The following is a 57,671-nucleotide window of genomic DNA, read 5'->3' on the forward strand; positions in this document are numbered from 1 at the left end:
AAGGAAGACGCGGAAAGTGCAGCTACAAAGTATAACTATGCTGATTTTGATGATTATAAGAGATGTTATAAAGAAGAATATGGCACAGATTATGACGAAAATGAAGCTGTGAAATTTAAAGTTGTAAATCTTTCAGAGTATTACAAGGAAAACAAAAAGAAGCTTAAATTAGAATATATGAGGATTCACAATTTTAAAATCGGTTATCATAAAATCGAAAATGAATGTGATCCCCATATTGATAAAAAGAACATTCCTAAAATGGTAAGCGACTGCTTTTCAAAATCAGAGGATTTAGAAGAGTTTTATGAGGATAATTATTATGTTGCCGGAAAAGTTGCCATGTGGATGAATGTCAACAGGAATTCACAAGAAGGTGATGCCTATGAATATGTCATTGGTACTCCGGTTCCTCTTAAATTACCTGTTAATCAAGGAGATGAGGAGGCTTACATTCAAGGTGGCCGTTATGCAGTATTTTCCACAATGGATGACAGCGACTTAGATGAAATTGAAGAGAAGTATCTTATGATGGAAAGAGTCGTTTTTTTTGGATGGATAAGGGAAAACCGTTTAAAATATGACGGCAGCAGAATAACCTTCGTTTCATTTTGCCATAACAAATTATACTTTTTTGTTCCAATCTCAAAATACAGAGGTTAAAAAATCAGATTTATTTGGAAAAATTAATATTAAGAAAAAAAGCCCTGTCGGTACAATCCGGCGGGGCATATTATTTTAGATGTAATCAGAACTGGCATTTTCGTAGTTGCTGTGATTTTCTTTAATGTCGTGGCTTAGATTATACATGTGAAGAATATGTATGGACATTTGTAAAAAAAGCCTGTTATAGGAATCTTCAATGGTATAATCCATTTTTTGAAGCATTTTTTTTATTCTGTAAATCAATGTATTTCTATGGATAAAAAGCTCTTTTGAAGTTTTTAAAATTGAACGCTCATTTTTTAAATAAATAAAAAGAGTTAATAATTCGTCTTCGGTATTATTATTTCTTCTCATTTGCTGTTTTTCCCACATATTTCTGATGTCCGGATGGATACCGAAGTGCTTTTCTTCCAAGGAGGAATCACCCATTAAAAAAGTTACACCATAATCAAAATAATCATAGACATACATATCAGAAGTTCGATTAAGCATTTTCCCTGTTTCAATGGCATACAAAGCCTGTTTGTAATAATGATAAATATTAAAAATATCATTGCAGGATAGACTTTTTCCTAAAGGAATTTTTGTGGATTTGGCATGTCTGTCCAAAAAATCACAGGTCTTTTTATAGGTTTTTGATTTGGTTTTAATTACTGACACTATATTATTATCAATAATATAACTACCAAGGATTGCATTATGCTCATCAAATAATGTGTTTAAAAAAACAAGAGGCTCTGATATATGGAGTCCTGAAAAAACATATACAACAAAAGGACCTTCGTCGTTTAAATGATGAAAGTCCATCCATCCTTTGACTTCTTCTTTTGAAACAGCTTCTTTTTTCAAAAGATTTTCTATGGGATTAGCAATGGAAACACCTATATTTTGGATAATATAGCCATGTATATGGGGAGTTATAAGGCTTATTAGTATAGTTAAAAGCTGGATATCCCCTTCGTTAAATTTTCTCTTTTTTTCAAGCAGGGTAATTCTGCCACAGGTTTCATTATTATAATAAAGCCCTGCAGTAAGTACATTTGTCATATTTTCATTGATTTGAGAAAAATTAATAAATTGAGGGGATTTTTCAATGGATTTGGAGCGTACCATAGGATCGCTTATTATCTTTTGCATGGTCTCATAGGAGCTACATCTGTGAACCTGGAGATAATTCCACTCTTCATTATATTTTATGGGAAATTTTTCACTGGTGATGGCAATTACCTTAAGATTCGGCCCTAAAAGCACCATGGGATTGTGGAATAATTTTTGGGAATTGTTGATAACAGTCTGATAGTCGTTTTGGGTAGCGGCTGTCAGGACACTTGTGTACCAGTCATCATAAAAATCGAAAATATACTGAATCAATTCAAAAGCAGTTTCCACATCAATATCCTTAATAATAATATAGTCATCACCATTTCGGCATATTACATTTTCATCCTGCTGATAAATATGTACGCAGTTAGTGGCATAAACCCTTCGGGCGCTTTTTAGTGAGATTGGAGCGCCTTTTTGAATATGCAGTTCTGTATCAAGATTACCTAAAAGGTTGGCAATCATCCACATACTTAATCTCATATTTTTTACCTCCTTATTCACCTATTCTTAAATAACAAGAATAAATGCCCTGTAATCAGATTTATATTTCTTTGAAAAAGCCCCCACTTCTTCTAAGAAACCCCAAATATGTAAAAAATCACAGGGTATTAGATTAACCGTAAAGCGGACATTCTTAAATCCGCTTCGCTACTTCCTCATGAACGCAGTGGCACTTTGTGCCACCTGTCAGAAGGGGTTTTAACCCCTTCTGACACTAGTAAGCTTATACCCCCGCTTAAAGCTTACGCTTTTGAAGCGGGGGATTGCTTACACTGCGTTCAAAATAAAGTATAGCAAAATTTAAATAATAAAAAAAGAATTGCTACATATTTGACAATAATATGTATTAAGTATACAAATGACGGCTGAGTAAAAATATTTATTGTAAAAAAGAGTGCATATCAGGGATACAGGGTTTTTGGAAAGAAATAATGGTATTGATATTTTAGGGAACTTTTATGCCGTATATAATCTGAAAAGTTCCCTAAAGTACAATTAATTTTTTACATCGGATATTGTATATTTAATTAGAACAATAAATGATGTTTCATTAGAAGAGTATAAAAAACATATCCGGATTTAAAAACTAGCGAAGTATCTAAATATTACAAAACTCTTTCTCACGCACAGGTCTTGTATAAAAGTCAAGAAGAAGGTTTGCATATGGTGCGATGATACCTTGTAAAGCTGTTAAAAAGTTTGTAAAGTCTTCTAACATATGCATAGAAGACTAAAAAATATCCCATGTCTGGAAAAAGATGTTGTATAAAAGAGAAAAAGCCCTGCACGAGGGGTACAAGGCTTTTTTTGGAAGGTTATATATTAATTATATAAGTAAGTATGGTAAAGCGGACATTCTTAAATCCGCTTCGCTACTTCCTCATGAACGCAGTGGCACTTTGTGCCACCTGTCAGAAGGGGCTTTAACCCCTTCTGATACTAGTAAGCTTATACCCCCGCTTAAAGCTTACGCTTTTGAAGCGGGGGATTGCTTACACTGCGTTCAAATAATTCTATCAGCATTAAGCAGGTGCACCGTCAGGAAAATCCACTTCTTCAGGAAGGGAATTAGCGGAAGGCTCCATAAGCTTCTTAGCATTTAGCATTGCATATCTTGCGGCATCTTCATCTGAGATTCTGTAGGCAAAGAGCATAAGAAGTGCGGCAGCAGCGTAGAACAATGCAGGAACTCCTCCTAACAGCCACATAAAGTTTGTTATAAAGCTTTCAGTAACCTGCATTCCTGTGGTGAATCCTATAAAAGCAAGTCCATATCCTGCAATGGCTCCACCAAAGGCCATACCGATTTTCATGGGAACATTCATCATTGACATTGCTACGGCACGGTTATCTTTTCCTGTTTTATAAAGACCGTATTCACCGGCATCAAGCATATAGTTGACTCCAAATCCGGAGAAAATATACATTCCAAGAGAATTTATACAGCCTAATACTATGTAAACTATAAGATTTGTGCGGCAAAGGAAGGTTATAAGAAGACTTCCAATTGCATATACCATAAGTCCCACAACCATAGCATTTTTCTTTCCCAGTTTTGCACCGATTTTTGGCCCGATAACGCTGGCTAAAAGGGCAAATACGGTAGTAGCAGTCATTGCCACGGTCATAAGAAGATAATTTCCTAAAACATACATAAAGTAATATGCCATTACACCACTTGAAATATAAATTCCTATATAAAAGATACTGTATGAAAGTACCACTGTTAAAAGCTGTCCGTTTGTAAGTACTGAACGCACCATATCAGAAACTGTTACACCGTGAACTCCCACCAGCATTTCCTTTGTTTGAGGGTGATCATAAGGTTTGGCAACCTTACATACTATATTACAGCCTATAATGTAAATAAGGCCGAATGCAGTTGCAACAATACAATAACCGTTTGACTGACCAACAAAAGGTGTTAAAAGATTTATGGCTGGTATAGTAACAGCAGAAGTAATAATAGTAGCAGCCGCCATCATCTGGGCATTTCTTACGGCTAAAATATTTCTATCCTCCATTGAAGGCCCTGCCATAACAGCCAGGATACCGTATTGGGCAGTTGCCAGAAAATTCATGGAACAGTTAAGCATACAATAAGCAAGTATACTGATGACAACTCGTCCTGCCATTGGAAGAAAAGTTGTATCAAAGAAATACAGGAATATACCTATAAGAGCAGGCCATTTTAAAATCTTAATCCATGATATATATTTCCCCCATTTCATGGTAGATTTTTCAACGAAGCCCCCTGCGATAAGTCCCACGATAAAGTCAATAGTTCTGGCTATAAGAAGCGTAGAACCCATTAAAGCGGCACTCATCAAAAGATTTTCTGTCATAAAAATTGTAAGATAACTAAGAGGAACCATTACAGCCACGCTACTTCCAAAACCGTAAAAGGCGTAACGGTTAATCTCAGATCTTGTAAGTCTTTTTTTCTCGTCCATAGAGATTACCCCCTCTAATTTTATTAATAGTAAAGATACATTCATTTAGAGTTACACGTGTAAAGTCTATGGCTTAATTATAAAATGTATGACAAAAGCTGGATATATTTTGAAAATATGAAAAACATTTTGCGCAAATATAGAAGTTTGTATTCAAATGACAAAAATGGTCATAAATTACAAAAAATATATATTCTGGAGTTGAAATTTTGTGCTTTTAGCTGAATGCGTAAATAATACCCCTGGGGATATGTGGATAACTCGGTGGATAAGGTCATTTTTTGGTGGAAAAGTATTTTAAGAAGTTATAAGATAGTAATAGTAGTTTATCCCGAGTAGGGGTATAAAAATTTAGTGAAAATGATAGCTTGGAGACTGTAAAAATATGGGAATGAATACATGTTTGTCTGTGGAAAAGGATTGTTTTTTTTTTCCACATTTCCACATTGTAAATGTTAGGGAGTTCTGTTTATAATTTTTTTAAGTACAAGTCAAAAAGCAGAAAGGAAGAAAATATGCGTATCGGGTTTATTGGAACAGGAAATATGGCCTTGGCTATTATAGGAGGAATTATTAAAAACGGACTTGTGAAAGCAGGGGATATTATTGCATTTGACAAGTCGGAAGAAAATTTAAAAAAAGCAGTGGATAATTTTGGTATTGTCGGTACAAGAAATAATATAGAAACAGTAAAAGAAGCTTCTGTTTTATTTTTGGCAGTAAAGCCTCAGTTTTACGAAGAAGTAATAGAAGAAATAAAAGAAGCTGTAAGTGACAGTCAGCTTATTATTACCATTGCTCCGGGAAAGACTTTAAAGTGGCTTGAAGAAAAATTTGCCAGGGAATTAAAAATAATTCGTACAATGCCTAATACTCCGGCTCTTGTAGGAGCAGGAATAACCGCCGTAACCCCAAATAAAAATGTTACCCCAAAAGATCTGGATTTGGCCATGGATATTTTTAATACCTTTGGAAGCGGGGAAGTAATTTCTGAAAATCTTATGGATGCAGTGGTTAGTGTGGCATCAAGCTCACCGGCCTATGTATTTATGATGATTGAGGCAATGGCAGATGCAGCGGTTTTAGATGGCATGCCAAGAGCTCAGGCTTATAAATTTGCAGCAAGTGCAGTTTATGGAAGCGCAAAAATGGTATTAGAAACAGGTAAACACCCTGCCAGCTTAAAAGACATGGTTTGCTCACCGGCAGGAACTACCATAGAAGCGGTAAAAGTTCTGGAAAAAGAAGGCTTTAGAAGCAGCCTTATAGAGGCAATGGCAGCTTGCAGCAAAAAGGCAAGGGAATTATAAAAGAAAAGCCCCTTGGTAAACAGGGGCTTTATAAGCAGTATTTAATTTGCTCTGTATCGGGAAAGACACTCTACAATCTCAATAAGTCTTACCATAACAGGAGAACCGGCAGGGTAGTTTTTAGGAACAACAGCCGAAAACCCTTTATTTTCAATGATTTCCATAACCTCTTTGGCTATTTGCAACGGATTTTTTTTGCCGTCGGCAACTTTTGAAAGAGCGTATTGCATTATATAAGCCAGGGCAGCAGTCTGACCGCTGTCACAGATTTGCTCAATAGACCTAAGGTCAATATCATTTTTATCAAGACTAAGAGTATGTATATCATGGACTTTAGCTTTTTCAATATGTTTTCTGGTAACAGAATTTTTAAAGATATTTCCAAGGCTAACCTTTTTGTTTTCAATAAGATTATTTATTTCTTTGGATATTTCCATGGCCTTTTTTGTAAGGTCTATAGCCTTATAATTATCCATTTGTATAACCGTATCAGAAAGGGGAAGGTAGGAACCGCAGCTTCCGATAACCAGTATTGAAGAAATGCCAAGGTCTTCATACAGACTTCTCATACAGGAAAGAAAAGGGGTAATAGGCTCGTTTTCTTTTGGAACAAGAGAAGCCATTATGGAATCTCTTACCATAAAATTTGTGGCGGAAGTGTCTTCATCTATTAGAAAAAGGTCGCTTCCACAGGCAGCAGCTTCCACGGTATTTGCAGCCTGGGAGGTACTACCGCTGGCATTTTGTGTAGAAAAATTACTTGTATCTGTATCAAAAGGAAGATTGTTTATAAACATTGATATATCAACTTTGTTAACGGGCCTTCCCTCCTCTGCCCTAAGTTTTACAGCATTTTTACGGGTAATGACATATTCTCTTCCGTCCCCTTTTATATGATTATAAATACCGGATTCCAAAGCCTTTAAAAGTGTTGATTTTCCGTGGTATCCGCCACCGGCAATGGTGGTAATTCCGGGTTTAATCCCCATTCCTGTTAGCTGACCCATGTGGGGAAGATTTAAGGTAACTTCTAATGATTTGGGGGATTTAAAAGGAATGGCATTCTTCATAGGTTTGTTGGAAACTCCACTTTCTCTTGGAAGAATGGAGCCGTCAGCCACAAATGCCAAAAGATTTCTTTTTTCCAGTTCTTCTCTGATATAATTTTGATCATCAGCTAAAAAAATGCTTTCCTCTAGTTTATCTTTTGGAGTATTTTCATATAAAAAGACTTCCTTTTCAAGTTTTGGAAAAAGATTAAATAAAACAGGCTCGAATTCTTTGGCTGCAATGCTTCTTCCAAAGGCAGGAAATCCCACTTCAAGTCTTGCTTCAATTTGCTTTTTATTGATAATAACAGCAATTCTCTCTAAAACTTCCTGTTTTACGGGACAGGCTCCTACAAGACCGCTTTTTCCCGAGCCCCGTCTTGAGGTAGAGTTTTCTTTGAGAAATTTATGAAGCCGTCTTAAAAGAAAGTCCTCTAAAGCAATCTTTCTTACCTTGTTTTCAAAATAAGAATCCGGAAAATTGTTTTTATTATCAATAATCAATCTGACTCTTGAAGGTGTGGCAAAGGGGTCTGCCTGCACATGGTCAATACAAAGAATAAAATCCCTGAAATTCCACATCCCTTCAAGACTTTTGTAGAGCTTGTAGCTTTTTTTGTCCATTTTCAAAAGTGCATTTTTTAATTCATCGCTACTTTTCATAAACTAAATCCTTTCGTATGATAGATTGTAATAAATCCCTATATAAGTATTATACTATAATGACTAGAAAAAATGAAAATATTTATGAATTTATCCGATACTAAAAATAATTGTTTTTCTAATTAATCTCTGGCTTAAAAAAATCACAACGTAAAGCGGACATTCGGAATCCGCTTCGCTACTTCCTCATGAACGCAGTGGCACTTTGTGCCACCTGTCAGAAGGGGCTTTAACCCCTTCTGACACTAGTAAGCTTATACCCCCGCTTAAAGCTTACGCTTTTGAAGCGGGGGATGGCTTACACTGCGTTCAAAAAAAATACATAAATCTTAGGCAAATCTACAGAAATTGGACAAAGTTTGGACATAATTAAAGGTTATTATATATACATCTTAGTTGTAGCGAAGTTACTAAGATAGTGATAAAATTTTTTTAAACTTTTTTTTCATAACTAAACTCCCTGTTTTTTTTTTCAGACGTCATTGATATGGCGTCTGTTTTTTGGGGGAAATACTGTTAAGCCATTCGGATTTTACTCAATGAATTTAAAAAATAAGCAGAATATATGTGCGTATTTTTTTTGACATGTTATAATTAGGATAGACTGTTAAAAAATTTTACAGAAAGGAGCTAAGATTTTAAACGAAATCATTTGTTTAAAATTTTATATAGATAATATGGGTAAAGACACAATGGAATTGTTTGAATATATGAGTAAACAGGCAGGGAAAGAAGATGTTCCTTTAGCATCCAGGATGCGCCCTGAAAGCTTAGAGGAAGTGGTGGGGCAAGAGCATATCATTGGAAAAGACAAGTTATTATACCGTGCCATAAAGGCGGATAAGTTAAGCTCCGTAATTTTTTACGGCCCGCCGGGAACCGGAAAAACAACCCTGGCAAAGGTTATTGCAAATACCACAAGTTCCTCTTTTGTCCAGTTAAATGCCACCACCTCAGGAAAAAAGGATATGGAAGAGGTTATTAAAAATGCTAAAACTCTCCGGGGCTTATACAATAAAAAAACTATTCTTTTTATAGATGAGATTCATAGATTCAATAAAAGTCAGCAGGATTATCTGCTACCCCATGTAGAAGATGGAACGGTGGTTTTAATAGGTGCAACCACGGAAAATCCTTATTTTGAGGTAAACGGAGCATTAATATCCCGCTCAATTATTTTTGAATTAAAGTCCCTTACAAAAGATAATATTAAAGATTTGCTTATAAGAGCCCTAAATGATAAAAATAAAGGCCTTGGAAATGTAAATGTAAAAATAGAAGAGGAAGCCATAGAATTTATTGCAGACGTATCAGAAGGTGATGCCAGAGTTGCTTTAAATGCCCTGGAATTAGGAGTTTTGACTACACAAAAGGATGAAAATGAAATAATTCATATTGATTTACAGGTTGCATCTGAATGTATTCAAAAAAGAATTCTTAAATATGATAAAAACGGGGACAATCACTATGATGTTATTTCAGCCTTTATCAAAAGTATGAGAGGTTCAGACCCTGATGCTGCGGTTTATTATCTGGCAAGGATGCTTTATGCCGGAGAAGACATTAAATTTATTGCAAGAAGGATTATGATATGCGCGGCAGAAGATGTGGGAAATGCAGACCCTATGGCTTTATGTGTGGCTGTTAATGCTGCTATGGCAGTAGAAAGAATCGGGATGCCGGAAGCACAAATTATCCTGTCCCAGGCAGTGACCTATGTTGCAGGCGCACCAAAAAGTAATTCCGCCACTAATGCCATATTCGCTGCAATGGATGCCGTAAAAAACACAAGAGTTGAAACCATTCCACTATATTTAAAGGATGCACATTATTCAGGAGCGGAAAAACTTGGAAAGGGTGTGGGGTATAAATATGCTCACGATTATGAAAATCATTATGTCAAGCAACAGTATCTTCCGGATGAATTAAAAGATGAGCGTTTTTATTATCCCGGAGAATTAGGTCATGAAAAAGATATCAGGGAATATCTTGATAATACAAAATTCAAAAAATAAGAGGGATAAATTCCCTCTTAAATCTTTCTATTGTAATAAATGGCTCATTACAAAACCATAAATAGCTGAATTTTCAGATGTCCAATTGGTGCAGATTTTTTCTGCTTCCTCCTGGGTATCTACGGAAAGTTTCAGCTCAAATACTACCTGATTTTTTTCACGATAGGTACAAACGGCTGTATACCCCCCGTAGGTATCTTTATAAAAATCTGACACAATACTGTTGTTATCGATAATTTCTAATTTGTGTTCATACAAAAAGTCATCTATTTCTTTAATAATGGTCGGGGAAATCTTGTTTTTAAAATACATAAGAGTCTCCGAGCCACTTTTTGTTATAATATAAAACTTTTTATTCATGGATTCCTCGGATGTAATTAGTTCCGAGTCAAATAATTCCCCCAAAGCCTGTATTAAAGTAAGATAATCCGTATATTCCTTTTCAAGGATAAAGCCGGTTAAATCCTTGACCTCCATGGGGTAGGAGGAACTATCCAACATATATAAAATAATAAGCTTGTATAAGGTAAGTGGTTGTGACATTTTAAAAACCCTCCCAATTTTAAATCAATTTCCCTTGCCAGGTTTCTCTTTCTTTAAACAGCTGATTAATTCTGTTTAAACACCGCCTTTTATCACTACTCCACATAGGAGCCACTAAAAGATTTTTAGGCGCATCCCCGGTAAGACGGTGTATTACAATGTTTTCGGGAAGCCTTTCAATACAATCCACTACGAGATTGCAGTATTCTTCAAAAGACAGAGTATCAAATTTTTTTGATTCATAATCTATTAAAAGATCCGTGTTTTTTAAAACATGAAGAAGTTGAAGTTTTATACCGGAAACAGGCAATTTTGCAAGATATCCTATGGTGGATAGAACTTCTTTTCTTCCTTCAAAGGGAAGCCCCAATATGGTATGCACTATCGTTTCTATACCAAGTAAATGCAAATCATTTACAGCTTTTTCAAAAGTAGAAAGGGGATAACCTCTTCTTATATAAATGGAAGTTTTCTCGTGTATTGTCTGAAGTCCCAATTCAACAAAAACAGGTTTTATTTTATTTAATCCATCAAGGAGTTCCAATATTTCATCCGACAGACAGTCAGGCCTTGTGGCAATGGACAAAGCAACGATATTTTCATTTTCAATGGCTTCATAAAAAATCTTCCTAAGGTAATCAACAGGTCCGTAAGTATTGGTATAGGCCTGAAAATAAGCGATAAACTTACTGCCCGTATATTTTTTTGAAACCAGTTTAATTCCCATTGTAATCTGATTGGTAATGGAAAGAGCACTGCTTGCTGCAAAGTCTCCTGAGCCACCTTCACTGCAAAAAATACAGCCGTTATTGCCTATAGTGCCATCCCTGTTTGGACAGGTCAGACCTGCATTTAAGGACACTTTATAAACTTTTTCGTGGAAACGCTCTTTTAAATAATAATCAAATGAATAATAGCTTTTTTCATTCCATTTTTTTCTCATAAAACAATAATAACATTAGAGTAAATGTAAATCAAGGCAGTGAAAATGACCCTTGCCTTGGTTGATTTTTTGAAAAAAACATTATATTATTGTAGTTGACTGCACTTTAGTAATGTAAATTACTACATTGTAAAAATTAAAAAAACCCTAGTTTTAAGAAAGGAAAAGCTGTAAGAATACAGCAATGAGTATTATCATGGATTATTCAAAAGAGGCACTTCGTTTACACAAGGAATGGAAGGGAAAAATAGAAGTAATTTCAAGAGCATCGGTGAAAAATAAAGACGATCTTTCCACAGCATATACCCCGGGGGTTGCAGCTCCGTGTCTGGAAATACAAAAAGACCCTAAAAAAAGCTACGAGCTTACAAGAAGAAGAAATATGTGTCTTGTAGCCACAGATGGAACAGCAGTTTTGGGACTTGGTGACATAGGTCCGGAAGCAGCCATGCCGGTTATGGAAGGTAAATGTGTTCTTTTTAAAGAATTTGCAGATGTAGACGCATTTCCTCTTTGTGTAAAAACCAAAGATGTGGATGAATTTGTAAATACTATATATATGATTTCAGGAAGTTTTGGAGGAGTTAACCTTGAAGATATTTCTGCTCCAAGATGTTTTGAAATAGAAAGAAAACTCAAGGAAAAATGTGACATCCCGATTTTCCATGACGATCAGCATGGAACAGCGGTTATCACCCTAGCTGCATTGACAAATGCCTTAAAAATAGTCAATAAAGAAATAGATAAAATAAAAGTTGTTTTTTCCGGAGCAGGAGCAGCAGCAACCGCCATTGCCAAGCTATTAATGGCTAATGGAGTTAAAAATGTGACAATGTGCGATATTGCGGGAGTTGTCTACGATGGAAGAGAAGAATGTATGGACCCGGTAAAGGCACAGATGGCAAAAGTTACAAATCTTGAAGGAAAAAGAGGAAGCCTTATAGATGTTATTGAAGGGGCAGATGTATTTATCGGAGTAAGTGCTCCTGGAGTTCTTACAAAAGATATGGTAAAAATGATGAATAAAGATGCTATAGTATTTGCCTGTGCAAACCCGATACCGGAGATTTTCCCGGAAGAGGCAAAGGAAGCAGGCGCAAGAATTGTTGCCAGTGGAAGAAGTGATTATCCTAACCAGGTAAATAATGTATTGGCATTCCCTGGAATTTTCAGAGGTACATTTGATGCCATGGCATCAGACATAAATGATGAAATGAAAATTGCTGCTGCAAAGGCAATAGCTTCTTTAGTAAGCGATGAGGAACTTAATGAGGATTATATAATCCCTAAAGCATTTGATGAAAGAGTTGGAAAAGCGGTAGCAAAGGCTGTTTATGAGGCTGCTTTTGCCACAGGTGTTGCAAGAGCGCAAAAAGGCGACAAATTCTAGGATATCTAAAACGGGGCTTTTACTATATGTAAAAGTCCTTTTTTAATATATGAAAAATTTTCCGTAAAAAAAACATAGACCCTTTCGAGCCTATGTTTTCAGGAATAATATTAATATTGCACCTTGGATTATATACCTATACCCAAGATAGGTATGATGCTTAGGATAGGTTTATTATACCCCCACGGGGTAAAAATGTAAAGGACTTTTTTTTAATTTGTTGTTTTTTTTACATAAACGGTTTGAAAAAAGTCCATTTTAACCGTATTTGGGGATTATATAAGAATAATTATTCCCTTTACAAGGCAGGTTTTTTATTATATGATGTTTAATGTATTGCTAAGATTTTGTTTTAGAGAGGAGATTTTTAGCATGAAAGACAGTCTTTCAACCCCAGAGATTCACTGGGATAAATATAATTCACGCCGTCCTAATAATACTGACGAAGATAAAGGTTTTGTTGCAGATTTAGTGGTTAGTATTATTTTCTATATATTAATTGCAGCTGTTGTTTTTTGTATAAATTTTTCGGATTTTATAGGTATAGATGCCGGATTAAAATCGGGTCTTAAATTGATTGCAGGTCCCTTATCAGCAGGTTTTCTTACGATTTTTCTTATTTATCTTATGAAGACTGCCAAATTAACTCTTGTATATATATTTGAGGCGCTTTTTGCAGGTATTTTAACTATAGCTTCTCTTGTTATAGAGATAGGTTTTTATGATTATCTGCCTTATGACCTTACAATAGTTGCATGTACCGGAATTGCCGTTTTTATAGTGTCTGTATACGGTTTAATTACAAATTTAATGGTTACTGACTAGAATTTTACGATTATTAGAGGATAGAGATTTTTTTTATTGTTTTCATTTCATGTATGCCAAGAAACTTTATAGAGTTTTTTGGCATATATGTTTTTTAGGACTACAAAAGGAGAATAAAATGAAAAAATCAATTTACGAAACCATCCCGGTGATATTATTATTTGCCGTTATATGCGGGTTATTGTGGGGAAGTGCCTTTCCTTGTATAAAACTTGGCTATAAATTTTTCCACATTGATGCCAAAGATACAGCCGGTCAGATTCTTTTTGCAGGGATTAGATTTAGTCTTGCAGGAATAATGGTTATTATTTTTAATTGCATAAAAAACAAAAAATTTATGTATCCAAAGACTTTTGCCAGTGTAAAAAGAACTCTGTCTTTAAGCCTTTTTCAGACAATTTTGCAATATATTTTCTTTTACATGGGGCTGGCCCATACCAGTGGTGTAAAGGCCTCTATAATAGAAAGTTCCAGCGTATTTTTTATAATAATACTTACCTGTTTTATTTTAAAAATGGAAAATATGGAAATAAACAAGGTTTTAGGAAGTCTTATTGGCTTTGGGGGTATATTGATTTTAAACCTGTCGGGACTGGAATTAAGCATTAATTCAGGAGATTTAATGGTTATGTTTTCGGCTTTTTGTGGAGCAATGTCTTCAGTACTGTTAAGAAAATTTGGAAATGAGGACGATACCGCCTTGTTGTGTGGCTATCAGTTTTTTATAGGGGGGATAATCCTTATTGTTTTAGCTGTTTTTGGAAAAGGAAAAATAGAATATTGGGACACCAAAGGGGTATTTTTGCTTTTATATCTGGCATTTATATCAGCAGCAGCTTATAGCCTTTGGGCATTATTATTAAAGTATAATCAGGCATCAAAAATAGGTGTATTGGGCTTTTTAAACCCCCTGTTTGGAGTGCTTTTATCAGCCCTTCTTTTAGGAGAAGATGCTTTTAATATGAAAAGTCTCATGGCACTTATTCTGGTTTGCCTTGGAATATTTTTAGTATATAGAAAAAAATCTGTTTAAAAAACATAATAGTATCGGGAAGAAGCCGGATAAAAATCCTAAGCTTTTTCCCGATGTTTAAATAATATAGTATAAAAGGATTTATAAAACTAAGCTAATGAAGCACCAAGCTTTCTACAAGCTTCTTTAGCATCATCATCAGGTTCTTCCATACAGGTTACACAATCAGTTGTCAAAACTGCTCCGATTCCCTTGCATTTTTCTTCCCAGTTTTGCATCCATTCACCGTCTCCCCATCCATAGGAGCCAAAAAGGGCAATTTTTTTACCGTTAAGGTCTGGTTCGCAGGCATTAAACATTGGTTCAAATATTTCTTCTTCAAGAACTTCTTCCCCCATAGCAGGACAACCAAAGGCTATACCGTCAAAATCCCCCACTTTTTCTTTGGAGAAATTTTCTGCGGAAATAACTTCTACTTCCGATCCTTTTTCTTTAATACCCTGGGCAACTTCATTTGCCATGATTTCGGTATTTCCTGTTCCACTCCAAAATACAACTGCTATTTTACTCATATCTACTCTCCTTTATAAAATTTATATTTTCATAGTCTTTTTAAAATGGACTATGTAAAAAGCTTCTTTAGACAGCCACTGCAAGATCTGTAATGGACTTTCCTTTTTTCCATTGATTTAAATAAGAATTGGTACAGTTTTTATATTGAGAAAAAGTTTTTCTGGCTTTTTCTTCGTCACCATAAACCTTCCAATATCCGATAAATTTGTAATTAAGGGCATGATTGGTAATGAAGCCTCGTACATCCTCTGGTGGATATCCTAAAAAAAGCCCGATTTCATGAGGAAAATCTTCAAAACTTTGAAGTTTTTTATGTAATAGTTTTAAAGCATGGGCATAATCCACTTCTTCATAGCCATTTGCCTTTAATAATTTTTGAGTGCCTTCAAGGGACAAATCTGACTTAAGCCTGTCAGGACGGTACATATATATTAAAACCCTGGTTTTGGAAAAACGCATGGGGATAACTCTAATTCCCTTGGATTTAAGCTGTTTATTTAGAAAACTAATAGTTCTTTTAACTTCATTTTTATTCTTGTAAACACAACTGAAAAGATTTGCAGTTTTTATTCCCGCAAGTGTTGGGGAACAATGTTTAATAACGAGTCCTTCCGGCATAAAATACCCCTCCTTGTGCCGCTTTTATACTTTTTCCTGACGGTTAGATGTAACTAACTACTTCGCAAAAAATTTGTCAGATAAGACTTATTTTTGATGGAGAAATTATTGGTTAGTCATATCTAACTTACTTAAAGTATATAGTTAATTATCTTTATTGTCAATGTTTTTAGGCATATTCTTATTGATAAAAATTTGGTAATAACAAGACTTTAAAGCAGATATTTGCAAATTGGCCACGATACTTTAATGAATGGGGGTCTGCTTACACAGACCCCATTCCGTAGTAAAGAAGGTTAAAAAAATGAAAAGATATCGAAAAAACAGTCTATAACTGTTATGAACAAGTCAAATTTAATGTTTACTTATATTTTCTAAATAGGATATCGGCTTTTTGTTAATCTATTAAAGAGATATTTGAAAAATTTTTTTATTAAAATTAGTGAATAATAAAAAAATATGATTGAAATATGAAATAAAATAATACATAATAAGAGTGTTGAAATAATAATCTGATAATTCATAAAAGGGTGGATTTGGGCTTTCACAGGGAAAGATGCGGGTCTTAACCGGGGGCTGTTTAATAAACAGAACTTTTTTATGAATGATTTTTTGTATTTTAATAGCAGGAAGGAGAATAAAAATGCAAGAAGTTTATGATTTTATCAAGGACGCGGGAACTTACTATCTTGCTACTGTTGAGGGGGATCAGCCAAGAGTACGTCCATTTGGAACCATTAATGTTTTTGATGGAAAGCTTTATATTCAGACCGGAAAAGTGAAAGAAGTTTCAAAGCAGATTCAGGCAAATCCAAAAGTTGAGGTTTGTGCCTTCAAAGACGGAAAATGGATAAGACTTGCAGGGGAACTTGTCAGAGATGAAAGAAAAGAAGCTAAAGAAGACATGTTAGAACATTATCCGGATCTTAAAAAGATGTATTCAGCAGATGATGATAATACAGAAGTATTATATTTCAAGAATGCTACAGCGACTATTTCATCATTTATGGAAGAGCCAAAGGTAGTAAAATTTTAATGTGAGTTTTTGGGATAAAAAAGATCAGAGAATCCCTGAGGATTCTGATATATATTTTGCTTATGAATAAGGAATGACAGGCTGTGGCTTTTTGTTACAATACACTTAAAAGTGCAATAACAAAAAGTCACGGCCTGTCGGTTTTTGGGGAATTGTAGTATAAATTGTAGTTATATTTGATTAATACACAGAAAAATTGACTTGCCAAATAAAAAAAAATTTTGTACAATATAAATGGTTGTAGGTGGCGAATCTAATATGGTTCGCTTTTTTAGGATAATACATTTAGCACTCAGAATAAGTGAGTGCTAACAACGACAGGAGTTGATACATATGCATGTTAAAATTTTTTACGATATATTGTTAATGCCTACGGTGGGATTTTATTTCAATAAAGAAAACTTTGAGGAAGATCTTGACAAGGTGGTAAAAGAAGGGGACGAATTATTGTTTCTCCTTCAAAAGGAGGATAAAGACAGAAAAAAATTAGTCCCTGAGGATATTTATGATGTGGCTGTTACCGGAGTTGCAGAGAAAATCACCATGGACGGAAATGTTCATATAAAAATTAAAGACAGGGTTAAGGTTAAAAATGTCAAATTTGGAAGAAGCGGAAAATGCACTGCTGAATATGAATTATTGGAAGACATTGATGATATAAGTCAGGAAGAAGAAGATAAGATTTTTAGGGAACTTCATGCTGAGCTTATTAAATTTGTAAAAAAATGCAAGCTTGATATGAGGGTGCTTGGTTATGTGCTTCACATGTCAGATCTTACGGAAATAGTATGCTCCCTGGTTCCATATTTGAATCTTAAAGCAGAAGAAAAATATGAAATAATGTCTCTTAGGTCAAAAAAGGAAAGATTTATAAAATTAAGAGATGTTATTTATGAATTTATGGATGTATATGAAATCGGAGAAGAGGCTACATTAGCCGAAAGAGAAAGACAATCCGGTGATTATCAAAAGCATGTTATAAAAAGACAGATAGATTATTTACAGAAAAAATTAGATGAATTAAATCCGGAAGATGTTTCTGACATAGAAATGTTTGAGAAAAAAATTGCAGAATCGGGAATGAATGATGAGGCAAAAAATGAAGCCACCAAGATTTTAAACCGTATGAAACAAGAAGGTCAGGACGGACACGAATACGGTATTCATTATGACTATCTTGATTTTGTTACCTCCCTTTCCTGGAAGAAAGAGGAAATGAAGGAGATTGATTTAAATGAGGCACAAAAGATTCTTGATTCCGAACATTACGGTTTGAAAAAAGTAAAAGACAGAATTATAGAACAATTAGCTGTTATGGCCTTAAATAAAACCCAGTCCGGCTCAATTCTTTTGTTTGTGGGAGCACCCGGAACAGGTAAAACAAGCCTTGGTCAAAGCATTGCCAAAGCTTTGGGAAGAGAATATGTAAGAATCAGTCTTGGAGGCATCAGAGATGAAGCCGAAATCAGAGGCCACAGAAGAACCTATGTGGGAGCAATGCCTGGAAGAATTATGGAGGGAATTAAAAGAAGTAAATCTTCAAATCCTGTAATGGTTCTTGATGAGGTGGATAAACTTATGAAAGATTATGGCGGCGACCCGGCAAGTGCATTGCTTGAAGTATTAGATCCTGAACAAAACAACACATTTACCGATCATTATATGAATGTGCCTTATGATCTTTCAGATGTATTGTTTATTTGTACGGCAAATTCCACAGATACAATACCAGAGCCTCTTTTAAACAGAATGGAGGTTATACCTTTTACGGGGTATTCACCTACTGAAAAGTTTAATATTGCCAGGGAGCACCTTCTTAAAAGAGCCATGAAGGAAGTAGGTATTAAAAGCTCATATTTTAAGATTACAGATGAGGCTCTAAGAAAAATAATTGAAGGTTATACAGCCGAGTCAGGAGTCAGAGGTCTTAAAAAGCAAATTGACATCATGTGCAGACATGTAGCAGTTAAATATGTAAAAAAAGAGCAAAAAACCTTTACCATTAATGAAAATAAATTAAAGGAATATCTTGGAAAAAATCCTATAGAAAAGGATAAACCTGAAAAAAAGACAAAGGCAGGGATAGTTACAGGTCTTGCCTGGACAAGTGCGGGAGGAGATATATTATTTATAGAAACTGCATTTACAAAGGGAACAGGAAAGGTTATCATTACCGGAAAACTGGGAGATGTTATGAAGGAATCAGTCCAGATTGCCATAAGTCTTGTTAAGATGATTTATCCGTCAAAAGCAGGTATGTTTGAAAAAAATGATTTGCATGTACATGTACCTGCAGGGGCAGTTCCAAAGGACGGACCATCAGCTGGAATTACCCTTGTGAGTGCCCTTTCATCTTTAGTAAATAACAAGGCAGTTGATCCATTTACAGCCATGACAGGAGAGGTATCTTTAAGAGGTGGAGTTATGCCTATAGGAGGACTTCCGGAAAAACTTATGGCTGCTCAAAGAGCAGGTGTAAAAAGGGTATTTATACCTGAAAAGAATTTAAAGGATCTTGAGGAAGTGGCAGAGGAAGTTAAGACAAAACTGGAGATAATTCCTGTAAAAACAGTTAAGGAAGTTGTTAAGAAGGTAGTGATTTAATGGAAACCAGAAAAGTACTTGAAAAACTAAAGGAAGGACTTATTTCCGTAGATGAGGCGGAAAGCTACTTTAAGAAAAAGCCCTATGAAGAAATGGGCTATGCAAAAATAGACAGTAGCAGGGAAATTCGAACCGGATTTCCCGAAGTTGTATTTTGCAGTAGAAAAGCAGATGAGCATCTTTTGGAGATATATAAAAGGCTGTATGAAGCAAATGGCGAAGTTCTTGGAACAAGGGCAAACGCTCACCAGTATGAAGTAATAAAAGATGAACTGCCACAGGTGGTTTATGATGATATTTCTCATATTTTAAAAATTGAAAAAAAGGATAAAAAGCACATTGGAAAAATAGCAGTTTGTACGGCAGGGACTGCAGATATTTCTGTAGCAGAAGAAGCTTCACAGACTGCGGAATTCTTTGGCTCTTATGTGGAAAGAATCTATGATGTGGGAGTTGCGGGAATTCACAGGCTTTTATCTAGGATAGAAGATATTCAGTCTGCCAACTGTATTGTAGCTGTTGCAGGAATGGAAGGAGCATTGGCAAGTGTCCTTGGGGGAATGGTGGAAAATCCGGTTATTGCAGTACCTACCTCCGTGGGTTATGGTGCCAGCTTTAACGGGCTTTCAGCCCTTCTTACCATGATAAATTCCTGTGCCAACGGCATTGCCGTGGTGAATATTGACAGTGGATACAGGGCAGGATATTTATCTACTCAGATAAATCGTCTGGCTCAAAAAGGGAAATGTAATTAAAACCGGTTTTCGGGAGGAGATTTTACATGGAAAAAATATTATATTTTGAATGTTTTAGCGGAATAAGCGGGGATATGAGTGTAGCTGCCATGTTGGATTTGGGGGCAGATTGCAAAGCATTAAAAAAAGCCCTGGATTCTTTGGGGGATAGGGGGTTTCAGGTGAAAATTTCCCGGATTAAAAAGTCGGGCCTTGATGTGTGTGATTTTTTAGTAGAACTTGAAAATGAATATCAAAACATGGATCACGATATGGAATACCTTCACGGTCATGAGCATATACATACTCACCAAGGCGAGCATGCTCATAACCACCATCATGTAGGAATCAAGGAAATAAATGAACTTTTGGATAAGGTGGACATGACTGAAAATGCAAGAAAACTCTCCAAGAAAATATTCGACATTCTTGCAGTTGCAGAGTCTAAAGCCCACGGGATTTCAAAAGAGGAAGTACATTTTCATGAGGTGGGAGCCATTGATTCCATAGTTGATATAGTAGCTTTTAGTGTATGTTTTGACAGCTTAAATATTAAGGAAGTGTGTGTCCCTGTACTTTATGAAGGAAGGGGAAGTATAAGATGTCAGCATGGAATAATTCCCGTACCGGTACCGGCGGTTTTGAACATTTCCCAAAGGGAAGGATTAAAACTTCACATTACAGATGTTGAAGGAGAACTGGTGACTCCTACGGGAGCAGCAATTATAGCTGCAATAAAAACAAGAGATAAGTTACCTGAAAAATTTCTCGTAAAAAAAGCCGGTTTGGGAGCCGGAAAGAGGAAGTATGAAGTTCCCGGCATTCTAAGAGCTATGATTATAGAAGAAAAATAAGTCAAAAATGTTTTCAAAATCAAAAAAAAGTACGATATAGATTATGATTTACAAGGAGAAATATTTTATATCGGAGATAAGGCAAGTATGGAAACAACTTTTTTTTCAATAGGACTTATATTAACATTTTTACAGTTTTTCTGTGGTATAACAGTTTTAGTTTTAGGTATAATGACATTAATTGATAATGAACGCAGCCTGGCAAACCTTCTAATGTTTTGCCTGGCTGTTTGTGTTTTTTTCTGGAATGTAGGATATGGTCTTATGAGTGTAAGCTATAATGAAGATGTAGCTTTAACTTGCAGAAACATGTCCATGACAGCTATTGTGGCTTTTGTTACATTATCAGTTACCTATATGGGAGAACTGGCCGGGACAAACCGTAAACTGCTAATTATAATGGACAGTTTTTATATAATAACGGGAATATTTATCTGGACTTTACTTACTCAAAAGGGAGTGGTTACCTTTGTTTCAACAAATTACGGATATTATTATATTTCAGGTATGAGCATAGGTCGTATATTGCAGGCGATATATTTTTTCAGTGGGATTTTTATCACAGCAATGATACAGAAAAAATGGTATGAAAGGGCTGTGTTTAAAAGAAACAAGGTAGTAATATTATATCTGGTTTTATATGAGGTAGCGGTTTTACTGGGCTCTATATTTGATACGATTGTTCCTGTGTTGTATAGTACGCCGGCAGTTCCATCCAGTGGCTTCGGGGCCACTGTGGCATTTATTGTTGCCTATTCAATTTCTAAAAAATACAAAAGAATGGGTTTTTCTGCTGCGAATTTCGCAAAGTATATAATGGCATATGTTGATACGCCGGTATTAATGTTAGGAAGAGACCTTGTTATTATTTCAGTCAATGAAGCAGGTATCAGATATTTTTCCAAGAGTAAAAAAGAAGATATAATAGGAAAGACGGCTTTTGAATTTCTTGATTTAAACATTGATACAGATGAATTGGAAAACAGAATGAGAGAAATAGTAACCAACAGGGCAAAATCCTACACAGATCAGGCAAAACTTTACGGAATGGACAATATCTGCAAGGCTGTAACAAGCCCTGTTTATGATGAATACAAAGAGCCTGTTTGTGCCATCAGTTTCCTGTATGACATGACCCATGAAGTGGAAATAATGAAGGAATTAAACGATAAAAGGCAGGAGGCGGATGATGCCAATAATGTCAAATCCCAGTTTCTTGCAAATATGAGTCACGAGATAAGAACTCCTATGAATGCCATAATTGGAATGAGTGAACTGGCATTAAGAGGGGATATTCCTGAAAAAGAGGCGGAGTATATCAGACAAATTAGAACAGCCGGAAGAGGACTTCTTACGATTATAAACGATATTTTGGACTTTTCTAAAATTGAATCAGGAAAAATGGAAATTGTTGCCAGGGAGTATTCTTTAAGCAATCTTATCGAGGAAATTGTTGTAATTACATTTAAAAAAATGAAGGATAAAAACCTTGAGTATATTATTAATGTGGATCCTGATATTCCCTCCAAACTTTTTGGAGATGACGGAAGAATAAAACAGGTAATTTTAAATGTAGTAAATAATGCCGCAAAATATACTCAGGAAGGTTCGGTAATTTTATCTATAGGTGCCAAAATGGTGGATCTTAGCGCTGTTTTGGAGATTACCGTAAAAGATACGGGAATGGGTATCAGGGAAGAAGATAAGGAGAAACTTTTCAAATCATTTTCACAATTAGATAAGATAAAAAATAAAAATATTGAGGGAACAGGCCTTGGACTTACAATATCAAAACAGCTTGTTTCACTTATGAATGGTGAAATAATATTTGAAAGTAAGTACGGCGAAGGTTCTGTTTTTGGATTTAGACTTCCACAAGCTGTTGTTGATACGGCAAAAAGCATGCAGCTTAAAGAGGAAGTTATGGCTATTGGTTACTTTTCTTCCCCATTGGAAAGAGATTTTTTTGACAACCTTTTTACAAAATTGGGAGTGGAATTTCAATTTACGGATAATCACGATGAAATGCTTGCTTTATGCGAAGGAGATGCTGATTATGCATTTGTTGATGAAAACAATATGACAGAGGAATTGGCACAACATCTTGAGGAATGGATGATAGAGTCAGTTATTATTACTGATTCCTATAAAGAATATGAAGAAAATGATGAAGATATTCATTTTTTAACAAGGCCTATTATTCCATTTAAGGTTGTGGAAGTATTAAACGGTGAGGATGAATACGAGAAAGTAATTACAGACACTGCTTACACAGTAAACTTTACCGCACCAAAGGCAGAGGTGCTTATTGTAGATGATAATCTGGTGAATCTGACAGTGGCAAAGGGACTTTTAGAGCCATTTAAGATGCATATTGATACTGCAAGAAGTGGTAAAACAGCCATTGAAATGGTTATGAAAAAGGACTACGATATTGTATTTATGGACCATATGATGCCGGAAATGGACGGTATAGAAGCTACTGCAAATATCAGGCAATTACCGGATAAGAAATATTGGAAACTTCCGATTATAGCCCTAAGTGCTAATGCGGTAAACGGAGCCAAGGAACTTTTCCTAAGCAGTAATATGAATGACTTTATAGCAAAACCTATTGCCATGTCCGATATGACCCAGAAACTTTTAAGATGGCTGCCACCTGAAAAGATTATAAAAGATACCGTAAAGAAAGAGGAATTTTACGAAGATTCGGAACAGGCAAGAATTGATGAGCTTCCGATGGATGTTATCAATACTGAAAAGGCAATGTCTTATGTTAAGCATGATGAAGAACAGTACAAAGTTGTTTTAACGGTGTATAAAGAAGAGATTGCCTCTAAAAAAGATGGAATAAGAAATGATATTGCCAATGGCAGGTTAGAAGCCGCAAAATCCAAGCTTCATGTTCTTAGAAACAGCTCCAGAAATATCGGAGCAGATGATCTTGCCGATATAGCCTATCTGATGGAAGAAGCAGCAGGAAAAGAGGATATGGAATTTATTGAAAAGCACCTTGATGAGCTCTTTGAAAATATTGACAGCGTAGAGGAAGTATTAAATTCCTTTAAGGTAAGAAAAGAACATAAGGCCAACAGACACAAAGATTTAGGAAGTGTAAAACTAGACTTTATAGATCTTAAAGATAATCTTATTGAAAAGGAGATTTTTACGGCTACTAAAGTGCTAAAAAGAATCAAGAACAAAGATAATCCTATTGAGGTATTGGATATTATTATTCAAATTCAGGATTATCTTGAAAAAAACAACTTTGAAGAGGCATTGAATTGCACAAAAGATGCAATCAGGACATTGAACAGTTTATAAAAAGGGGTTATAATAGCAGACAAGTGCCTTTTGACGAAGGAGATATATTTAAAGTTTCTAATAACAAAGGAGATTTTGCCTTTTGGGTTATGTAATCTGCTTTGTGTCAGTTTTTAATCAGGAGGATTTAAAATGAGTAAAGAAATGGTAATAGTACTTGACTTTGGTGGTCAGTATAACCAGCTTATCGCAAGAAGAGTAAGGGAATGTAATGTATATTGTGAAGTTCATCCTTATACTTTAAGCATTGATAAGATTAAAGAAATGAATCCAAAAGGAATCATACTTACAGGTGGCCCAAACAGCGTTTATGATGAGAAGTCACCTCATTATGATAAAGAACTTTTTGAACTTGGAATTCCAGTACTTGGAATCTGCTACGGTTCTCAGCTTATGGCTTATACATTAGGCGGAAAAGTTGAGCCGGCTGTAGTAAGTGAGTATGGAAAAACAGAAGTTTTAATTGATAAAAAAGATAGTAATATTTTCAAAGATGTAGAAGAAAAGACAATCTGCTGGATGAGTCATACAGATTTTATCAGCAAAGCTCCTGAAGGATTTGAGGTAACGACTCATACAACCTCATGCCCGATTGCAGCAATGGAAAATGTTTCAAAGAAGCTTTATGCCGTTCAATTTCATCCTGAAGTAGTACACAGCGTTGAAGGAACAAAGATGCTTAGAAACTTTGTTATTGATGTATGTGGTTGTAGCGGAGATTGGAAAATGGATTCCTTTGTTGAAACTACCATAAAAAATCTTCGTGAAAAGATTGGTGACGGAAAAGTATTATGTGCTTTATCCGGCGGTGTGGATTCATCAGTGGCAGCAGTACTTCTTTCAAAAGCCATTGGAAAACAGCTTACCTGTGTATTTGTAGACCAGGGTCTTCTTCGTAAAAATGAAGGAGATGAAGTGGAAGCAGTATTTGGTCCAAAAGGCCCTTATGAATTAAACTTTATTCGTGTTAATGCACAGCAAAGATTTTATGAAAAACTTAAAGGGGTAACAGAACCGGAGCAAAAAAGAAAGATTATCGGTGAAGAATTCATCAGAGTTTTCGAAGAAGAGGCAAAAAAAATAGGCAAGGTAGATTATCTTGTTCAAGGTACAATCTATCCTGATGTTATAGAATCCGGTCTTGGAAAATCCGCCGTAATCAAATCCCACCACAATGTTGGAGGACTTCCTGATTATGTTGATTTTAAAGAAATTGTTGAGCCATTAAAAATGCTCTTTAAAGATGAAGTAAGAAAAGCAGGATTAGAACTTGGAATCCCTGAATATCTTGTATTCAGACAACCATTCCCAGGCCCTGGTCTTGGCATCAGAATCATAGGCGAAGTAACAGAAGAAAAAGTAAAAATCGTTCAGGATGCCGACTTTATTTACAGAGAAGAAATCGCCAAGGCAGGCTTGGATAAAAAGATTTCCCAATATTACGCTGCGCTTACAAACATGAGAAGCGTTGGAGTAATGGGAGACGGTCGTACCTACGACTATGCCGTTGCATTAAGGGCTGTCATCACCTCAGACTTTATGACTGCTGAGGCAGCTCCGATTCCTTTTGAAATCCTAAGTAAAGTTGCAGATAGAATCGTAAACGAGGTAAAAGGGGTAAATAGGGTACTTTACGACTGTACAAGTAAACCGCCGGCTACGGTGGAGATGGAGTAGTAAAGTGATAAAATAACGTATCCGCAAGCCCTTGATTTTGCAGGGTTTGCGGATTTTTTATGCTCTTTTGTGACACCATTTTGATGTAAAAAAATGTATCAAAAAGGTATCATTTCATATGGCTTGCAGGTGATAAGCCCGTAAATATGCAGACGTGACAGGTTTGAAATTTATTCTTTGGAATAATGTATTTTTTTCATTTCTTATTCAAATGCCGACAGATAATATGTGATTTTCACAATATTTTTTTTAAGGAGGACATTATTATGTCAGTTTACAGAGATGAAAAAAGAGGAACCTGGACGGTATCGGTGTACTATCGTGATTATGAGAACGAGGTGCATCGAAAGACAAAGAGAGGGTTTGCAACTAAGCGCGAAGCTCTTGAATGGGAAAGGAATTTTGTGCTTTTAAAATCCAGATGCACGGGAAAGTTATTTAGGTATTTTTGGGAGACTTACACGGAGGATATGAAACCTCAAGTCAGAAAAAGTACCTGGGATGCGAAAGAGCACGTGGTACGTACAAAGATTCTTCCGTTCTTTGGTGATATGAAATTGGATATGATTAAGCCGAGGGATATTATTAAATGGCAGAATCAAATCGCCCAGATGAAAAGAAAAGACGGTAGTGATTATGCCGCTTCTTACTACAAAACAATTCAATCTCAGCTAAGCTCCATTTTTAACCACGCGGTGAGATATTATGATTTAGAGTCAAACCCTGTGAAGAAAGTGCTTCCTATTTCCGGAGGAAGGCCGCAAGAGTTTTGTTATTGGAAGAAAGAAGAATTTGAAATTTTCATCTCGCATGTTCCGAGTACTTCAATTTTTTATTATGCCTTTGAGATGCTTTATTGGTGCGGTCTTCGAGAGGGAGAATTGTTTGCGTTGACTTTGGGGGACTTTGATTTCAATAAGAAAACAGTAGAGATAAATAAGACTTTTACAGTTGTAAAGGGCGAACCAATTATAAGTCTGCCAAAAACGCAAAGCGGGCTTAGAACTGTGACGATACCTGAATCTCTTTGCAACGAGATAGAGGGATTTGTTAAGGAGCTGCAGGTGGAAGAGGATGAACGTATTTTCAAAGCCTCAAAGACGCAGCTTAACCTTATGCTTCAGAAGTATGCGGAAGAATCCGGAGTAGAACGTATTCGCGTTCATGATCTTAGACACAGTCATGTGTCTTTATTAATTCATATGGGCTTTTCAGCAGTTGCTATCGGAAAGCGTGTTGGACACAAAAGTGAGAGGATTACATATTACTATGCACATCTTTTTCCTGGCGTGCAGGAAGAGATAGCTGACAGGCTGGATAAGGAAAGAAGGGAAGATGTAGGTTATGAAGCTATTGACATAGATACTATATGAGATTATAATTTCGTATATACGAATAAAATACGATAAGGCGATGTAAGGAGGGAGAGTTATGTTATATCCGGAGATTTCTTCCAGCGAATTGATAGAAAAACTCGAATCTGATGATTTTTATAAGCTTTATGGTAATCCTGTCAAATGTAAAATATTTGATACAGATAGAATCCTTATGTCTTTTGATTTATATGAGCGTTTATTTGGTAAGGTGAATTTTGATAAAGAAAATACAATAGAAATAGATGATTTTATCAGAGCGTTAGTATTGCAAAGGCTTCATGAAAACCCAGTTAGTGTAACAGATACGGAGGAGGGATATTCTCTTTCTATGGAAAGCGAAGTTTATGACTTCTTAAACCGAATTATATTGGAAGATTATGGGATTACACTTGAGAATCTAACCTCCTATTTCTTTGAGTGGATAGCAGCATGCCCGGATGAGTTTAAGGCCTGGGTGGAAGAAAGCATGATGGATAAAGGAGCAGAAAATGACAATTAGTGAACGCATTTTTAAATTAATGGAAGAACGTGAAATTACCCAGATGGACTTTTCGAAAGCTACAGGAATAGCACAGAGTACTATTAGTGATTGGAAACGAAAGAAAACGAATCCGTCTGCAGATAAAATAATGATTATTTGTAAGGTGTTAAATGTAACACCATATGAATTGTTGCAGGACACGGTTCAAACGGTGGAGAAATTGGATTATCGAGTAGTTACTAAAGGAACAAAGGAGTATGATCTTTTACTTGAAATAGATAGTCTGAAGAAATCACAAAAAGAAAGATTGCTAGGGTATATAGCGGCTTTAAAACAATAGGTCTGATGGCGGTGCTTTATTCATTAAGCATCGCTTAAACATATGTATAAAAAGCATATACGGTAGCGTGACGTAAAGGCGGCGGAGGAGACAATATGACAAGAGGAAGAGCTTATTTAAAGCCGAAGAAGGGCGAATGGATTGAAAGTACACAATTATTATACGACATGGGCATTGAGTTTCCTTATGGTAATGGAATAAAACTTATATCAGGATTCCTTAGAAAGCAACTTGAGAGCAAGAAAAAACTGGATATATTGTTGAAATCATTATTTCAAGTTTGGGATAAAGATGGTTATATAGTAGATGAAGATGACCAATTGTCTTTTTTACTAGGCTTCGATGATGTTCCTCAAATAGATGGAGTAGGGGATGATTATTCTTATATTATGAATTGCTCATCTGATAAGGATAAAATATATGTAGCTGGGGAAGAATTCATTATTGATAAAAATGAAATGATTGTATTGTCCTTTTCTAGAGTGGTGATGAGAATACGCAAGCAGACAGGAAAAACAAATCTCCTTTTTAATGAAGATGAAGTGACAATTTGTACCGAAGCTTTAGATTTTTACAACAGAATTTTTATAGGACAATATGATAATATTGTTTCAAGGTTGAGTTGGAGATTGAACGATTCTACAACTTTACACGACAAAAGATATGTTTGCGAGCACATTCTTTTGGCAATAAGAGGAATTATCATGAGGGATACGGATCTTGATAGATATGGGTTCAGTGCTAGCCTGGGGATTTGGAGTGACCATACAGATATTCGTGCAATTAACTCTTATGATATGCAGCAGGTTATTCGTTATAATTTGGCATATGCCAAACATCCGGAAGGAGGATATACAGTAGATTATAACAAACCGCTTATAAAAGGTAATTTACCGGTGATCAAATGTAGCTGTGAAAATGCTAACGAGGCCTTCGTGGAGACGGTTACATGTACATCAAATCATTTGCAAATTTTGGATGATGCATTAATGATGTTTTATCATTTATATAGCGTGAATATCAGAGAATTGTTTGAGTATTATACAGACGATGAAATGGCATTGGAACTGGCCGGATTAATTGAAAAGTTATTATCAGGAATTAAGCCGGACAGACAGTTTGTGGAAGAAATCAAAAAAGTATGGAAAAAGGTAATATTTGCGGGAGGTGTTTTTAGTGAAGAAAAGTGAGATTATACTATTTGAAACGAAAGACAAGGAAGTAACGTTGTCAGTCCCGATGGATGGAGATACAGTGTGGCTGACGCAGGCGCAGATGGCAGAGTTGTTTAATACAACAAAGCAAAATGTGAGCTTACATGCAAATAATTGTTTCAAAGAAGGGGAGTTAGATATGAAGTCAGTTGTCAAGGATTTCTTGACAACTGCATCTGATGGTAAACATTATAAAACAAAATACTATAATTTAGATGTCATCATATCTGTAGGCTACCGCGTGAAATCAAAACGGGGTATCGAATTTCGTCAGTGGGCAAGTAAAATCTTAAAGCAGTACATGATTGATGGCTATGCAATAAATGAGAAACGCTTACATGCATTGCAAAAGACAGTTGATATTCAAACCAGAATGTTGGCAGATGCATTAAATGTTGAAGAAAAGGATATCCTAAGAGCTGTAAACCTGTATACGGATGCTTTGACGTTGTTAGATCAGTATGATCACCAAGCAATAGTTAAACCTGATGGAAAGGCTCCTGTATATAGGATTACTTATGATGACTGTATGATGATGGTTTCTCATATGAGGGATTCTTTTGATACGGATGTCTTCGGTGTAGAAAAAGAAGTTGGAAAAGTGAATGGGATTATTTCTGCAATATACCAAAGTGTATTTGGCGAAGATGCCTACCCGACTATTGAAGAAAAGGCGGCTAACTTACTTTATTTTATGATCAAGGATCATCCGTTTGCAGATGGTTGCAAAAGAATCGCAGCTTCCTTGTTCCTGGAATTCTTGGAGAGGAATCAAGCTTTGTTTAAAGATGGCAGTAAGCGTATTGGAGACGGTGAATTGGTAGCTATTACGCTTATGATTGCGGAATCGAATCCGGACGAAAAGGATATTATGGTTAAGCTGGTGATGAATTTACTGGATATGAAATAGAATAGCAGCTAAATAATTGGTATAATGGTCATACTTTCTCGACGGAGAGGAAAGAACTGGCAGGTATCACAAGATTAGAATTTTGATACCTTTTTGATACCTTTTCTCTTGAAACTCATGAGAATGAAATAGAAAGACACGGGGAAATCCTCAAAAATAAACGATTTTGCAATGACAAGCAACCAGAGACAAGGATGAAATCCTTGAGATGGAATAATACATCTGTCCAAGGGCAAAGCAGATTATCCTACCAGAGGTAAACTGTCTTATCCTGAAAGAATATAATAAAACAATAGTAACAGACCTTGAAAAGGACTAACGAGACCCCTTTCCAAGGTCTGTTCTTTTGTTTATTAATCCTTGTAGTATAAGGCGTTGATGGGATTAATGACTCAGGAGTTAGAGTGTTTTACAGATAACCATTAATAAGTATTATGGGTACTCTTTATCTATGGGTGGAGGATAAGCTGCTTTGCCCTTTGGAGGATAAAGTAGAGTGCCCAAGGATAACATCTGTGTTATCCCGTTCATCTGGTACAGATATTGTTAATAGATTGCAGGTAATCCGCGTGATTGCCTGCAGTTTTTTATATTCAGATAAAAATGTACACAAATATTTATGTCGATTTTAATTGCATCATCGAGATTACAACTACATCATTTCGGGACAAATGATGTAGTTGATGTTGACAATGAGTATATTGAATGATAGCATTAAATTGCATCATATACACGATTTTGAGTAAGTTGATGTATAAATGAGGATATTAAAATGAGAACATTTGATTATAGTAATAAATGGAAAAAACTTTTAACTCCTGATATAGTAGCTCTTCTTACACAGATTCATGAATATAAAGGAGAGCAGACTTTGTTTGTTGAAGCTAAAGCAGATGCATTGACAAGGCTTGTAGAGATTGCCAAGATTCAAAGTACTGAGGCTTCAAACAAGATTGAAGGTATCTACACTTCCGATGCAAGATTGAAGGCACTTGTAAAGGATAAGACCACGCCTAAGACGAGGAACGAGCGAGAGATTGCCGGATACAGGGATGTACTTAATACAATCCATGAGAGTCATGATTACATCTCGATAAGACCGAATATGATCCTTCAGCTTCATAGAGATTTATATAAATTTGAAGGTTATGATATCGGAGGAAAGTATAAAGCAGCGGATAATATCATTGAGGAAGAGGATGAACAGGGCAACAAATTTGTAAGATTCAGACCGGTCCCTTCATGGGAAACGCCCGAGGCAATCGAGAATCTTTGTAATGAATTTGACAAAGCTCTCGGAACCGGAACAATAGATCCACTGCTTTTGATACCGATGTTTATATTGGATTTCCTTTGCATCCATCCGTTTAATGACGGCAACGGAAGAATGAGTAGACTGCTCACGCTGCTGATGTTATACAGAGCTGGATACATCGTAGGTAAGTATATCAGTATAGAACATCTGATAGAAAAGACTAAGACATCATATTATGAGTGCCTGCAGGAAAGCTCTCTTAACTGGCATGAGGAAGAGAATAATTATGTTCCGTTTGTACAGTATATGCTTGGTGTTGTAGTGGCCGCATACAGAGACTTCTCTGACAGGGTAGAAACTTTGGTTACAAGCGGCCTTTCAAAGCCGGAGCGTGTGGCTGAACTGATTAAGAACACCTATGGCGAGATCACGAAGTCACAGATCATGGAGAAATGCCCTGACATAAGCCGCATAACTGTTGAAAGGGCACTGTCAGAACTTCTGTCATCGGAAAGCATAATAAAGATTGGTGGCGGTAGATATACAAAATACGTTTGGAACAGATATAAGGAATAAAGGAGCATTCTTGTAATTCATAAATAGCGCCAATTGAATAAAAAGAGACCTATCGATAAGATATAGGTACATCTTGACGGATGAAAATACCAAATCAAACCGGAGGTCTCACATGAATTATACACAGAATGAAAAAAATCGAACAAGTAACAGACACAACACTGGTAATCTGCGTAGATGTCGGAAGCCAGCTCCATTATGCCAGAGCCTTTGATAACAGAGGCAAGGAGCTTACAAAAAGGGTCCTATCGTTTCAAAACAGTATTGAAGGATTTAATACCTTCAATCAATGGGAAGAGAAGATCAGGATGGAGAATGATAAGACCGAAGTTATGATAGGCTGCGAGCCTACCGGATTACATATTACTATGCACATCTTTTTCCTGGCGTGCAGGAGGAAATATCAGAGAGGTTGGATCAAGAAAGAAAATTGATTTGATTACAGTAAAGTGTTAACAAAGATTTTTTTGATTGTCATTGACTCGCGACCAACTCACGACTGAAATATAGTAGGGAGTCAGTCGTGAGTTTATTGAAAATGAAGGAAAATGCAAGCGATGAATAATTCTATTGACAGTGCTATTTTGTGAGATTATAATTACGTATATACGGACGATAAACGATATACCGAAGGAGAGGGCGCGAGTTTATGGTGTTTCCAGAAATCGCTATCAACGAATTGATTGCAAAACTTGAAACAGAAGACTTTTATAAGGAATACGGAAATCCGGTCAGGTGTAAGATATTCGATACGGACAAAATCCTCTTATCTTTTGATTTGTATGAGCGACTGTTTGGTAAAGTTAATATTGACCAGGAAAAAACAATAGAAATGGATGACCTTATCAGGGCGTTGGTACTGCAAAGATTGGTTGAAAATCCAATAAGAGTTACTGATACAGGGGATGGATATTCTTTTTCTATGGAGGAAGAAATCTATGAATACATAAATCGATTTTCTTTGAAAGAGTATGGGCATACACTTGAAGAATTTACCACGCATTATTTTGAGTGGATAGCTGCATGCCCGGAGGAGTTTCGGGCGTGGTTAGAACACAATATGATGGAGCGAGGAACAGAAAATGACAATTAGTGAACGTATTTTTATACTGATAGAAGAACGTGAAATGAAGCAGGGAGATTTTTCAAAAGCTACTGGTATTGCACAAAGTACTATTAGTGATTGGAAACGAAAGAAAACGAATCCTTCAGCGGATAAGATAATGATTATTTGTAAGGTGTTAAAAGTAACGCCCTATGAATTGTTGCAGGACACGGTTCAAGCTGTTGAGGAACTGGATTATCGAGTGGTTACAAAAGGTACGAAGGAGTATGATCTTTTGATAGAAATGGAAAATCTTAAGAATTCACAAAAGGAAAGATTACTGGGATATATAGAAGCTTTAAAACATTAGGGCGTCGTGGGAAGTGTAATGATGAGGTAAAATTATGGTGGAACGGGACAAGGCAGTGCTTAATATGCAATTGACTTTGATACCAATACTATCAAAGGCTTGGAATAAATCTTATTCTGAGCTCTCTGATATTTTTAAAGAGTATGATGTGTTAGGGTATATTGATGTATGTTATGAAAATTATAATTCTACCGGAAACCGAGGTATTATCGAAGACATACAGGATTATATAGAAATGCAGGGCGGTAAATTGGATGAATAAAAAAGTAATGTGCAAAAATGAACAATGCAAATGCGGATGCTCTGATTTTGCAGACGGTGTTTGCAAATTTGAAAGTACGAGGTGTTCTATGGGAAAAGAAAAAACGTTTGCTGTACTTGCGAATGATATAAAGGATATAAATGTTAGGGCTGGAAATGCTGCGAAAGGCGCAGTAAATCAGCTTATGACTTTAAGGAATTGGGCTATAGGCTATTATATTGTCGAGTATGAACAGGGTGGCAGGGATAGAGCAGAATATGGCAGTAACCTTATGGAAAATCTTGAAAAGAGTATCAATGATAAGGGCATGAATGTGACTCTTTTTAAGGCATGCAGACAGTTTTATCAGACATACCCTCAGATTCGTTCGACAGTGTCGAACGAATTCGGAGTGCTTGTTGATAGTCAAAAAAGTTCGACAGTGTCGAACGAATTTATCACAAATCCGGAATTACTTGTAAAAAGGTTGTCGTTCTCACATATCAGGGAAATTATGGTACTTGAAGATGAGTTTGAGCGATTCTTTTATGAAACGCAATGCATAAAATGCGGATGGAGCGTAAGGGAGCTTCGTAGACAGATAAAGACAAACTTGTATTTCAGATCAGGAGTAAGTAAAAATCCCAAGGAACTATTAAAACTGTCTGAAGATAATCCGGAAGGATATGCGCTTTCAATCAAGGATCCATTTACATTTGAATTTTTAGGGCTTGACGCAAGCGGATCTTTGAATGAATCTGAATTAGAACAGGCGCTTATAGATCATTTGCAGGAATTCATGCTGGAACTGGGCGAGGGTTTCTGTTTTGAAGCAAGACAGAAGAGAATTGTTATTGACAATAAGTACTACTTCATTGATCTTGTGTTTTATAATCGTCTACTTCACTGTAATGTGATAGTAGAACTCAAAAATGATGAGTTCAAACATGAAGATCTTGGACAGCTAAATGCTTATGTGGGATACTACAAAGCCAATGAAATGATTGAGGGAGATAATCCTCCGGTGGGCATATTGTTATGCACGGACAAAGGAGCACAGATGGTAGAATACGCTTTATCGGGGATGGATAACCAACTGTTTGTATCTACATATATGTTGCATCTTCCTGATAAGCAGAAACTGGAAGAATTTCTAAGAAAAGAACTGGAAGAAATAGAATAACAGTATGCTATTTGGTATAATGGATATGCTTACTCGGGGGAGGAGAAAGGAGCAGCAGGTATCAGGCAATTAGAAAATTGATACCTTTTTGATACCTTTTCACTTAAAACTCACGAAAATGAAATAGAAAGACACGGGGAAAATCCCCCAAAATAAACGATTTTGCAATGACAAGTAACCAGTGACAAGGATGAAATTCTTGAGATGGAGTAAGCTTAGTGTCCAAGGGCAAAGCAGATTATCCTCCCAGAGGTAAACTGTCTTATCCTGAAAGAATAAAATAAAACAATAGTAACAGACCTTGTGAAAGATCACTAAACTGTCTTTCCAAGGTCTGTTCTTTTGTTTATTAATCCTTGTAGTATAAGGCGTTGATGGGATTTATGACTCTTGTTTGAGAGTATTTTACAGATAACCATAAAGAAGTATTATGGGTACTCTTTATCTATGGATGGAGGATAAGCTGCTTTGCCCTTTGGAGGATAAAGTATGTTGCCCAGGGATAGTATTATCGCTGGAAACAGGCATAAATAGGGGATTTTTAAATTGTCTGGTTGCAAAATGGTCGCAATAATCAGCAGTTTAATATCCTGTCTCATTTTGACCTGTTTTGTCTCGTCTCGTCCGACATTGGACATATACGCGGGAAAATAATAGTGATAATATTAAGATAGAAAAAGTAAAGGCATTTAAGATGCGTGAGAAGAATTGATTTTCTTTCCACGCATTTTTTATGCCTATTTTTTATGCACAGATTTAAGCAAGTTTAAGGAGGTGGTGGAATAAATATATGCGTGTTCAGGATTGTTATTCGGTAAAGATATCAATATTAAGCTAAATGAAAATGGAAAGGAGATTTTACTTATGGAAATCACAAATACAAAGCCAATGTATGTAGGAGTTGATGAAGTGTGTGCTGACTGGGAAGTATCCAGAAGTAAAGGCTATGCCATTATCAAACAACTTTCAGATCAGATGAAAGCGGAGAATCCCAAACTTCTTACAATGGCAGGTAAGATCAATCGTTTTTACTACGAAGAAGCATGTATGAGAAAATGAAGGGAGGAAAACTATGTCAGTAAGTAAAGATGAGGCTATGGGTACCTGGACGATTTATTCCAGGTACAACAATTGGCAAAATAAAACAAAAGTCCTCTATAAAAGAGGATTTAAGACAAAGCGAGAGGCGCTAGAGTATGAGCGAAAATTCTTGCTGCAGAAGTCTAAGAATCTCAATATGGGATTTACGGAATTTGTGGAGACTTATTTTAATGATATCGGCCCAAGAATCAAATATAATACGAGGCTCACCAAGGAACATGCTTTTTGCACCAAGATTATTCCATATTTCGAGGATAAGGCTTTTTCCGATATTACACCGACGGATGTGATTCAGTGGCAGAATACGATATTACATATGGAAGACGAGGAAGGAAAGCGTTATCAACCAACTTATCTTAGGTCTATTTCGGCACAGTTGTCGGCCCTTTTTAATCATGCGGTAAGGTACTATGGCTTGAAGGATAATCCGGTAAAGATTGCTGGCTCTATGGGCTCATCCAAGGCAAAAGAGATGTTGTTTTGGACAAGAGAAGAGTATCAGATGTTTAAAGAAGCTATGAAGAAAAAGCCGGTTTCTTATTATGCTTTTGAAATACTATACTGGTGTGGAATTCGTTGTGGCGAGTTGTTGGCTCTAACGAAAGGTGACTTTGATTTAGAGAAAAAGACCTTAACGATTAATAAGTCTTTGCAGCAGTTAAAGGGTGAAATCTATGTTACTGATCCGAAAACACAAAAGAGTAATCGCGTGATTGATCTGCCGGACTTTTTATGCGATGAGATGGAGGATTACTTTTCCATGCTTTATAAATGTGATGATGATACCAGATTCTTTAATATATCAAAATCCTATCTTCATCATGAGATAGATCGTGGTGTCAGGGAGACAGGGGTGAAGAGGATATGTATTCATGATTTGAGACATAGTCATGTGGCACATCTTATTGAGCTTGGTTTTTCTCCCGTGGAGATAGCTGACAGATTAGGTCATGAGAGCATATCGGTTACGATGACATATTCTCATCTGTACCCATCGAAGCAACGTAAGATGGCAGATAGGCTCAATCAGGATTATGAGAGAATGGAGAATTAATCTATGAGTGCTAGTAAAGAACATGGGAAAATATACAGGCGGGATACTTTGCTTAAGAATACAAAACCGAAAAAGAAGGATGAGAAAAAACGAAAGAAGTCTGCATGTGTCAATTTTAGAGTGACGCCTGAAGAGAAAGAAATCATATTTAACAGGATAAGGCTTTCAGGACTGAAGATCCAGGATTACGTAGCGCAAAGCTGCATGTACAATCAGATTTATGTTGTCGGAAATATCAAAACTTTTGATGCTATCAGAAACGAGATGAAGACAATTGATGAACATCTGATGTCGCTCAAATCTGTGGATGAGCTTGAATTGGAAAAGCTGGAAAGTCTTAGAATGATCCTTGAAATCGTGGATGGATTTTATAAAAATAGTGATTCATAGAAATGGTGCAAAGCGTAATAAAGCTCGTTTACGAGCGCAGCCAGATTTGAAAAATCTGTTCAAAGGGGATTGTGGAAAATCTCCACAACGTGCATAGTTGTACAAGAGTACACTGCTCGCGACTTTGGATAAAGTAGTGAAGGTAGTGTTGGCCTCGGGGATTTTAGTGATTCCGGAGGCCTCTTTTTTATTTGCATCATTTAAGAGGGTAATAATATCATTTGGGTGAAAATGATATTATTGAAATCAATGTAATAAATCATGGGAAATCAAGAAATTGATTTACGCCATTTTATACGTCAAAACGATTGATGATGTTCGAGGCTTGGAGTATAATATATTATGTTGTAATGGCCATATCGCGTAAGCGCGAGAGGTAAGAAATATGGGGTTTTTATCAATAACTCAAACGGCAGAAAAGTGGGGCTATCAGGAAGACGAATTCAGATTCTATGCAGTCAGTGAAGAATTCCGGCAGCAACAAAAATCGGATTGTATTGGGCAATACCTGATGATGCGGTTAAGCCAAAGGATGAGAGAATAAAAGCTGCGAAATATATCAAATCAAAAAATACTGATGAATAGAAAATGCTATTGGAGGATAAATAAATGTATAATCAGATTTTAAAGGAAATAGCGCAGCCATACTACAGAGACAATTATCCGAATGACGGACAGCGTTTTGTAGCATGGTATCTTCGCAATATTCATAATCTGGATACTTATGAGACCCGTGACTGCATAACAGACGGGGCCGGAGACAAACAGATTGATGCAATATACATTGATAACGAAACATCTAATATTTATATTATACAGGGCAAATTTTACAGTGGCGAGACAGTAGATGCAGAACCCCTTAGAGAAGTGCTTTCATCATGGGTACAGATAAAAGACCTGGCTCATCTTCAAGAAGGAGCTAATGAAAGACTTCAAGTAAAGATTAATGAGCTTTCTACCGCACTGGAAGATGATTATGAAATACATTTTGAGATTATTACAACTGCTGGATTGACATCTTCTGCAAAGGATGATTTTGATGCATTTGAGAAACAGCTTTCTGAAGATGAGACTCTTGCGGCGCATCTCGAACTTATAGATAATGAGACGCTACAGTTTAAATATGATGAAGCGCTTAATAAGAATAGGCCATATATAAATCATCAGTTTTCAGTTGAGGCTGGTAAATATATGGAATTGATGATAGGTGACACAAAGGCAGTGATTGCAGCCATTTCTCTGAAGGAATGTATTAAAATACCTGGAATAAAAGATGGTAGTCTATTCAGAAAGAATGTACGTCAGTCACTAGGATCTGGAAATAAAGTTAATAAAGGAATTGCCCGCACAATAAGAACTGATGCATCCGATTTTTTCTTCCTGCATAATGGTATAACTGCAATTTGTTCTAATATTGAGATTCATGACAATGTATTATCAACAAAGGAACTAAATGTTGTTAATGGATGTCAGTCGCTCAGTACGATATTTAGTTGTGGCGAGAACACTAAGAAGGCAAATGATGCATATATAATGTTCCGCTTTTACGAAATAAGCGACCCAGAGCGTGCAGACAAAATAAGTACATCTACGAACTCACAAAGTGCTGTTAAGCCGAGGGACCTCCGAAGTAACGATAAATCTGTTCTTACAATGAAGAAAGCATATGAACAACATTTTACGGATGGATATTTTCTGACAAAACGTGGTGAAAAAGCCGACCCTACAAAATATAATACGAATCATATGGTCAACCTGACAGATTTAGGAAAAGAACTTATAGCATGGCATTCTCAGAGACCTACGATTTCATACAGTGAAACCAAAATCTTTGATAAGTATTTTGACCAGCTGTTTCACAAGGAATACGATCCTGAAAATATTCAGGCATTGCATGATATGTTTAGCGCAATAATAAGTAAATGGACAAAAGATAATCCAATGGATTTGAATGAATCTTTACTTGCTATGAAAGCATATGCTCCATATCATCACCTTTATGCAATTTCTGTTGTGTTCTGTGAAATAAATAAAATGCCGGAGTCTGTGCCGAATCCGGCGATTGCACTTAAAAAGTTGAGGAATAGTGATTTGGTTGACTATATCATTAATATGACAGGAACGTGTCTGAATGCAGCATTGGAAAGTGCATCTGATGAAGCACGTAATAGCGAGAAGATTTTTAGTCCGCAGAACTGGATAAAGGCGAAGGCTTCATTAAGGGATTTGCGCAATTCTGTGAGACAATCATTACAGACATTAAAGCTTATACCTCAGGGTAAAGAAGTGGTGGATAAATTGAATTCAGGGCTGGCAATGGAAAAAACGGATTTTGAGACCAGATGGTCAGCAGATTAAAGGAGGCGTTGTGGTCAAGACATACATATTGAAGATACTTAATGTTTTAGAAAAACAGCAAAAACGAAGAGCGCACCAACTTAATTTTATAACGCCTGTCACATCTGTCTGCCTGAAGGCAGTCAAGTAGTTTAAGAAACATGGGGCAGCATAAGAGAGAAACTTTAGTTTTAAGGAGGAAAACATGGAATCATTTAATTATGGGGGATCAACATGGGGAAATTGGGATTTGCATATTCACTCGGATGCTTCAGACGGAAAACAAACTCCTCAGCAGATAGTAGATGAAGCAGTGAATAAAGGAATATCGGTAATAGCACTAACAGATCATCATACTGTTAGCAATATTGATGAAATAAAGAAATACGCGGCAAGCAAAAATATCGTCGTCATAAGTGGTATAGAGTTTAGAACTGAGTATGGTGCAAAATCTGTTCACATGATTGGTCTTTTCCCAGAAAAGTATGGAAATATAACATTGGATCAGAAGGGGATGGAAGAGCTTATTCTTAGTCCGTTGAGATTGTCAAGAACGGCTATTGTTGCAAAAGGTAAGGAGGAAAAACCCGGTGCAACCGATGATGAAGCTTTTAAAATTGGGATGTTTAAGGTACAGGTGAATTTTAAGGAAGCTGCTGATTTGATTCATCAGTATGGTGGACTTGTGTCAGTACATGCTGGTAATAAAACCAATAGTATTGAAGAAATGAAGCATGATGGTAAGGGTACAAGTAATGTTAAAGACGTTGTAGATTCTCTTGGTACGGTTAAAGAAAAATTGCTTAAGGATTATATAGATATTTGCGAGATTGGTAGTGCTTCAGATCGTAATGCTAAGTTTTATGTGGAAACCTATTCAAAACCAGTAATTGCTGCATCTGATGCACATAAAACAGCTGATGTTGGGAAATTATTTACGTGGATAAAAGCTGATAAGACTTTTGATGGCTTGAGGCAAATAATATATGAGCCTGAACTGAGAGTGAAGATTCAGGAAAATGAGCCTGAAATAAAGAGTAAGTATCAAGTTATTGAAAATATATCATTTAAGCATGCTGATTTTGGAAATCAGGAAATTCCATTTAATCCAGGGTTAAATACGATTATCGGTGGAAGATCTTCAGGAAAGTCAATCCTTCTTGGATGTATTGCAAAACTTGCAGATTATACTGGAAAAGTTAAGGGAGATAATGAAGATTATGAAACATATTTGGAAGATGTTACGGCGTCAATGAGTATTCAATGGGCAGATGGATCAACGGAAAGAGGTCGTAAAGTTGAGTATTTCCCTCAATCATATATTAATGGGTTAGCAGCAAAAGCTGAAAATACAGCCAAACTTATTGAAAATATCCTTAAGGGGGACAGCACTCGCAGAAATTGTTATGAAAATTTTGAAAGAAATCTGAGTAAGAACAATATGGAAATAGCAAGTGCTCTTGAAAGTTATTTTACTCTTAGAGGTGCAAAGAAAGATCTAGAAGATCAATTGCAAAGCGTAGGAGATCCTGTTGGTATCGAAAGTGAGATTAGCAGGCTTCAGAAAGAAGTTGATGAGCTGAAAACAAAGTTGACGATTAAGCTTTCTGATGAAGATGAAGCACAATATATATTGCTTAAAGAGGAATTTGAAAAACGACAGAACCATATAACATTGCTTAAGTCTGCATTACCACAATTGAGTGAATTGGCGAATCTACAGGTGCTGAAAGATATATCTGCTGATTTAATCAGTTTGCCAAGCGATGTAAATCAGAGAATAACAGCTTCTTATGATGAACTAAGGCGAGAAACTGGAGAAAAATGGCTTGAAATTATAAAACAAGTTAAGGACGAGACATCAAATCATATTCTTGATGATGAAAATAAGATAAAGGAAATTGAGAGTAATAGTTTATATAAAAAGGGGGAGGCTTTTTATAAAGAAAATGCTGCAGTAGAGGAGTTGAATAAGCGTCTTGATGTTGAGAAAAAGAAAGCTGAAGGTATTAAAGAAAAACTTGAGAAATGTAAGGAATATGATGAAAAAATTATTACTGCTCGAAATGTCATCATGGACAAACATGCTTCATTTTATAGCATTATGACAACTATTTCTGAGCAAGTTTTAATGGAAAAGGATGACGTGTCTATTGTACCGTTACCGCAGTTTGCTAGTGAAAAGTTTTCTTCATTTGTAGACAATAATTTTAATAAACGTGGTCAGAAAGTACAGACTTTATCGGAATTTGTTTGGCAGGATGCAACAAGGTTTAATGAATTCATCGAGAGTATTTTTGATGACATCGTTAATGGTAGATACACATTAAAAGGCAGTAGGAATGAAAAACAAGTGGCAAGTGAACTTGTATCTACGAATTACTATAAACTTATATATGATGTGAAATATCAAGGGGACACCCTTTCTTCAATGTCAGAAGGAAAGAAAGCATTTGTGATTTTAAGATTGATCCTTGATTTTGATGAGAATGAGTGCCCAATTTTGATAGATCAGCCAGAAGACGATTTGGATAATAGGGCAATATATAATGATTTAGTTACTTATATTCGTGCCAAGAAAGCACAGAGACAGATGATATTGGTAACCCATAATCCGAATGTAGTGGTTGCCGCAGATTCTGAGGAAGTAATTATATCTAATCAGGATGGAATTAATAGTAAAAATCAAGATAACATTAAATTTGAGTATCGTTCTGGTGCTATGGAAAATACATATGAAAAAGATAAAACAAAACCAGTATTAATTTCGCAAGGAATAAGAGAGCACGTTTGTGATTTGCTTGAGGGCGGAGATATAGCCTTTAAGCAACGAGAGAATAAATACGGATTTAGTATTAAATGATAATGTGGTGATTAGAGGAGGAATTCATATGTCTGATAACTATATTCCCCCATTTACAATGACAGACGAGATTACAAATCTCGTAATAGAGATAGCAGAGCTTACCGGAGCGATGACAGTATCGGAGCAGTTATCTAAGAATCCTAAGCTTAGAAGAGATAACCGTATCAAGTCTATTCACTCTTCATTAGCAATTGAACAAAATACTTTGACTGAGGAACAGGTAAGTGACGTAATAGATGGAAAGCGTGTCTTGGGATCACCTCAGGATATCAGAGAAGTTCAGAATGCTTATGAAGCATATGAGATTATGTCAAAGCTGAATCCTTATTCAGTTAAAGATCTTTTGAAGGCACATAAGATTTTGATGGATGACTTAGTAAAGGAGGCTGGTGTATTCAGAAGCAAAGGTGTAGGAGTTTATGCCGGAGAGCAGTTGATACATGCTGGAACACCGGCCAATTATGTGCCAGATTTGGTAGGACAACTCTTCGATTGGTTGAAAAAATCAAAGCTGCATCCATTAGTAAAGGGGTGTATTTTCCATTATGAATTTGAGTTCATTCACCCTTTTGCAGATGGAAATGGAAGGACAGGAAGACTTTGGCATACTTTGATTCTTGCAAAGTGGCAGGAGTTTTTCTTATGGATTCCGATTGAGACTATTATTCATGAGCGGCAAAATGACTATTATAAGGCGCTTAATGCATCTAATAAGGACGGGGAGTCAACGATATTTGTTCAGTTTATGTTGGAATTAATTAGAAATCTTCTAAAAGAATTGTCGCATAATGGCGTAATGAACAAAGCAAAAACGTTAGATGAAAAATTGCTGGATTTGTTGAAGGAAGATGGCAATCAATCAGCTGCTGGGCTTGCTGAGATAGTAGGTTCTTCTCAAAGAACTGTTCAGAGAGCCTTGAAGCGTCTGATGGACGAAGGCAAGATAGAACATGTAGGATCAAATCGATTTGGTCATTACGTCATAAAATAGGACTTGCAAAATGTCATAACAGATGACATAATAGATGTCGTAATAGAAGGATGAATTTTATTATTTATAAGAGTTTTTATCGTTTGCAAACGATAAAAGCAAGCGATAAATTTCGGAAGCCTCATAAAATAAGGATTATTTAGAAGAAAGCAAGCGGTATTTGTCGCTTGTATATATGATAATGAGCGATAAAAAACGATAACTTCCGGTTGCACTTTGGTTGCAAAAAGTCTTAAAAAGCAAAAGAATCGATGGAATAAACGTAAAACCACAACAACATATAGCTATAAAAGAAAATCAATCTAACTAGATGTTGATGCTTTTCTAGAGATGGAGTAGTTCCAAGTGGTTTGCAAGTGTATAGAAATCCAGTAATATCAAGGGCTGAGAGCATTTGCTCCCAGCTCTTTTTGTTTGCGCGCCATGGGCGCGCTCTAACGGGTGTAAGTCCCGAACACGCCTAGGCAACGAGGAAGTGTATAGCCGAACAGCAAGGGTGTCCATCGCGAGGTGGAATCTGAAGGAAGCTGTAAGCAAACTCTTGGTCCGACGAACAGGAATCACATATAAGGCTCGGAAATACGGATAAGTCTGCAAAAGAAGATAAAGTCCAAAAGTTGCTGGAAGTACGAGTAAATGTGGCGGATATATGAGAGGAAAGAGCGCGCACCTTAAGCGTGGAGGTCTCACAGAGGTTTCATTAGCCTAGTAACAACGAACTGTGAGAAGTCAGCCGACCCCATAGTAGCGAAGAAGTCTCTGTAATGGAGATGGAGTGAAGGGGTGAACAATCAATAAGTTTGAGTATGTCTCGTATTGCAGAGATGACAACATCTGCCGTAATCAATCGGGGAAAGGACGGTCAAATCAAGCGAGGCGGAAAGGAAAGAACGGCGATATCATCAGAGAACAGTTGAGGACAAGAAAGTATAAACCTCAGCCGGTTCGAAGAGTGGAGATACCAAAGCCTGATGGTGGTGTTAGAAACCTAGGAGTACCAACAGTAACAGACAGATTCATACAACAAGCTATAGCACTGGTTTTAACACCAATCTATGAGGAACAATTTCATGACCACAGTTATGGATTCAGACCTAATAGATGTGCACAGCAAGCAATCCTAACAGCGCTCGACATGATGAATGACGGTAATGATTGGATTGTAGATATTGACTTGGAAAAGTTCTTTGACACAGTAAATCACGATAAACTTATGACCATCATAGGTAGAACTATTAAAGATGGAGATGTTATTTCTATCGTTAGGAAATACCTGGTCAGTGGAATCATGATTGATGATGAGTACGAGGACTCTATTGTGGGAACACCACAAGGAGGAAATCTCTCGCCATTATTGGCAAATATCATGTTGAATGAACTTGATAAGGAGATGGATAAGCGTGGACTTAACTTTGTAAGATACGCAGATGACTGTATTATCATGGTTGGTAGTGAAATGTCTGCTAATAGAGTTATGAGAAATATCTCTCGATTCATTGAGGAGAAACTAGGTCTCAAGGTCAACATGACCAAGAGTAAAGTGGACAAGCCGCAAGGACTTAAATACCTTGGATTTGGATTCTACTTTGACTCAAGAGCACATCAGTTTAAGGCAAAACCACATGCGAAATCAGTAGCGAAGTTTAAGAAGAGAATGAAAGAACTTACATGTCGTAGTTGGGGCGTCAGCAACAGCTATAAAGTGAAGAAACTTAATCAGCTCATCAGAGGATGGATTAACTACTTCAAGATAGGAAGCATGAAAACACTTTGTAAAGAACTTGATGGAAACATCAGATTCAGACTTCGTATGTGTATTTGGAAGCATTGGAAAACTCCGCAGAATAGAGCAAAGAATCTTATAAAACTTGGAGTACCTAAATGGGCTGCATGGAGAACCGCATATTCAAAAGGATATGCAAGAGTCTGTCGTGCATCTGATATATCCCAAGCTATAAGCAATAAGAGATTAGCCTCATTCGGACTAATCTCTATGGTAGACTACTACACCAAAAGGTGTGTTACTTGTTAAGTTGATTGAACCGCTGTGTACCGAACGGTACGCACGGTGGTGTGAGAGGTCGGAATTTCTCAATTAAGAGAAATTCCTCCTACTCGATTGTAATGATTCTAATAGTGATTCTAAATTGATTCTATAAATAGTTTTCTCAAACCACACATTGCGTGAATGAAACGGACATGATATAATCAAGAAAACGCAATGCGAGGAGAATGAAATGGATATTGCAAAGGTGATTAAAGAATTACCCACTGAGTTAGGGGAGTTGTAGCAGTTGCTACAGCTGACATTATTATTTCGCTCTTAATCATAGTTGGGACTGTTATTATAGCTGCATCATGGTTTGTAAATATACAGAAAAGATTTGCGGTAGATAAAGCATAATAGGAAATAAAGGAGTAAGGAAAGAGGCTTGGAGTATATCTCAGTGGAACCGGAAATACGAAGCACTGTGTGGAGTTGTTAGTGAGTTTAATAGACCATGAGGTACAGTGTATTCCCTTGGAGTATCCACAGATAATAGGTTTATTGGAGAATGAGGATACAATTATTTTAGGTTATCCAACACAGTTTTCAAATGCACCGATGATGGTGAGGGATTTTATAAAAAAGAATAGTGATATTAGGCGAGATAAAAAAGTGTTCTGCCTTAATACAATGGGATTGCTTGGACAGCGACTTTGGTTCTACCGATAAAACTATCGGATATACGGATAAACTAAAAATCAGTGATAATTGCGTTGGTTGTGGACTGTGCAGCAGAGAATGTCCAATGCAAAATATTGAGATAAAAAATGGTAAGGCTGTATCTAACAACCAATGTACAATGTGTTATCGCTGTATTATTTTATGTCCTAAACAGGCCATTACTCTTTTAGGCGATACCGTTAAGGAGCAATGCCGGTATAATAAGTATGTTTCATAATATGAGAAAATAAGATTCATGGAGATATAAGACAGATTAAGCTATGAAAATATATGAAGTAGTAGTTAATAAAAGAGACTATATGGATTTGCTTTTTCTTGCTGATGAGCAGGAGGACATGATTGATAAATACCTGGATAAAGGCACTATGTATGTACTAGATGATGACGGTGTGAAAGGAGAATGCGTTGTCACAGATGAAGGTAATGGTGTCCTTGAAATAAAGAATATCGCAACCCTTCCAGAATCTCACGGTAAGGGGTATGGAAGACTTCTCATAAAATATATTTCTGAGAAGTATGCGGGGAAATATATGATACTACAAGTAGGTACTGGAGATAGCCCACTAACCATTCTTTTTTATGAAAAATGTGGGTTTAGGAAACATCACAAAATAAAAAACTTCTTTCTGTATAATCATGATCATCCTATTATCGAGGAAGGAGTTCAGTTGGTAGATATGGTGTATTTGAGGAAGGAAATATAAAATGACAGCAGAACAATTATGGAAACAATCAGGATTAACAGGTGAATATGAAGCGTGGGCATTTTCTGATGCCCCAGATAAATTGGCAGCACTTGTGTGCGAAGGAACAAAAACAGCAACATGTTCATCCTACGACATGTATGCAGTAGAAAATGAACCAATTCCAAAGGTTGGAGAGTACAGCATTATTCTTGATTCTAATGACAATGCAGTTTGTATTGTGCGCACAACTAAGATTACAATTTGTCCTTTTAAGGATGTAACTGCAGAGCATGCATATAAGGAGGGCGAAGGCGATAGAAGCCTTGATTATTGGCGTCAGGTTCATAAAGAATTCTTGGAGAGCGAACTTGAATCAATAGATATGGCTTTCAGCGAAGATGCAAAAGTTATTTGTGAGGAGTTTGAATTGATAAAATAATGCTTATAATCTCTGAAGGAGTATTCAGTATAAATGGACAGATCAGAATTTGATAACATAAAGGATTTTGAAGAATTCAGTAAGTATTATTGGTATAGGGATGAACTAATAAAAATATGTAAGGCTCGTGGTTTAAAAGCTCCAAGTAGTAAGGTACAATTGAACGCAGTTATTAAAGCTTATTTTTCAGGAGAGAAGATTTTACCTGCTAAGAAAGTCGCAAGACAAAAAAAGAAGGCTGTAGTTACAAATCTTACTCTAGATACAGGATTGATCGAGTGTGGGTTTAATTGCGGCAACAGATTTAGAGAATTTTTTAGACAACAAACTGGGAAAGAAAGTTTTAGTTTCAAGGTAGATATGGTTGCTACTGCAAAAGCAGTAAAGGAAAATGGTGATGAAAGCTTTACATTTGGTGATTTGCTAGATGTCTATTATGGTAAAAAATTGTATGTTGTTTTATTTGAATTTTTTTGGATTAATTTTCAGCACAAAAAAAGAAGAGAGAATATATAAAATAATAGGTTTTTATTTAGGCGAAGAGAAATCTCCGCTTTTTTTGTATAGTTGATAAAAACAAATATTATTGATACAATAAAACCACACAATGCGTGGTACACAGGAGGCTATTATGGGAGATAAAAAGGAAGAATTAAAAAATCAAATAGAAACCTTGAAGAATATTAGAACGGATTTGGGGCTTAATCGTAAACAGTTTTCCGAATATATGGATATTCCGATTCGTACATTAGAGGAATGGGAAGCCGGAAGAAGAAAGATGCCGGACTACGTTTTGAGATTGATATTGTATTATTCAAAAATGGAAAAGATTTTGGATGATAGGGGAAGTGTAAGGAGGGAGGATATAGATGGAGCAGAATAATGAAATTGTTTTATTTGAAACATCTGATAAGGAAGTGACTTTGTCTGTGCCGATGGATGGAGATACGGTATGGCTTTCACAAGCTCAGATGACAGAATTGTTTAATGTGGATAGAATAGTAATTACGAGGCATGTAAATAATATTTTTAAGGAGAAAGAATTGATTCGAGAAAGCAATGTGCAAAAAATGCACATTGCAAATGCGGATCGACCAGTCCAGTTTTATAGCAGAGGAGAAAATCGAAGAGGCGAAGAAGGAAACTGCTCATATTATAGAAGAGGCGCATGCGAAAGTGGATGGTATTCTTGAAAAGATAAACCGTCGTCTGGGACTGATACCCAAAAAGGACATTGAAGACAAAAGGTTACAACTGGTTGAGTATTACAATGATTGTAAACCGTATCTTACGGACGATATGAAGAGAGCTATCAATGCTGAGGATATCACGGCGTTTGGAGATATGGTCAGCGCAATGCGTTCATATAATCCTGATAACACTGTGGCAAGAAGTGATCCGGGATGGAACGAACTGTTTTCTTTTGAAATCAAGTTCAAGGAATATCTCGAAATGAAAAATAAAAATGTGAAAACTAAGGATGTTTAGAGGGAGTTGGAACAGCCGGAGCGAGTTCGTGGACAGAGAAGATGAGGTGATAAATATAGAAAAAATACGGTATGTATTACTCCTATATATTGACATACTCCTAATTTATGATAAAATTTAGGAGTATAGAAAGGAATAGGGGAATATGCGAGAATTTGACTATAAAAAGTATAAGGAATACCGCTGGGATAATGAAATACTGAATTACCTTTCACAGATTCATGAGTATAAAGGGAAGCAGGAACTGTTTCTACGCCAAAAACCTGTCGAAATGGAGAAACTTGTTGATGTGGCCAAAGTACAATCTATTGAGTCTTCAAATAGGATTGAGGGAATTATTACTACAGCAACAAGAATCGGTCAGATTGCAAAAGAAAAAACAACTCCCAAGAATCGTGATGAGAGGGAAATAGCCGGATACAGGGATGTATTAAATACGATTCATGAGAATTATGAATATATCCCTATCAATGGAAATATTATCCTTCAATTGCACAGAGATTTGATGCAGTATGCTGAAACCGGAAATGGTGGCAGATATAAGATAACCCAAAATTATCTTAAGGAAACAAAGGAGGATGGGTCTGAGGTGATTCGGTTTACACCCGTTCCACCCTACGAAACAGAGCCTTGCATTGATGCGATTTGTGAGAATTATAATTTTATGATGGAAGATACATCAGTGAACCCATTGCTGATTATACCTGTATTTCTACATGATTTTCTTTGCATCCATCCTTTTAATGATGGTAATGGGAGAATGAGTAGGCTTATGACGCTCTTACTCTTATATAAATCAGGATATCTTGTCGTAAAGTATATTAGTATTGAGAAGCATATTGAAAAGACGAAGGATGCTTATTATGACGCATTGGAGGCTTCGTCATCAGGATGGCATGAAGAAGATGAAGATCCTTCGATTTTTGTAAAATATATGCTTGGTGTTATACTTGCGTGCTATCGGGAATTTGAGAGTAGGGTAAATATTTTAAGTGATACTACCATTATATCTGAAACGGCGGATGGGAAGAAAAAGGTAATCACCATCAAGAGTAAAGCTTATGATATTGTAAAAGCGTCTGTCGATACAAAAATAGGTAAGTTTACAAAACGAGAAATTGTTAATATATGTCCAAGTATAAGTGAAAAATCAGTAGAAGCAGCAATAAAGAAACTTATGGATGAAGGGTACATTAAAAAATATGGATCAGGGAAGAATACTTTTTATGCCAAAGTATTCTAATTCTCCTATTTATTCAACGATAATAGGATAAAAATGGGGATAGGAGAAAAACATGAAGTATATTATTAAGATAGGGAGGATGGCAAAATGCCTTTAAGAACAGAGGATCAGGTTAGAAATGAAGCAGGTATAACACTTGGGTTTATAGATGCAAGCGGAAATAATGTTGATACATCTGAGTATCTATCAGGAGTTGGGCAACTTACGACATTTATTCAATTAGGCTCAAGGCTCGGTACTACTGATTTTGCAGGAATAAGTGATAAACCTGATGGGTGGCTTATGCCGTTTAATCAGAATGGAGTTGCGATCGTTCTTGAAACCAAATCAGAAAAGGAAGATATTTCAAAGAAAAAATGGGAGAAAGAACTCAAAAAAAACTGATGCTGTATCATAGTGTTTCTGATTTCGTGCCATTAAAAGCACCTCCTTTTCCTCGTACTATATATCATCATATACGAGTATAAAGTGTCAACAATTATGATACAGCATCACAGGACGAGGATTTGCAGTTGTTGCAGAAGAAATCAGTAATCTGGCGGATAATTCCAAGAATCTTGCAAGTGCAATTCGAGCAGAGATGGATGTTCTTTTGTCAGAGTCCGGTTCTGCGGTAGAAATGGCAAATGCAGTGCGAAAAGAAAATGAGCAGCAGTGGAACAGCTTTCTGCAACAGTTACTTTCCTGGCCGGAGCAGCAGATTCCTTGAAACAAATATCGGATAAGTTATATAAAGATATGGAATTTTTTAAGTAAGCAAGAAAGAGGATTTGATTTTTGGACCGTGATGAGGCAAATCACGATTCTTTTTACTGACTTATGTTAATTTGCTTTTTTAATGAAGATTTTTGGTAATACCCAAACTTTCTTCAAACTTCTCAAATCCAATTCTTTCTATAACACTTTCAAGTCTTTCTTTACTTTCACCATTTTTTCTGTAAAAATCAAGAATTTTTTCTATTAGGGAATAAACCTCTTCTTCTTTGGTATAAATGACATTTAAAGGCTTTCCTATGGTGGTCTTTTTACCCCAGCGGCCACCTACAAAAACCTTATATCCATATTTTCCCTGTGTGAAAATATCAAAATTGCATTTTTCTCTGCAAAGGCCACAGTTTATACATTTAGTTCTGTCTATTTCAATCTTTTTATCCACAAGTTTTGGGGCAGAAACCGGACAGACTTTTTCTATATTACATTTTTTACATCCACGGCAATCTTCGGAAATATATTCCGGAATGAACGCCCCAACTATTCCTATGTCATTCAAATTCGGTTTCATACAATTATTAGGACAGCCCCCGATTCCTATTTTAAATTTATGAGGCAAGTCTACATTATGCCATCCTTCATAGAACCTTTTATGTATTTCCTCAGAAATTTTAAATGAATCCAAGAGGCCATATTGACATACTGTACCCTTACAGGAAGTAATCGGGCGAACTTTTGCCCCTGTACCTCCGGTATAAAGCCCTTCTTCTTTAATAAATTCAAGAAAGGCTTCTATTTTTTCATAAGGGATACCAAGTACTTCAACACATTGTCTGCTGGTAAAAGTAACATTACCATTTCCAAATTTTTCTGCTGCCTTAGAGATTTTTTCAAGTTTATTTGCAGTAAGTTTTCCATTTACAGTAATTACTCTGGCAGAAAAACAATTAGTGCCTTTATTATTTAAAAACCCTAAACCTTTTAATCTTTTAATTTCATCATTATTGATTTTTGGCTCTGACATTTTTATACACTCCTTTTTTATTGATGTAAATTCTTCTATATGTACTGTTTATTGTAAAATAGATATGAGATAAAATAAAGATGTATGAGAAATTTTGATTGTATTCATAGTTGTTGCTGTCGTAGCTGAAATGTTTTGCAAAAGTAAAAAAAGGAGAAAGCATGTTAGACATCATTATAGTAGAAGACAACAAGGAAATTGCAACTCTTTTATGCGATTTTTTAAGAAAAGATAATTATATCGTAAGCATAGCTGATTCCGGGGAAAAGGCTTTAGCATTATTTGAAAAATATGGAGCAAAACTAATTATTTTAGACATAATGCTTCCTGGAATGGATGGATTTGCAGTTTGTTCTAAAATTAGAGAAAGCTCAAATGCACATATTATTATAGCAAGTGCTAAAACCACCAAGGATGATAAGTTAAAGGGACTTGGCATCGGTGCTGACGACTACATAGAAAAGCCTTATGATATTGATATTTTATTAGCTAAGGTTAGAGGCATATTTAAAAGAAAATATGCCCTTGATAAAATCATTTCGGATGAAATCATGCTAAATACAATAACTAATACTATATATGTAAATGGTAACCAAATTGAGTCAACAATAAAGGAATTTGAATTATTAAAACTTTTAGTTGAAAATAAAGGTGTAACGCTAAAAAAGGAGTATTTGTTTAATAATATTTGGGGGAGCGACAGCTTGTCAGAGCCCCAAACCCTTACAGTGCATATTAAATGGTTAAGGAAAAAAATAGAGCCTGACCCTAGACATCCGAAGCATATTATTACAGAATGGGGAGTTGGATACCGCTTTGAATAAATTTAAGAAAGTTAGAGTTGCTTTTGTTATTTCTCAATTATTGATTATTTTATTGGTTAATATCTTTGTTTTAAAAAATCAAACTGATGTAAAAAATCGAAGTTATTTAGTAGATGTAAAAAGAATAGTTGATTGCCTTAATAATGGGCAAAGTCTTGAAGATATAAACCTTGATGATTATAAATATATTATCAATATTACACCTTATATAAAGGGTGAACATATAAAAAATGAATATACAATAGAAGAAATTAATGGTGTACTCTACAAATTTGAATATATAAGAGATGAAAATGACAAAATAATTCTAGTTATGAATTTGTCTCTTTTTGTTATGCTTATTTTTTCACTTTTCATATTGTTATATCTTGAAAAAAAGGTTATTAGGCCTTTTTCCAATATTACTCATCTTCCAGGAGAGCTTGCAAAGGGAAATCTTGTCATTCCGATTTTAGAAGAAAAAAGTAAATTTTTTGGTAAATTTTTATGGGGCATGGACATGCTAAGGCAAAAGCTTGAGGATGATAAAAAGAATGAATTAGAGCTTTTAAAGGATAGAAAAACTCTTGTTTTATCTTTGTCCCATGATATCAAAACTCCCCTTTGGGCAATCGATTTATATACTAAAGCTTTAATGAACAATCTATATGAAGATGAAAATAAGAAAAGACAAGCTCTTGTTGGTATAGAGAAAAACACACTTGAAATAAAAAAATTCGTAAATGAAATTACAAACGCAACTAAAAATGACTTTTTGGCACTAAAGGTTAATAATGGTGAAGTTTATCTTTTTGATATTCTATTAGAGATAAAAAATTATTATACTGCTAAAGCTAAGCTGTCATATACAAGCTTTACAATTGATAAAGTAAATAATTGTCTTGTTTATGGAGATAAGGATAGAATTGTGGAGGTTATGCAAAATATTCTAGAAAATGCCATAAAGTACGGAGATGGCAAAGAAATCAGGATTTCCTTTGATGAAGAGGAGGACTGTCAGCTTATTACCATCTCAAATACAGGTAATACCTTAAAGAAAGAAGAAATGACAAATCTTTTTGAATCTTTTTACAGAGGAAGTAACAGTAAAAAGGTTTCGGGAAGTGGTCTTGGACTATACATTTGCAAGGAGTTAATGCATAAAATGGATGGAGATATTTTTGCTAAATCACAGTCAGGAATATTTAAAATCACTCTGGTTCTAAAAAAATATTAAATGGTTTGGAGTTAATTTTTGATTTAAGGATTATTTAATAATTTAAGTACTATATTAAATCCATCAAGCAAGGAAAGGATGCCGGATATGTATTTAAATATTCTAAAAAAGGACTTAAGACACAAAAAAACGATGAATATAATTCTTCTGCTTTTTGCAATACTTGCATCAATGTTTGTTTCTGCCGGACTTGCAAATGTGGTGACAGTGATGAATGGAACAGACTACTTTTTAGACTTGGCAGGAGTAGAGGATTATGTAATTATTACTCAAAACGGTGGGGAAAATGTGGAGGAAATATTAAAAAGCTCACCAAATGTGACTTCATATAAGAAAGAGAATTGTTTTTGGGGCTCTAAGGATGATTTATCTGTAGAAGGTAAAAAGATTGAACTTAAAAATAATACCTTACTTATACAACATCTTGAAGAAACAGGCATTAAATTTTTTAAAATGGATAATTCACAGCTTGCCCATATTAATAAAGGTGACATATATGTTACATCAGGATTTTTGTCAAGCAATAACCTAAAGGTGGGAGATATTCTTAAAGTAGAGTTTGGTGATACAAATAAGAGCTATAGAATAGCAGGAGAAATGAAGGATGCCTTTCTTGGCTCGGATATGATGGGGAACACAAGACTTCTTATAAGCAATGAGGATTACAGGGACTATACGAAAAGCCAAAGCCTTCTTCCTTATCTTGGTTCTTTGTATTATGTAGCATCAGACAATGTAAAAGCATTAGGCGAAGAGATTTCACCGGCTGAAAATGTTCTTTTTTCAGATAGTAGAGAAATAGTAAAGCTTTGCTATGTAATGGAAATGATTATAGCCATGATTGTTTTGGTGCTTAGCGTTTGCCTGATTATAGTATCATTTGTTCTTCTAAAATTTGTTATTTCTTTTTCAATAAGTAAAGAGTTCCGGGAAATTGGTGTTATGAAGGCTATTGGAATTAGAAATTTTAAAATTAGAAGCCTTTATATAACAAAATATTTAGCTATGGCTATTATTGGTGGTATTGCAGGATTTGTCTTGGGAATTCCATTTGGAAATTTTTTAACAGGTGCAGTTTCTAAAAAGATGATTTTAGGAAACAACTATGGAATAGCAGTTAATGTTTGTGGGTCAATTCTTGTAATAGTTATAATGAGTATATTTACATACCTTTGCACGGGAAAGATTAAAAAGGCATCACCTGTAAATGCTATAAGAAGTGGACAAACCGGAGAGCGATACGGGAAAAAGAGTATTTATTCTATAAAGAAATCCCATCTTGGAAACGCCTTTTATATGGCATTAAATGATGTACTTAGCGCACCAAAAAGATTTGTAACGATTATAATATCATTTTTCTTATGCTCGATTTTAGTTTTTGGTATTGTCGAGGTAACAGATACCATGAAAAGCGACAGACTAATCACTGCATTTACTAAAAAATCTGATATGTATATAAATGATGCGAAAATTCTTAAAATGGAATTTTTATCATCAGATGGGGATGCTTATCTGGATGAAACATCAAAAAAAATAGAAGAGGATTTAAAGTCCCTTGATATGCCGGCAAGAGTAAGTGCGGATGTTTTATATCGTTACCCTTTAACTTTTGATGGAAATACAAGCTCATTTGTTTTTCAGCAAAATACTAAGGCAAAAGCAAGTGAGTATGAGTATTCTAAAGGCAGTGCACCACAAAAAAGAAATGAGATAGCTATTACTCCGATAGTATCAGATAAGCTGGGGGCATACATAGGAGACAGAGTAACTATTGATTTTGGAACAGAAAAATTAGACTGTATCATTACAGCCATATTCCAATCCATGGATCAGTTAGGAAGCGTAATAAGATTACACGAGGATGCGCCAACAAGTCTTGCAAATGCAAGTGCTTTAATGTCCTTCCAGGTTGATTTTAATGATAAGCCAAGTGCTAAGGAAATTGCGAAGAGAATAGATATAGTAAAGGATTTTTATGATATAGATGATGTATTTGATGCTGCAATGTATAGTGATGACTGTATGCATGTATCAAAAACCATGGAAAAGGTTTCAAAACTTTTGCTTTTAATAACATGTATTGTTGTAGTCCTTGTTACAATCCTTATGGAGCGATCCTTTATTCAGGAAGAAGTTCATGAAATAGCTCTTTTAAAGGCGATTGGATTTAAGAATAGCTTTATTATTAAATGGCAAAGCATACGCTTTATGATAGTAACTGTTACTTCGCTGTTACTTGCGATAATTCTTACTTACCCAATAACCAAGCTTTGGTGTGACCCGATATGGAAAATGATGGGGGCATATCATGTAAGCTATTATTTTAATCCTCTTTCATTATTGGTAGTATATCCGGGGATTATACTTTTATTAAACCTTGTGGCTGTATTATTGACAGCAATGCATACAAACAAGATAACAAGCAAAGATATTATGAATATAGAATAGGTCTATGGAAATGGAGAAGAAAAATGGCTAAAATTTTAGAAGTAAAGGATTTATGCAAAACCTTTGTAATAGATAAAAGACAAAACAATGTTCTTAAAAATGTTAACTTTACAGTAGAAGAGGGAGATATGATTGCTATAATGGGACCATCCGGTTCCGGAAAGACAACACTTCTTTATTCTGTTTCAGGTATGGATGCAGCTACCTGTGGCTCGGTTTTATTTGAAGGAAAAGATATCACAAAGCTTAGTCAAAACGAGCTGTCAAATCTTAGATTAAATGAAATGGGATTTATTTTTCAGCAAATGTTTATGATGAAAAATTTATCTATCCTGGATAATATAGTTTTACCGGCACTTGAAAGCAAAAAGGATAATGAAAAAAAGCCTGAAAAAATAAAAAGGGCCCTGGAGTTAATGAGGAAGCTTTCCATAATTGATGTGGCAGATAACGATATAAATGAGGTTTCAGGCGGTCAACTTCAAAGAGCTTGTATTTGCAGAAGTATGATAAATAAACCAAGACTTTTATTTGCTGATGAACCAACGGGAGCCTTAAATAGAACCGCATCCGGTGAAGTTATGGAAGCAATAGTTAAATTAAATAACGAAGGAACCACAGTTATGATGGTTACTCACGATGCCAGGGTTGCTGCAAGATGTAAAAGGGTTTTATATATCGTTGATGGAAATATAAAAGGAGAGTTTATTTCAGATACAAACTCACTAATTACAGATAATGAGCGAAAATTAAATAACTGGCTGCTGGATTTGGGATGGTAAAAAATGCTTATGTCTGATATTACAAAAGCAGACATACCGGTATTAAAGTGGCTTTTGTGCCGTGAAAAAAAGGGCGGTCCCATGACCTGGATGTGTCGGATTTAAACTGTCATTACAGGTAATATTGTCAAAACCTGCAGAAAGTAGTATATCGCTTATAAGGGAAGGCTCATAGAAGGTCTCCACCACCTTTTCTTCATGCAAGAGGTTTTCTCCTTCATATGTATATACGTGAAGAGTTGTAATCTGTCTGTTTTTCGTAATCTGAAGGAGAATTCTTCTGTCGCCGTCTTTGGCTAGTTCAAAGGGGGTTTCATCGTGGCCTTCCTGTCCGTTTAGAATGTCAAAGATGAAATAACCTCCGGGAGTTATATAGTTGAACACATTATGTATCATGGTATCTACAAGGGATATATCAGAAAGGTGGTTAAGGGCATCACATGTACATGTTACCAAATCCACCTTTTCTTCAGGCTGGTAAGTTACCATGTCTGCTA

52 protein-coding genes and 1 pseudogene (2 of these 53 only partly in view) are annotated in these 57,671 nt (G+C 35.8%); 43 read left to right on the top strand and 10 right to left on the bottom strand.

What is annotated here, in order from left to right; all coding sequences use genetic code 11:
• Positions 1-663, top strand: partial view of a helix-turn-helix domain-containing protein gene (locus BM153_RS06695; protein WP_092872013.1) — the end only. Its footprint begins 1,053 nt before the window's first position; 663 of the gene's 1,716 nt are visible here — the last part of the coding sequence; its start codon lies off the left edge, out of view; it ends in the stop codon at positions 661-663.
• 75 nt (positions 664-738) lie between these two features.
• On the opposite strand, the gene BM153_RS06700 is transcribed toward BM153_RS06695, so the two are convergent.
• Together BM153_RS06700 and BM153_RS06705 are read right to left on the bottom strand one after the other, a co-directional pair.
• The gene (locus BM153_RS06700; protein ID WP_092872015.1) at positions 739-2,250 is read right to left on the bottom strand and encodes a PucR family transcriptional regulator; all 1,512 of its coding nucleotides are present in this window, start codon (positions 2,248-2,250) and stop codon (positions 739-741) included.
• A gap of 1,043 nt (positions 2,251-3,293) precedes the next feature.
• Positions 3,294-4,724 (bottom strand): MFS transporter, encoded by a 1,431-nt coding sequence (locus BM153_RS06705; RefSeq protein WP_177205601.1) that lies wholly within the window; start codon positions 4,722-4,724, stop codon positions 3,294-3,296.
• Between the two features lie 515 nt (positions 4,725-5,239).
• Between BM153_RS06705 and proC the strand changes: the two genes are divergently transcribed.
• Positions 5,240-6,034, top strand: coding sequence for a pyrroline-5-carboxylate reductase (gene proC / locus BM153_RS06710; protein ID WP_092872019.1), 795 nt, complete (start codon positions 5,240-5,242; stop codon positions 6,032-6,034).
• 41 nt (positions 6,035-6,075) lie between these two features.
• Here proC and BM153_RS06715 read toward each other — a convergent pair whose 3' ends face one another.
• Positions 6,076-7,746 carry an ABC-ATPase domain-containing protein gene (locus tag BM153_RS06715; protein WP_092872021.1) on the bottom strand — a complete coding sequence of 557 codons (1,671 nt, stop codon included), beginning with the start codon at positions 7,744-7,746 and terminating at the stop codon, positions 6,076-6,078.
• Positions 7,747-8,438: 692 nt separating this feature from the next.
• Here BM153_RS06715 and BM153_RS06720 point away from each other — a divergent pair.
• Positions 8,439-9,761 carry a replication-associated recombination protein A gene (locus BM153_RS06720; protein WP_092872023.1) on the top strand — a complete coding sequence of 441 codons (1,323 nt, stop codon included), beginning with the start codon at positions 8,439-8,441 and terminating at the stop codon, positions 9,759-9,761.
• Positions 9,762-9,788: 27 nt separating this feature from the next.
• On the opposite strand, the gene BM153_RS06725 is transcribed toward BM153_RS06720, so the two are convergent.
• Positions 9,789-10,304: a DUF4364 family protein gene (locus BM153_RS06725; RefSeq protein ID WP_092872025.1), complete on the bottom strand. Its 516-nt coding sequence runs from the start codon at positions 10,302-10,304 to the stop codon at positions 9,789-9,791.
• Positions 10,305-10,323: 19 nt separating this feature from the next.
• Positions 10,324-11,247: a tRNA modification radical SAM protein MnmL/YtqA gene (locus BM153_RS06730; protein ID WP_092872027.1), complete on the bottom strand. Its 924-nt coding sequence runs from the start codon at positions 11,245-11,247 to the stop codon at positions 10,324-10,326.
• Between the two features lie 196 nt (positions 11,248-11,443).
• Between BM153_RS06730 and BM153_RS06735 the strand changes: the two genes are divergently transcribed.
• The 3 genes from BM153_RS06735 to BM153_RS06745 all read left to right on the top strand — a co-directional run bounded on the left by BM153_RS06735 (position 11,444) and on the right by BM153_RS06745 (position 14,495).
• Positions 11,444-12,637, top strand: coding sequence for an NAD(P)-dependent malic enzyme (locus BM153_RS06735; protein ID WP_092872029.1), 1,194 nt, complete (start codon positions 11,444-11,446; stop codon positions 12,635-12,637).
• A gap of 372 nt (positions 12,638-13,009) precedes the next feature.
• Positions 13,010-13,462: a hypothetical protein gene (locus tag BM153_RS06740; protein ID WP_092872031.1), complete on the top strand. Its 453-nt coding sequence runs from the start codon at positions 13,010-13,012 to the stop codon at positions 13,460-13,462.
• Positions 13,463-13,580: 118 nt separating this feature from the next.
• Positions 13,581-14,495 carry a DMT family transporter gene (locus BM153_RS06745; protein ID WP_092872033.1) on the top strand — a complete coding sequence of 305 codons (915 nt, stop codon included), beginning with the start codon at positions 13,581-13,583 and terminating at the stop codon, positions 14,493-14,495.
• Between the two features lie 89 nt (positions 14,496-14,584).
• On the opposite strand, the gene BM153_RS06750 is transcribed toward BM153_RS06745, so the two are convergent.
• The gene (locus BM153_RS06750) at positions 14,585-15,007 is read right to left on the bottom strand and encodes a flavodoxin (protein WP_092872035.1); all 423 of its coding nucleotides are present in this window, start codon (positions 15,005-15,007) and stop codon (positions 14,585-14,587) included.
• A 67-nt stretch (positions 15,008-15,074) separates the two neighbouring features.
• Positions 15,075-15,626: a DUF3793 family protein gene (locus BM153_RS06755; RefSeq protein ID WP_092872037.1), complete on the bottom strand. Its 552-nt coding sequence runs from the start codon at positions 15,624-15,626 to the stop codon at positions 15,075-15,077.
• A 643-nt stretch (positions 15,627-16,269) separates the two neighbouring features.
• Here BM153_RS06755 and BM153_RS06760 point away from each other — a divergent pair.
• The 17 genes from BM153_RS06760 (at position 16,270) to BM153_RS06840 (ending at position 34,846) form a co-directional block, all read left to right on the top strand.
• The gene (locus tag BM153_RS06760) at positions 16,270-16,662 is read left to right on the top strand and encodes a pyridoxamine 5'-phosphate oxidase family protein (RefSeq protein ID WP_092872039.1); all 393 of its coding nucleotides are present in this window, start codon (positions 16,270-16,272) and stop codon (positions 16,660-16,662) included.
• A 333-nt stretch (positions 16,663-16,995) separates the two neighbouring features.
• Entirely contained in the window at positions 16,996-19,266 is a 2,271-nt protein-coding gene (lon, locus tag BM153_RS06765; protein WP_092872041.1) for an endopeptidase La, read from the top strand.
• Positions 19,266-20,021, top strand: a complete 756-nt coding sequence (gene larB, locus BM153_RS06770) for a nickel pincer cofactor biosynthesis protein LarB (RefSeq protein WP_092872043.1) — start codon at positions 19,266-19,268, stop codon at positions 20,019-20,021. Before lon ends, larB begins: the two co-directional genes overlap by 1 nt.
• 26 nt (positions 20,022-20,047) lie before the next feature.
• Positions 20,048-20,854 carry a nickel pincer cofactor biosynthesis protein LarC gene (gene larC / locus BM153_RS06775; RefSeq protein ID WP_092872045.1) on the top strand — a complete coding sequence of 269 codons (807 nt, stop codon included), beginning with the start codon at positions 20,048-20,050 and terminating at the stop codon, positions 20,852-20,854.
• A gap of 87 nt (positions 20,855-20,941) precedes the next feature.
• Positions 20,942-24,178, top strand: coding sequence for an ATP-binding protein (locus tag BM153_RS06780; protein WP_092872047.1), 3,237 nt, complete (start codon positions 20,942-20,944; stop codon positions 24,176-24,178).
• A gap of 132 nt (positions 24,179-24,310) precedes the next feature.
• Positions 24,311-25,855, top strand: coding sequence for a glutamine-hydrolyzing GMP synthase (gene guaA, locus BM153_RS06785; RefSeq protein ID WP_092872049.1), 1,545 nt, complete (start codon positions 24,311-24,313; stop codon positions 25,853-25,855).
• Between the two features lie 266 nt (positions 25,856-26,121).
• Positions 26,122-27,228: a site-specific integrase gene (locus BM153_RS06790; RefSeq protein WP_092872052.1), complete on the top strand. Its 1,107-nt coding sequence runs from the start codon at positions 26,122-26,124 to the stop codon at positions 27,226-27,228.
• Between the two features lie 58 nt (positions 27,229-27,286).
• Positions 27,287-27,730, top strand: coding sequence for a hypothetical protein (locus BM153_RS06795; RefSeq protein ID WP_092872054.1), 444 nt, complete (start codon positions 27,287-27,289; stop codon positions 27,728-27,730).
• Positions 27,720-28,052, top strand: a complete 333-nt coding sequence (locus tag BM153_RS06800) for a helix-turn-helix domain-containing protein (RefSeq protein WP_092872056.1) — start codon at positions 27,720-27,722, stop codon at positions 28,050-28,052. Before BM153_RS06795 ends, BM153_RS06800 begins: the two co-directional genes overlap by 11 nt.
• Before the next feature lie 95 nt (positions 28,053-28,147).
• A complete protein-coding gene (locus BM153_RS06805) occupies positions 28,148-29,242 on the top strand; it encodes a hypothetical protein (RefSeq protein ID WP_092872058.1) in 1,095 nt (364 codons plus the stop codon).
• Positions 29,229-30,176: a virulence RhuM family protein/type II toxin-antitoxin system death-on-curing family toxin gene (rhuM, locus tag BM153_RS06810; protein WP_242949089.1), complete on the top strand. Its 948-nt coding sequence runs from the start codon at positions 29,229-29,231 to the stop codon at positions 30,174-30,176. Before BM153_RS06805 ends, rhuM begins: the two co-directional genes overlap by 14 nt.
• Positions 30,177-30,948: 772 nt before the next feature.
• Positions 30,949-32,007 carry a Fic family protein gene (locus tag BM153_RS06815; protein WP_092872060.1) on the top strand — a complete coding sequence of 353 codons (1,059 nt, stop codon included), beginning with the start codon at positions 30,949-30,951 and terminating at the stop codon, positions 32,005-32,007.
• A gap of 128 nt (positions 32,008-32,135) precedes the next feature.
• Positions 32,136-32,441, top strand: a complete 306-nt coding sequence (locus tag BM153_RS06820) for a hypothetical protein (protein ID WP_092872062.1) — start codon at positions 32,136-32,138, stop codon at positions 32,439-32,441.
• 215 nt (positions 32,442-32,656) lie between these two features.
• Positions 32,657-33,100, top strand: coding sequence for a hypothetical protein (locus BM153_RS06825; RefSeq protein WP_092872064.1), 444 nt, complete (start codon positions 32,657-32,659; stop codon positions 33,098-33,100).
• On the top strand, positions 33,090-33,422 hold the full coding sequence (locus BM153_RS06830) for a helix-turn-helix domain-containing protein (protein ID WP_092872066.1): 333 nt from the start codon (positions 33,090-33,092) through the stop codon (positions 33,420-33,422). The genes BM153_RS06825 and BM153_RS06830 overlap by 11 nt, the downstream gene beginning before the upstream one ends.
• A 34-nt stretch (positions 33,423-33,456) precedes the next feature.
• Entirely contained in the window at positions 33,457-33,684 is a 228-nt protein-coding gene (locus BM153_RS06835; RefSeq protein WP_092872068.1) for a DUF3791 domain-containing protein, read from the top strand.
• A complete protein-coding gene (locus BM153_RS06840) occupies positions 33,677-34,846 on the top strand; it encodes a PDDEXK nuclease domain-containing protein (protein WP_242949090.1) in 1,170 nt (389 codons plus the stop codon). Before BM153_RS06835 ends, BM153_RS06840 begins: the two co-directional genes overlap by 8 nt.
• A 428-nt stretch (positions 34,847-35,274) precedes the next feature.
• On the opposite strand, the gene BM153_RS13695 is transcribed toward BM153_RS06840, so the two are convergent.
• Complete coding sequence (locus BM153_RS13695) at positions 35,275-35,445, bottom strand: hypothetical protein (protein ID WP_177205602.1); 171 nt, start codon at positions 35,443-35,445, stop codon at positions 35,275-35,277.
• Between the two features lie 265 nt (positions 35,446-35,710).
• On the opposite strand from BM153_RS13695, the gene BM153_RS06845 reads away from it, so the two are divergent.
• From BM153_RS06845 to BM153_RS06925, 16 genes and pseudogenes are all read left to right on the top strand, one after another.
• Positions 35,711-35,905 (top strand): hypothetical protein, encoded by a 195-nt coding sequence (locus BM153_RS06845; protein WP_242949091.1) that lies wholly within the window; start codon positions 35,711-35,713, stop codon positions 35,903-35,905.
• 13 nt (positions 35,906-35,918) lie between these two features.
• A complete protein-coding gene (locus BM153_RS06850) occupies positions 35,919-37,001 on the top strand; it encodes a site-specific integrase (protein ID WP_092872070.1) in 1,083 nt (360 codons plus the stop codon).
• 3 nt (positions 37,002-37,004) lie between these two features.
• Positions 37,005-37,391 carry a plasmid mobilization protein gene (locus BM153_RS06855; protein ID WP_092872072.1) on the top strand — a complete coding sequence of 129 codons (387 nt, stop codon included), beginning with the start codon at positions 37,005-37,007 and terminating at the stop codon, positions 37,389-37,391.
• A gap of 609 nt (positions 37,392-38,000) precedes the next feature.
• Positions 38,001-39,749 carry an AIPR family protein gene (locus tag BM153_RS06865; RefSeq protein WP_092872074.1) on the top strand — a complete coding sequence of 583 codons (1,749 nt, stop codon included), beginning with the start codon at positions 38,001-38,003 and terminating at the stop codon, positions 39,747-39,749.
• Between the two features lie 184 nt (positions 39,750-39,933).
• Entirely contained in the window at positions 39,934-42,591 is a 2,658-nt protein-coding gene (locus BM153_RS06870; RefSeq protein WP_092872076.1) for a TrlF family AAA-like ATPase, read from the top strand.
• A gap of 28 nt (positions 42,592-42,619) precedes the next feature.
• On the top strand, positions 42,620-43,585 hold the full coding sequence (locus BM153_RS06875; protein WP_092872079.1) for a Fic family protein: 966 nt from the start codon (positions 42,620-42,622) through the stop codon (positions 43,583-43,585).
• Between the two features lie 898 nt (positions 43,586-44,483).
• On the top strand, positions 44,484-45,617 hold the full coding sequence (ltrA, locus tag BM153_RS06880; RefSeq protein WP_242949092.1) for a group II intron reverse transcriptase/maturase: 1,134 nt from the start codon (positions 44,484-44,486) through the stop codon (positions 45,615-45,617).
• A gap of 441 nt (positions 45,618-46,058) precedes the next feature.
• Positions 46,059-46,530, top strand: a pseudogene (locus BM153_RS14275) (4Fe-4S binding protein).
• 43 nt (positions 46,531-46,573) lie between these two features.
• Positions 46,574-47,017 carry a GNAT family N-acetyltransferase gene (locus tag BM153_RS06890; protein WP_092872083.1) on the top strand — a complete coding sequence of 148 codons (444 nt, stop codon included), beginning with the start codon at positions 46,574-46,576 and terminating at the stop codon, positions 47,015-47,017.
• Position 47,018: 1 nt separating this feature from the next.
• On the top strand, positions 47,019-47,438 hold the full coding sequence (locus BM153_RS06895) for an ASCH domain-containing protein (RefSeq protein WP_092872085.1): 420 nt from the start codon (positions 47,019-47,021) through the stop codon (positions 47,436-47,438).
• Between the two features lie 33 nt (positions 47,439-47,471).
• Positions 47,472-47,954, top strand: a complete 483-nt coding sequence (locus BM153_RS06900) for an SAP domain-containing protein (RefSeq protein ID WP_092872087.1) — start codon at positions 47,472-47,474, stop codon at positions 47,952-47,954.
• A gap of 115 nt (positions 47,955-48,069) precedes the next feature.
• Entirely contained in the window at positions 48,070-48,321 is a 252-nt protein-coding gene (locus tag BM153_RS06905) for a helix-turn-helix domain-containing protein (protein ID WP_035878185.1), read from the top strand.
• Positions 48,308-48,631: a virulence RhuM family protein gene (locus BM153_RS06910; RefSeq protein ID WP_092872089.1), complete on the top strand. Its 324-nt coding sequence runs from the start codon at positions 48,308-48,310 to the stop codon at positions 48,629-48,631. Before BM153_RS06905 ends, BM153_RS06910 begins: the two co-directional genes overlap by 14 nt.
• Complete coding sequence (locus BM153_RS06915; protein WP_092872091.1) at positions 48,615-48,926, top strand: hypothetical protein; 312 nt, start codon at positions 48,615-48,617, stop codon at positions 48,924-48,926. Before BM153_RS06910 ends, BM153_RS06915 begins: the two co-directional genes overlap by 17 nt.
• Before the next feature lie 145 nt (positions 48,927-49,071).
• Positions 49,072-50,169, top strand: a complete 1,098-nt coding sequence (locus tag BM153_RS06920; RefSeq protein ID WP_092872093.1) for a Fic family protein — start codon at positions 49,072-49,074, stop codon at positions 50,167-50,169.
• An 87-nt stretch (positions 50,170-50,256) separates the two neighbouring features.
• On the top strand, positions 50,257-50,553 hold the full coding sequence (locus tag BM153_RS06925; RefSeq protein ID WP_092872095.1) for a hypothetical protein: 297 nt from the start codon (positions 50,257-50,259) through the stop codon (positions 50,551-50,553).
• A gap of 451 nt (positions 50,554-51,004) precedes the next feature.
• On the opposite strand, the gene BM153_RS06930 is transcribed toward BM153_RS06925, so the two are convergent.
• The gene (locus BM153_RS06930; protein ID WP_092872097.1) at positions 51,005-51,904 is read right to left on the bottom strand and encodes a 4Fe-4S dicluster domain-containing protein; all 900 of its coding nucleotides are present in this window, start codon (positions 51,902-51,904) and stop codon (positions 51,005-51,007) included.
• Positions 51,905-52,065: 161 nt separating this feature from the next.
• On the opposite strand from BM153_RS06930, the gene BM153_RS06935 reads away from it, so the two are divergent.
• The 4 genes from BM153_RS06935 (at position 52,066) to BM153_RS06950 (ending at position 57,174) form a co-directional block, all read left to right on the top strand.
• On the top strand, positions 52,066-52,728 hold the full coding sequence (locus BM153_RS06935) for a response regulator transcription factor (RefSeq protein ID WP_092872099.1): 663 nt from the start codon (positions 52,066-52,068) through the stop codon (positions 52,726-52,728).
• Positions 52,721-53,944, top strand: a complete 1,224-nt coding sequence (locus tag BM153_RS06940) for a sensor histidine kinase (protein ID WP_092872101.1) — start codon at positions 52,721-52,723, stop codon at positions 53,942-53,944. The genes BM153_RS06935 and BM153_RS06940 overlap by 8 nt, the downstream gene beginning before the upstream one ends.
• Before the next feature lie 87 nt (positions 53,945-54,031).
• Entirely contained in the window at positions 54,032-56,392 is a 2,361-nt protein-coding gene (locus BM153_RS06945) for an ABC transporter permease (RefSeq protein WP_177205603.1), read from the top strand.
• 23 nt (positions 56,393-56,415) lie between these two features.
• Complete coding sequence (locus BM153_RS06950) at positions 56,416-57,174, top strand: ABC transporter ATP-binding protein (protein WP_092872105.1); 759 nt, start codon at positions 56,416-56,418, stop codon at positions 57,172-57,174.
• A 42-nt stretch (positions 57,175-57,216) separates the two neighbouring features.
• Here BM153_RS06950 and BM153_RS06955 read toward each other — a convergent pair whose 3' ends face one another.
• Positions 57,217-57,671 carry the 3' portion of a class I SAM-dependent DNA methyltransferase gene (locus BM153_RS06955; protein WP_092872107.1) on the bottom strand. Its footprint extends 253 nt past the window's final position, so 455 of the gene's 708 nt are visible here — the last part of the coding sequence; the start codon falls outside the window, past its right edge; it ends in the stop codon at positions 57,217-57,219.

Source organism: Acetitomaculum ruminis DSM 5522 (assembly GCF_900112085.1).
Lineage (GTDB): Bacteria > Bacillota > Clostridia > Lachnospirales > Lachnospiraceae > Acetitomaculum > Acetitomaculum ruminis.

What these genes read in the sequence shown, in the direction of transcription:
- BM153_RS06700 (WP_092872015.1), bottom strand. Translation starts at nt 2,250, where the DNA reads ATGAGATTAAGTATGTGGATGATTGCCAACCTTTTAGGTAATCTTGAT.
- BM153_RS06705 (WP_177205601.1), bottom strand. Translation starts at nt 4,724, where the DNA reads ATGGACGAGAAAAAAAGACTTACAAGATCTGAGATTAACCGTTACGCC.
- proC (WP_092872019.1), top strand. Translation starts at nt 5,240, where the DNA reads ATGCGTATCGGGTTTATTGGAACAGGAAATATGGCCTTGGCTATTATA.
- BM153_RS06715 (WP_092872021.1), bottom strand. Translation starts at nt 7,746, where the DNA reads ATGAAAAGTAGCGATGAATTAAAAAATGCACTTTTGAAAATGGACAAA.
- BM153_RS06720 (WP_092872023.1), top strand. Translation starts at nt 8,439, where the DNA reads ATGGAATTGTTTGAATATATGAGTAAACAGGCAGGGAAAGAAGATGTT.
- BM153_RS06725 (WP_092872025.1), bottom strand. Translation starts at nt 10,304, where the DNA reads ATGTCACAACCACTTACCTTATACAAGCTTATTATTTTATATATGTTG.
- BM153_RS06730 (WP_092872027.1), bottom strand. Translation starts at nt 11,247, where the DNA reads ATGAGAAAAAAATGGAATGAAAAAAGCTATTATTCATTTGATTATTAT.
- BM153_RS06735 (WP_092872029.1), top strand. Translation starts at nt 11,444, where the DNA reads ATGGATTATTCAAAAGAGGCACTTCGTTTACACAAGGAATGGAAGGGA.
- BM153_RS06740 (WP_092872031.1), top strand. Translation starts at nt 13,010, where the DNA reads ATGAAAGACAGTCTTTCAACCCCAGAGATTCACTGGGATAAATATAAT.
- BM153_RS06745 (WP_092872033.1), top strand. Translation starts at nt 13,581, where the DNA reads ATGAAAAAATCAATTTACGAAACCATCCCGGTGATATTATTATTTGCC.
- BM153_RS06750 (WP_092872035.1), bottom strand. Translation starts at nt 15,007, where the DNA reads ATGAGTAAAATAGCAGTTGTATTTTGGAGTGGAACAGGAAATACCGAA.
- BM153_RS06755 (WP_092872037.1), bottom strand. Translation starts at nt 15,626, where the DNA reads ATGCCGGAAGGACTCGTTATTAAACATTGTTCCCCAACACTTGCGGGA.
- BM153_RS06760 (WP_092872039.1), top strand. Translation starts at nt 16,270, where the DNA reads ATGCAAGAAGTTTATGATTTTATCAAGGACGCGGGAACTTACTATCTT.
- lon (WP_092872041.1), top strand. Translation starts at nt 16,996, where the DNA reads ATGCATGTTAAAATTTTTTACGATATATTGTTAATGCCTACGGTGGGA.
- larB (WP_092872043.1), top strand. Translation starts at nt 19,266, where the DNA reads ATGGAAACCAGAAAAGTACTTGAAAAACTAAAGGAAGGACTTATTTCC.
- larC (WP_092872045.1), top strand. Translation starts at nt 20,048, where the DNA reads ATGGAAAAAATATTATATTTTGAATGTTTTAGCGGAATAAGCGGGGAT.
- BM153_RS06780 (WP_092872047.1), top strand. Translation starts at nt 20,942, where the DNA reads ATGGAAACAACTTTTTTTTCAATAGGACTTATATTAACATTTTTACAG.
- guaA (WP_092872049.1), top strand. Translation starts at nt 24,311, where the DNA reads ATGAGTAAAGAAATGGTAATAGTACTTGACTTTGGTGGTCAGTATAAC.
- BM153_RS06790 (WP_092872052.1), top strand. Translation starts at nt 26,122, where the DNA reads ATGTCAGTTTACAGAGATGAAAAAAGAGGAACCTGGACGGTATCGGTG.
- BM153_RS06795 (WP_092872054.1), top strand. Translation starts at nt 27,287, where the DNA reads ATGTTATATCCGGAGATTTCTTCCAGCGAATTGATAGAAAAACTCGAA.
- BM153_RS06800 (WP_092872056.1), top strand. Translation starts at nt 27,720, where the DNA reads ATGACAATTAGTGAACGCATTTTTAAATTAATGGAAGAACGTGAAATT.
- BM153_RS06805 (WP_092872058.1), top strand. Translation starts at nt 28,148, where the DNA reads ATGACAAGAGGAAGAGCTTATTTAAAGCCGAAGAAGGGCGAATGGATT.
- BM153_RS06815 (WP_092872060.1), top strand. Translation starts at nt 30,949, where the DNA reads ATGAGAACATTTGATTATAGTAATAAATGGAAAAAACTTTTAACTCCT.
- BM153_RS06820 (WP_092872062.1), top strand. Translation starts at nt 32,136, where the DNA reads ATGAAAAAAATCGAACAAGTAACAGACACAACACTGGTAATCTGCGTA.
- BM153_RS06825 (WP_092872064.1), top strand. Translation starts at nt 32,657, where the DNA reads ATGGTGTTTCCAGAAATCGCTATCAACGAATTGATTGCAAAACTTGAA.
- BM153_RS06830 (WP_092872066.1), top strand. Translation starts at nt 33,090, where the DNA reads ATGACAATTAGTGAACGTATTTTTATACTGATAGAAGAACGTGAAATG.
- BM153_RS06835 (WP_092872068.1), top strand. Translation starts at nt 33,457, where the DNA reads ATGGTGGAACGGGACAAGGCAGTGCTTAATATGCAATTGACTTTGATA.
- BM153_RS06840 (WP_242949090.1), top strand. Translation starts at nt 33,677, where the DNA reads ATGAATAAAAAAGTAATGTGCAAAAATGAACAATGCAAATGCGGATGC.
- BM153_RS13695 (WP_177205602.1), bottom strand. Translation starts at nt 35,445, where the DNA reads ATGAGACAGGATATTAAACTGCTGATTATTGCGACCATTTTGCAACCA.
- BM153_RS06845 (WP_242949091.1), top strand. Translation starts at nt 35,711, where the DNA reads ATGGAAATCACAAATACAAAGCCAATGTATGTAGGAGTTGATGAAGTG.
- BM153_RS06850 (WP_092872070.1), top strand. Translation starts at nt 35,919, where the DNA reads ATGTCAGTAAGTAAAGATGAGGCTATGGGTACCTGGACGATTTATTCC.
- BM153_RS06855 (WP_092872072.1), top strand. Translation starts at nt 37,005, where the DNA reads ATGAGTGCTAGTAAAGAACATGGGAAAATATACAGGCGGGATACTTTG.
- BM153_RS06865 (WP_092872074.1), top strand. Translation starts at nt 38,001, where the DNA reads ATGTATAATCAGATTTTAAAGGAAATAGCGCAGCCATACTACAGAGAC.
- BM153_RS06870 (WP_092872076.1), top strand. Translation starts at nt 39,934, where the DNA reads ATGGAATCATTTAATTATGGGGGATCAACATGGGGAAATTGGGATTTG.
- BM153_RS06875 (WP_092872079.1), top strand. Translation starts at nt 42,620, where the DNA reads ATGTCTGATAACTATATTCCCCCATTTACAATGACAGACGAGATTACA.
- BM153_RS06890 (WP_092872083.1), top strand. Translation starts at nt 46,574, where the DNA reads ATGAAAATATATGAAGTAGTAGTTAATAAAAGAGACTATATGGATTTG.
- BM153_RS06895 (WP_092872085.1), top strand. Translation starts at nt 47,019, where the DNA reads ATGACAGCAGAACAATTATGGAAACAATCAGGATTAACAGGTGAATAT.
- BM153_RS06900 (WP_092872087.1), top strand. Translation starts at nt 47,472, where the DNA reads ATGGACAGATCAGAATTTGATAACATAAAGGATTTTGAAGAATTCAGT.
- BM153_RS06905 (WP_035878185.1), top strand. Translation starts at nt 48,070, where the DNA reads ATGGGAGATAAAAAGGAAGAATTAAAAAATCAAATAGAAACCTTGAAG.
- BM153_RS06910 (WP_092872089.1), top strand. Translation starts at nt 48,308, where the DNA reads ATGGAGCAGAATAATGAAATTGTTTTATTTGAAACATCTGATAAGGAA.
- BM153_RS06920 (WP_092872093.1), top strand. Translation starts at nt 49,072, where the DNA reads ATGCGAGAATTTGACTATAAAAAGTATAAGGAATACCGCTGGGATAAT.
- BM153_RS06925 (WP_092872095.1), top strand. Translation starts at nt 50,257, where the DNA reads ATGCCTTTAAGAACAGAGGATCAGGTTAGAAATGAAGCAGGTATAACA.
- BM153_RS06930 (WP_092872097.1), bottom strand. Translation starts at nt 51,904, where the DNA reads ATGTCAGAGCCAAAAATCAATAATGATGAAATTAAAAGATTAAAAGGT.
- BM153_RS06935 (WP_092872099.1), top strand. Translation starts at nt 52,066, where the DNA reads ATGTTAGACATCATTATAGTAGAAGACAACAAGGAAATTGCAACTCTT.
- BM153_RS06945 (WP_177205603.1), top strand. Translation starts at nt 54,032, where the DNA reads ATGTATTTAAATATTCTAAAAAAGGACTTAAGACACAAAAAAACGATG.
- BM153_RS06950 (WP_092872105.1), top strand. Translation starts at nt 56,416, where the DNA reads ATGGCTAAAATTTTAGAAGTAAAGGATTTATGCAAAACCTTTGTAATA.